The 57671-nt window shown below is 50.9% G+C and carries 43 protein-coding genes (1 of these 43 running past the window's edge); 13 read left to right on the top strand and 30 right to left on the bottom strand.

Going from position 1 to position 57671, the window contains the following annotated elements:
* A protein-coding gene (locus QZ310_RS05300; protein ID WP_297071144.1) for an Abi family protein crosses the window boundary here: on the bottom strand, nt 1–650 show its 5' portion. It extends 247 nt beyond the left edge of the window; 650 of the gene's 897 nt are visible here — the first part of the coding sequence; the start codon lies at nt 648–650; its stop codon lies beyond the left edge, outside the window.
* Nucleotides 651–1080: 430 nt separating this feature from the next.
* Here QZ310_RS05300 and QZ310_RS05295 point away from each other — a divergent pair, with 430 nt between their 5' ends.
* The gene (locus QZ310_RS05295; RefSeq protein ID WP_297071142.1) at nt 1081–1782 is read left to right on the top strand and encodes a Spy/CpxP family protein refolding chaperone; all 702 of its coding nucleotides are present in this window, start codon (nt 1081–1083) and stop codon (nt 1780–1782) included.
* Between the two features lie 478 nt (nt 1783–2260).
* On the opposite strand, the gene QZ310_RS05290 is transcribed toward QZ310_RS05295, so the two are convergent.
* The 20 genes from QZ310_RS05290 to QZ310_RS05195 all read right to left on the bottom strand — a co-directional run bounded on the left by QZ310_RS05290 (nt 2261) and on the right by QZ310_RS05195 (nt 26147).
* Nucleotides 2261–2941: a DUF3575 domain-containing protein gene (locus QZ310_RS05290; protein WP_297071139.1), complete on the bottom strand. Its 681-nt coding sequence runs from the start codon at nt 2939–2941 to the stop codon at nt 2261–2263.
* A 92-nt stretch (nt 2942–3033) separates the two neighbouring features.
* Complete coding sequence (uvrA, locus tag QZ310_RS05285) at nt 3034–5940, bottom strand: excinuclease ABC subunit UvrA (protein ID WP_297071138.1); 2907 nt, start codon at nt 5938–5940, stop codon at nt 3034–3036.
* A gap of 22 nt (nt 5941–5962) precedes the next feature.
* Nucleotides 5963–6946, bottom strand: coding sequence for a lytic transglycosylase domain-containing protein (locus QZ310_RS05280; protein ID WP_297071136.1), 984 nt, complete (start codon nt 6944–6946; stop codon nt 5963–5965).
* Between the two features lie 41 nt (nt 6947–6987).
* Complete coding sequence (locus QZ310_RS05275; RefSeq protein ID WP_297071133.1) at nt 6988–8331, bottom strand: T9SS type B sorting domain-containing protein; 1344 nt, start codon at nt 8329–8331, stop codon at nt 6988–6990.
* A gap of 265 nt (nt 8332–8596) precedes the next feature.
* Entirely contained in the window at nt 8597–8752 is a 156-nt protein-coding gene (locus tag QZ310_RS05270) for a hypothetical protein (RefSeq protein WP_297071131.1), read from the bottom strand.
* 88 nt (nt 8753–8840) lie between these two features.
* Nucleotides 8841–9461 carry a ribosome biogenesis GTP-binding protein YihA/YsxC gene (yihA, locus tag QZ310_RS05265; protein WP_297071130.1) on the bottom strand — a complete coding sequence of 207 codons (621 nt, stop codon included), beginning with the start codon at nt 9459–9461 and terminating at the stop codon, nt 8841–8843.
* Between the two features lie 67 nt (nt 9462–9528).
* Entirely contained in the window at nt 9529–9699 is a 171-nt protein-coding gene (locus QZ310_RS05260; RefSeq protein ID WP_297071128.1) for a hypothetical protein, read from the bottom strand.
* Nucleotides 9696–10772: a GNAT family N-acetyltransferase gene (locus tag QZ310_RS05255; protein ID WP_297071126.1), complete on the bottom strand. Its 1077-nt coding sequence runs from the start codon at nt 10770–10772 to the stop codon at nt 9696–9698. Before QZ310_RS05255 ends, QZ310_RS05260 begins: the two co-directional genes overlap by 4 nt.
* A 453-nt stretch (nt 10773–11225) precedes the next feature.
* Nucleotides 11226–12749, bottom strand: coding sequence for a DUF4301 family protein (locus QZ310_RS05250; RefSeq protein WP_297071124.1), 1524 nt, complete (start codon nt 12747–12749; stop codon nt 11226–11228).
* A 229-nt stretch (nt 12750–12978) separates the two neighbouring features.
* On the bottom strand, nt 12979–14589 hold the full coding sequence (locus QZ310_RS05245; protein ID WP_297071122.1) for an MBOAT family O-acyltransferase: 1611 nt from the start codon (nt 14587–14589) through the stop codon (nt 12979–12981).
* 53 nt (nt 14590–14642) lie between these two features.
* Nucleotides 14643–15998 carry a GDSL-type esterase/lipase family protein gene (locus tag QZ310_RS05240; protein ID WP_297071120.1) on the bottom strand — a complete coding sequence of 452 codons (1356 nt, stop codon included), beginning with the start codon at nt 15996–15998 and terminating at the stop codon, nt 14643–14645.
* Nucleotides 15995–17362, bottom strand: coding sequence for a hypothetical protein (locus QZ310_RS05235; RefSeq protein WP_297071118.1), 1368 nt, complete (start codon nt 17360–17362; stop codon nt 15995–15997). Before QZ310_RS05235 ends, QZ310_RS05240 begins: the two co-directional genes overlap by 4 nt.
* 96 nt (nt 17363–17458) lie before the next feature.
* Nucleotides 17459–18622 (bottom strand): chorismate-binding protein, encoded by a 1164-nt coding sequence (locus QZ310_RS05230; RefSeq protein ID WP_297071116.1) that lies wholly within the window; start codon nt 18620–18622, stop codon nt 17459–17461.
* A 2-nt stretch (nt 18623–18624) separates the two neighbouring features.
* Nucleotides 18625–19947 carry a 30S ribosomal protein S12 methylthiotransferase RimO gene (rimO, locus tag QZ310_RS05225; RefSeq protein WP_297071114.1) on the bottom strand — a complete coding sequence of 441 codons (1323 nt, stop codon included), beginning with the start codon at nt 19945–19947 and terminating at the stop codon, nt 18625–18627.
* Between the two features lie 99 nt (nt 19948–20046).
* Nucleotides 20047–21006, bottom strand: coding sequence for a signal recognition particle-docking protein FtsY (gene ftsY, locus QZ310_RS05220; protein ID WP_297071113.1), 960 nt, complete (start codon nt 21004–21006; stop codon nt 20047–20049).
* Nucleotides 21007–21171: 165 nt separating this feature from the next.
* On the bottom strand, nt 21172–21591 hold the full coding sequence (locus QZ310_RS05215) for a PH domain-containing protein (RefSeq protein WP_297071110.1): 420 nt from the start codon (nt 21589–21591) through the stop codon (nt 21172–21174).
* Nucleotides 21592–21863: 272 nt separating this feature from the next.
* On the bottom strand, nt 21864–22889 hold the full coding sequence (locus tag QZ310_RS05210; protein ID WP_297071234.1) for a sugar kinase: 1026 nt from the start codon (nt 22887–22889) through the stop codon (nt 21864–21866).
* 63 nt (nt 22890–22952) lie between these two features.
* Entirely contained in the window at nt 22953–23873 is a 921-nt protein-coding gene (gene kduI, locus QZ310_RS05205; protein WP_297071109.1) for a 5-dehydro-4-deoxy-D-glucuronate isomerase, read from the bottom strand.
* A gap of 55 nt (nt 23874–23928) precedes the next feature.
* Complete coding sequence (locus QZ310_RS05200) at nt 23929–25353, bottom strand: PTS transporter subunit IIC (RefSeq protein ID WP_297071106.1); 1425 nt, start codon at nt 25351–25353, stop codon at nt 23929–23931.
* On the bottom strand, nt 25353–26147 hold the full coding sequence (locus QZ310_RS05195; protein ID WP_297071104.1) for a gluconate 5-dehydrogenase: 795 nt from the start codon (nt 26145–26147) through the stop codon (nt 25353–25355). Before QZ310_RS05195 ends, QZ310_RS05200 begins: the two co-directional genes overlap by 1 nt.
* A 233-nt stretch (nt 26148–26380) precedes the next feature.
* On the opposite strand from QZ310_RS05195, the gene QZ310_RS05190 reads away from it, so the two are divergent.
* Both QZ310_RS05190 and QZ310_RS05185 read left to right on the top strand, forming a co-directional pair.
* Nucleotides 26381–28396, top strand: a complete 2016-nt coding sequence (locus QZ310_RS05190) for a fructose-1,6-bisphosphatase (RefSeq protein WP_297071102.1) — start codon at nt 26381–26383, stop codon at nt 28394–28396.
* Nucleotides 28397–28770: 374 nt separating this feature from the next.
* Nucleotides 28771–30246, top strand: a complete 1476-nt coding sequence (locus QZ310_RS05185; protein WP_297071100.1) for a thioredoxin-like domain-containing protein — start codon at nt 28771–28773, stop codon at nt 30244–30246.
* Nucleotides 30247–30531: 285 nt separating this feature from the next.
* On the opposite strand, the gene QZ310_RS05180 is transcribed toward QZ310_RS05185, so the two are convergent.
* From QZ310_RS05180 to QZ310_RS05170, 3 genes are all read right to left on the bottom strand, one after another.
* On the bottom strand, nt 30532–32334 hold the full coding sequence (locus tag QZ310_RS05180) for a chloride channel protein (RefSeq protein ID WP_297071098.1): 1803 nt from the start codon (nt 32332–32334) through the stop codon (nt 30532–30534).
* Between the two features lie 68 nt (nt 32335–32402).
* A complete protein-coding gene (locus QZ310_RS05175) occupies nt 32403–33788 on the bottom strand; it encodes a sugar transferase (RefSeq protein WP_297071096.1) in 1386 nt (461 codons plus the stop codon).
* Nucleotides 33789–33949: 161 nt separating this feature from the next.
* Nucleotides 33950–34519, bottom strand: coding sequence for an L-threonylcarbamoyladenylate synthase (locus tag QZ310_RS05170; RefSeq protein WP_297071094.1), 570 nt, complete (start codon nt 34517–34519; stop codon nt 33950–33952).
* 240 nt (nt 34520–34759) lie between these two features.
* Between QZ310_RS05170 and asnA the strand changes: the two genes are divergently transcribed.
* The 8 genes from asnA (at nt 34760) to QZ310_RS05130 (ending at nt 47232) form a co-directional block, all read left to right on the top strand.
* A complete protein-coding gene (asnA, locus tag QZ310_RS05165; RefSeq protein WP_297071092.1) occupies nt 34760–35794 on the top strand; it encodes an aspartate--ammonia ligase in 1035 nt (344 codons plus the stop codon).
* A 565-nt stretch (nt 35795–36359) separates the two neighbouring features.
* On the top strand, nt 36360–38264 hold the full coding sequence (dnaK, locus tag QZ310_RS05160) for a molecular chaperone DnaK (protein ID WP_297071090.1): 1905 nt from the start codon (nt 36360–36362) through the stop codon (nt 38262–38264).
* 194 nt (nt 38265–38458) lie between these two features.
* Entirely contained in the window at nt 38459–39667 is a 1209-nt protein-coding gene (locus tag QZ310_RS05155; RefSeq protein WP_297071087.1) for an ATP-binding protein, read from the top strand.
* Between the two features lie 213 nt (nt 39668–39880).
* A complete protein-coding gene (locus QZ310_RS05150) occupies nt 39881–40972 on the top strand; it encodes a Fic family protein (protein ID WP_297071085.1) in 1092 nt (363 codons plus the stop codon).
* Nucleotides 40973–41104: 132 nt separating this feature from the next.
* Entirely contained in the window at nt 41105–42364 is a 1260-nt protein-coding gene (locus tag QZ310_RS05145) for a DUF262 domain-containing protein (RefSeq protein ID WP_297071083.1), read from the top strand.
* Nucleotides 42365–42366: 2 nt separating this feature from the next.
* The gene (locus tag QZ310_RS05140; RefSeq protein WP_297071080.1) at nt 42367–44238 is read left to right on the top strand and encodes a DUF262 domain-containing protein; all 1872 of its coding nucleotides are present in this window, start codon (nt 42367–42369) and stop codon (nt 44236–44238) included.
* Between the two features lie 248 nt (nt 44239–44486).
* Nucleotides 44487–45359: a hypothetical protein gene (locus QZ310_RS05135; RefSeq protein ID WP_297071078.1), complete on the top strand. Its 873-nt coding sequence runs from the start codon at nt 44487–44489 to the stop codon at nt 45357–45359.
* A 535-nt stretch (nt 45360–45894) separates the two neighbouring features.
* Nucleotides 45895–47232, top strand: a complete 1338-nt coding sequence (locus QZ310_RS05130; RefSeq protein ID WP_297071076.1) for an NADP-specific glutamate dehydrogenase — start codon at nt 45895–45897, stop codon at nt 47230–47232.
* 157 nt (nt 47233–47389) lie between these two features.
* Here QZ310_RS05130 and QZ310_RS05125 read toward each other — a convergent pair whose 3' ends face one another.
* From QZ310_RS05125 to QZ310_RS05100, 6 genes are all read right to left on the bottom strand, one after another.
* Nucleotides 47390–48070 (bottom strand): carbohydrate-binding family 9-like protein, encoded by a 681-nt coding sequence (locus QZ310_RS05125; protein ID WP_297071074.1) that lies wholly within the window; start codon nt 48068–48070, stop codon nt 47390–47392.
* 35 nt (nt 48071–48105) lie between these two features.
* Entirely contained in the window at nt 48106–48747 is a 642-nt protein-coding gene (locus tag QZ310_RS05120) for a LysE family transporter (protein WP_297071072.1), read from the bottom strand.
* A gap of 119 nt (nt 48748–48866) precedes the next feature.
* On the bottom strand, nt 48867–50696 hold the full coding sequence (locus tag QZ310_RS05115; protein ID WP_297071070.1) for a WG repeat-containing protein: 1830 nt from the start codon (nt 50694–50696) through the stop codon (nt 48867–48869).
* A gap of 67 nt (nt 50697–50763) precedes the next feature.
* Nucleotides 50764–51516, bottom strand: a complete 753-nt coding sequence (gene lptB, locus QZ310_RS05110) for an LPS export ABC transporter ATP-binding protein (RefSeq protein WP_228449346.1) — start codon at nt 51514–51516, stop codon at nt 50764–50766.
* A gap of 107 nt (nt 51517–51623) precedes the next feature.
* Nucleotides 51624–52244 (bottom strand): uridine kinase, encoded by a 621-nt coding sequence (gene udk / locus QZ310_RS05105; protein ID WP_297071068.1) that lies wholly within the window; start codon nt 52242–52244, stop codon nt 51624–51626.
* A 72-nt stretch (nt 52245–52316) separates the two neighbouring features.
* Nucleotides 52317–53549, bottom strand: coding sequence for a site-specific integrase (locus QZ310_RS05100; protein ID WP_297071067.1), 1233 nt, complete (start codon nt 53547–53549; stop codon nt 52317–52319).
* Nucleotides 53550–53785: 236 nt separating this feature from the next.
* On the opposite strand from QZ310_RS05100, the gene QZ310_RS05095 reads away from it, so the two are divergent.
* Together QZ310_RS05095 and QZ310_RS05090 are read left to right on the top strand one after the other, a co-directional pair.
* Nucleotides 53786–54649 (top strand): GLPGLI family protein, encoded by an 864-nt coding sequence (locus QZ310_RS05095; protein WP_297071065.1) that lies wholly within the window; start codon nt 53786–53788, stop codon nt 54647–54649.
* The gene (locus QZ310_RS05090) at nt 54649–57261 is read left to right on the top strand and encodes a carboxypeptidase regulatory-like domain-containing protein (protein ID WP_297071063.1); all 2613 of its coding nucleotides are present in this window, start codon (nt 54649–54651) and stop codon (nt 57259–57261) included. Before QZ310_RS05095 ends, QZ310_RS05090 begins: the two co-directional genes overlap by 1 nt.
* Nucleotides 57262–57671 lie beyond the last annotated feature (410 nt).

Here is a 57671-nt window from a genome sequence, read left to right as displayed (position 1 = left end):
TTCCAAGTTCTTGAATGGTGAGCAAGATTATTCCTTAGCGCAACAACACTCTTGCACCAACTTTCCAGATATTTATGTTGCGGCAGATTAAATTCCCTTGCAATTTTCTTCTTTAAAGAATTGTCTGATAGATTGCAAAAAATCCGTGACAAAGTGCCGAAAGAAACAACTTCAAGTGTTTTCCATGCAGGCGGAACAATCGGATTATCGTATTTATCGAAATGTTCTTGTATAAAATCCTCTTTAGAACGATAGACTTCTTGCTGAATACGCATCGTACAATCTGAGAAAATCTTCTTATCAGAAAACAGGCCTCTGTCTATAAGCCAGAATGCGCCGTATTTAAGAGAATAATAATGTATCAGCTTTGAACGCAATGCGACTTCAAAGCTTTGGATGGCCGTAAAAATCAACGCCCTAAGTTTCTTGTCAAAGTAATAAAGATCTATTGCATTGTCAAAATGGCTGTTAGGCTTAAATATGTGGGTTACCTTGTCTTGTTCCATCGGGCGAAGATAGTTCGCCAGACGGAAATAGCTAATAATCTTTAATTGCTTTATCGCTTGACCATCATCGCCAATCAACAGATTGCGTTGCTTGAGCATTGCGATAATCTGAGGATAATCCAGTGGTTGTTTTATATAATCCATAATGGTATAAAAAGCAAAAGTTCCACCCTGGTACGCATTGGCAAGAGGCGTGGTGGAAACTGTCGACACAAAGATAGTGCTTTACAACAAGATACACAAATATTTCAGCAATTATTTTTTGAACCTGCGATACATTTTCTGTATATTTTTGCAAGCGTCAATGGGTTTCATCCACTGAATTTTTCAAATTACGGCACATATCGAAACTGTATTTAAACATCTAGCACAAAGAAAGTTAAATCGCGATTTACCGCACTAAACCATTCAGCTTTCAGATTGTCTAATAAACAGATTCCAAAATAAAATCGGAATGATCAACACCTGTAAAAGGGGTATAAACGACATGAAATAAAGCTATTATGAATAATACGAATAACTAACCAAAACGAAATAACTAACAACACACACATTAAATAAAAAACAAACTATTATGAAAAAGACAATTCTCAGCATCGCAGTTCTCCTCGCTTCAATGGCCGGCATTACAGCGTCAGCCCAGAGCCAGAACGCAAGTCCGCAGGCCAAGACAGTATGCGCCACCGGCAACTGCACCAAGAAAGATGCGCCCAAATATAATCCTTTCCAGGGACTCAACCTCACCGAAAAACAGCAAGCCGAACTGCAGGCCCTCAAACCCGCAAAGGGTGCAAAATGCACCAACGGCGAAAAGAATGCATCTTGCAGCAAGAACAGTCAGAGCTGCACTAAAGGCAACAAAGACAAGCAGCAACTCTCACAGGCTGAAAAGCAGGCACAGCGCAAGCAGTTCGCAGAGCAGCGTCTCCAGAACCGCCGCGACTATCTTGCGAAAGTCAAAAACATCCTCACCCCGGAACAGTATGTCCAGTTCCTCGAGAACAGCTACGTCGATCAGGGCATGAAGGGTCCCGGCCACAAGCATGTAGCTAAAGGCAAGGATGGGAAACACCACCGTCAGGGCAAGGACCAAGCCATGCGTGGCAACCGCAACGGTAATAAAGCCAATGCTCAGGGTCGCAAGGGTAACAAGCCCAACTGCACCAACAACGGCACATGCAAGCAGAATCCCGCTCAGCAGAATGCCACAGCTGACGGCTCATACTATATCGACAACGGTCTGATCAAGGTTTTCCCCTATCAGGCTCAGCGATAAACAACAGCAACAAAATCGGATAATTTTCCCCCGAAAAGTCATCGAGACTTCCGTTTTCCCCCGAGAAAGGATAGCAGAAGTCTCGATGGCTTTTTCTTATATTACCTAATAAATCATCGACGGTATTAACCCGTCTCAAATATGAAAATTCACCTATACAAATTATGTTAATTATCCGGAGGCACGCATTATTATCGGACATCTTCGATGCCCGTGGTGGGTATGCATTCCTTTTCCCCACACCTTCGCGGTGAAGCAATTTCGCCCTACGGGCTTCATTGCTTTACCGCTCGATGCGGGGCTACCACCGCACCGCAGCTTCGCAGCTTACTGATTGTAGTTGTCGTTGCCTAAGCCATGCCACAGAGGCTTCGGCTTTGTTGGCTCGATTGGGCGAAGAGCACACTGCTGCTATATAACTACTCGTTTGTTATTTTTATTTAAGTTGGTGATGGAATCATCATTTGGAATTCGCAGCTTACCGATTGTAGTTGTCGTTGCCTAAGAGCCATACCACGGAGAGTTCGGCTTTGACAGGGCCGAAATAATGGAGTTTCCGGTTGCCGTCGCAGACATATTTTCCACACTGATAGCGGTAGCGCTCATAATGCGAGTGAATGAAGCCGATACCGAGATTGAAATCAAGGTTAATCCTGCGAGACAAGGGGAAAGAATAGCCGTAGCTCACGCCCCAGCTTGCAGCCACGTCAGGACACTGACGGCCTACGTCTCCGAGCTTGATGTCGTAGGTGAACAGCCCCACAAATACACCTGCATGATGGCCTGTCAAGGTCTTTTCCATCGTGGTTTTTCCGAACCAGTAGCGGCCTTCGACCTCACCGCCATACATGCGCCATGTCTTCGCACTACCACCCCACCATGCGAAAGCCCATGTAGCGACGGCGCTCCACTGCCCGCGACCACCCTCAAAGGAAAGGTTGGGAAGAAGGGCAGCATCAAGCAAAGCATTACTGCGCAAGGCAAAATAGGGACGGCTACGATCCGGAATATCAGAATTACGGAGAACCGCCTCATTATCATACAGTTTAGAGGTCTCAGTTTCAATACCGACTGACACCGGGAGAGTTGTTGAAGGTGACTGCGCTCCAAGACGGGCGGCCAATGCGATGAATATTGACAGTAGTATTATAGATCTCACCTTTTAAATGTTTTATATATGATTTACATATATTAAAACATACTGTCTACGCAGAGGGTTCAACGCAATGGCCGTGAAAGCGGATATACTTGTCACAAAGAGGCTCCCTGCTGCTGAAGGGTCTCGCGCACAAAGGCAGCCGTGGGCGAATCGGATTTCGCAATCTGCAGAGGGGTACCGGTTGCTATGATGTGACCTCCGTTCTTTCCTCCACCCGGTCCCATGTCTATGATATGGTCGGCAGAGCAAACGACATCGAGATTATGTTCGATGACAAGAACGGTATTACCCTTGTCGACAAGACGGTTGAGGACGTTGAGAAGCACACGGATGTCGTCGAAATGCAATCCGGTTGTGGGCTCGTCAAGAATGAAGAGGGTCTTGCCGGTGTCGCGTCTCGAAAGTTCGGTCGCGAGTTTCACACGCTGGTTCTCACCTCCGGAGAGGGTCGATGAGGGCTGCCCGAGCTTGATGTAGCCGAGACCAATGTCCTGCAGCACCTTGATTTTATTGATAATAGCCGGGATACCACCGAAAAATTCCACAGCCTGATTGATGGTCATGTCGAGCACATCAGCAATGGACTTGCCTTTAAAACGCACTTCGAGGGTCTCGCGGTTGTAGCGCTTTCCTCCGCAGGTCTCGCATGGGACGAGGACATCGGGAAGGAAGTTCATCTCGATGGTCTTGTAGCCGTTGCCCGAACAGGTCTCGCACCTACCTCCGGCTACGTTGAAAGAGAAGCGGCCGGGACGATAGCCACGGATCTTGGCTTCGGAAAGCGAGGCATAGAGGTCGCGTATGGCAGTGAAAACGCCCGTGTAGGTGGCAGGATTCGAGCGCGGTGACTTGCCGAGAGGCGACTGGTCGACAGTTACGACCTTGTCGATATTTTCAAGACCCTCGATCTTGTCGTAAGGCAGAGGCGAGGTGTGCGAACGATAGAACTTCTGGCTGAGGATTGGCTGGAGGGTCGCATTTACAAGCGACGACTTTCCGCTACCCGAAACTCCGGAAACGCAGATGAGCTTGCCGAGTGGGAGGGTCAGGGTGACGTTGCGTAGGTTATTGCCGCGCGCTCCACGGAGCACAAGCCTCTTGCCTGTCCCCTTTCGAGGGGATGACTGCCAGGGAATCACGTCCTTACCGTTGAGATAGCGCGCGGTCAGGGTATCGGTAGAAAGCATCTCGGATGGTGTCCCGCTGAACACCACTTCCCCACCCTTGCGTCCGGCCTTGGGACCGATGTCGATGACATGGTCAGCTTCGAGCATGATGTCCTTGTCGTGTTCAACAACGAGGATAGAGTTGGAGGCATCGCGTAGCTGTTTGAGCGAGTCAATAAGGCGACGGTTGTCGCGCTGATGAAGACCGATGGAAGGCTCGTCGAGAATGTAGAGCACGTTGACGAGCTGACTGCCGAGCTGCGTGGCCAGACGGATGCGCTGGCTCTCTCCACCGGAGAGTGTGGCCGAGGCGCGGTTGAGCTGAAGGTAGTCGAGACCGACATCAATGAGAAATTTCAACCGGCTGCGTATCTCCTTCATGATTTCGTGGGCTATGACGGCCTGCGTCGGCGACAAGCGGCTTTCCACATCCTTCGACCATTCATAGAGGTCGGAGATGTCGAGGCGGCAGAGTTCGGCAATGTTCTTGCCGTCGATGAAAAAGTGGAGGGCCTCACGGTTGAGGCGGTCACCGTTGCACTCGGGGCAGACTCCTCTCGAGAAAAATCCCTCGCTCCACTTCTTGGCTGCGGCTGACGACTCGTCGGACTGCTGCATCTCGATATACTTCACCAGTCCGTCGTAGGTCTGGAAGTAGTTGTAGGTGGCCATAGTCTCGTTCTCGATGACAAGGCGCTCGGAGGTTCCGTTGAGAATCTCGTTCATCGCCTCCTCGGGGAGCTTTTCGGCCGGAGTCTTGATTGTGCAGCCGTATTTCTTGCAGATAGCGTCAATCTGCCAGAATATCATGGCGTTGCGGTGCTTTCCGAGAGGCAGGATTGCCCCCTCGTGGATAGACAGAGCCGGATTGGGAATGATTTTGTCGCGGTCGACGATGTTGACATAACCGAGACCCTTGCAGCAGGGACAGGCTCCGAGCGGAGAGTTGAAAGAAAAGTTGTGGGGAGCCGGTTCACGGTAAGATATACCGCTGGCAGCATCCATGAGTGTCTGAGAGAAGTATGTGACCTTATCAGTATCGACATCATAGACCATCACCTGCTTATCGCCCTGGCGGAGCGCATCCTGCACGGTGGCATCGAGGCGGCTCATGTCCTTATCGGAGACCTTCAGCCGGTCGATGACCAGTTCGATGTCATGGTTTTTGTAACGGTCCACCATCATGTTGAGGGTAAGGTCGCGCAGCTCTCCGTCGACACGCACGGTGAGGAAGCCCTTCTTGCGCAACTGCTCGAAGAGTTCCTTGTAGTGACCCTTGCGGTTCTTGACCAAGGGGGCGAGGATGTAGACCTTATGGCCGTTGAACTTTTCGAGGATAAGGTTGACAATCTGCTCGCGCGTATATTTGACCATCGGCTCTCCGGTGATGTAGCTGACGGCTGTTCCGGCTCTCGCATAGAGGAGTCGAAGGAAGTCGTAGACCTCGGTGGTGGTGCCGATGGTACTTCGGGGATTCTTGTTGACGGTTTTCTGCTCGATGGCTATGACGGGGCTGAGACCGGTGATGTTGTCCACGTCCGGACGCTCGAGGTTGCCGAGCATATTGCGGGCGTAGGAAGAGAAGGTCTCGATATAGCGGCGCTGACCCTCGGCAAAGATTGTGTCGAAAGCCAACGACGATTTTCCGCTGCCGCTGAGTCCGGTGATGACGGTGAGGGTATTGTGGGGAATCTCCACATCTATGTTTTTCAGATTGTGGACCCTCGCACCCTGGACGCATAGCTTGCTGCGGGTATAGGGAGTGGCGTTGCTGCCGTTGATGATATTGTCGTCCTGCTGTTGCTGCTGATGATTATTGCTTGCTGTCGTCATTTCTGTCTATGGAAAATATTCGTCAGTCGGTGACCCATGCGGGGTTGTAGACCGACTTCTTCTGCCGCTCACGCGACAGCGACTCTTTGGTCGGAATGTTTACTATATATGTCTTGCCTGTCTTGTTGGGAAGTGACTTCGCGCGGATCCACGGATTGTGGTCGCGGAGTGTCATGTAGTCGATGCCCTGCTGCTTGGCCCATGTCGGCCAGTCCTCAACCGGGGTGCTGACCTCGACAGTCGTGTATTCGAGGGGCTGATAGAGCTGGTCGGCGGTGAGGCGGAAGCCATAGTCGGCGGGATTTTCAAGTATGAGCTTCATGGCGAGGAGACGGAACATGTAGCGCATCGTTTCGTCAGCGAGATAGAGATCGTAGGCAGTGTCGACCTGCTGTGCGGCAAGCTCGTTGGTGATGCGGGCCATGCCGCCGTTGTAGCTTGCGGCCACTGATTCCCAGTTACCGTATTTCGCATAGCTGTTTTTGAGATAGCGACATGCGGCTTCGGTTGCCTTGACCGGGTCATAGCGCTCGTCGACATAGTCGTTGACCTCCAGGCCATATTCCTTGCCTGTAGATGGCATGAACTGCCAAAGACCACCGGCCTTTGCCGGGGAGAGCGCACGGGGGTTGAGGGTGCTCTCGATGACGGCGAGATAGATCATGTCGTCAGGCACCCCATTCTTCTTCAGGATGGGTGCGATGACCGGAAAATAGCGGTTGGCTCGCTTGATAGCTAAAAGAGTGTTGCCGTGGGTATAGGCCATAGCTGTCAGTTCGCGGTCAAGACGTTCCCAACGGTCGGTCTTGTCGAGGTCAACCTTCTTGCCAGCGAATTTCACCGATTTCGGTATGACGGGATTGATAATCTCGGAATACTGCTCACTTGCAGGTTCGGGGACTGAGGCCGAGGGAGTGAGGGCCTGCATGTCCTCTGTAGGAGCAAAAAAGGCGAGAAGTGCGAGGGCGGCTACTGAGCCGATAAACGATTTATGATAGTTGTTCATTGTTTCAGTCGTTAGGGGTGTTTATATGTTCGTATGGAGGCTCACTGTTTGTAGTTGACGATGTTGATGTCGCCCGCGAGGTCATAGACCTTTCCGTCGGCGCCCTTTGCCTTGATGACATAGTAGTAGGCGCCCGAAGGGACGGTCTTGCCCTTGTATTTCCCGTCCCAGCCCTGCGAAGGGTTGGAAAGGGAGGTCATCTTGTGACCGTAACGGTCGAAGATGTGACACTCGAAGCTGATGATGCTCGAATAGCTGACCTTCCACTCGTCGTTGACACCGTCGCCGTTTGGCGAGAATGCGTTGGGACAACGGAGCGAGGAAGTGCCGATGGAGATGGTGTAGACATCGCCGTGGGCCTCGCAACTGCCGTCGGCGTTTGCACAGATGAAGCGGACGTAGGTCTGTCCCTCCTCGGTGAAGGTGTAGTCAAATGACAGCTCCTGAATCCGCAGTCCGGCATCATCGAATTCCTGCGAACGAGAAATCTGCCACTCCTTGAAGAGAGCGCCGTCGGTGACAGCCGCCTCAAAGCTCATCCGGCAGGGTGCCGATCCTCCGAAGGAACCTCCCCCGGAGCCGGAACCGACCTCATTGTCCACGTCGCGCTGTTCCTGACGGGCAGTTGTGACAGTTGCGACAGCGTAAGGGGCGATGGTGGCTGATGTCGCTTCGGCTTCCTCTCCCCACTCGCGCAGGAAGCGGTCACCGCTGACGGTAAACTCTGTCGGGCAGAGGGCAGCCGGGACGCGGAGCGGCGACTGGAGGGAGGCGAAGCTCTCCTCTCTGCGTACCTCAACAAAGGCAGGAGTCGCGGTCTCACCGGAAGACGGGTCATCATTCTGAGTATCTGCGAGGAGTGTCAGATATGATACTGTGATGTTGCGGTCGAGGGTGAAACGCCGTCCGTTTATGCCGTAGTAGACAATTTCCTCACCCTTGCCATTGACATCGAGCATCGTGAATGAGCAGTCCTTTTCGGCTGCCTCACTGACGGAAGTGACGGAGAAGGGGTGAAGGCTGTAGTCAACCACCCAGAAACAGTACTGCCTTCCGGCCGTCTCGACGATATAGCCCATGTCGCCCTCGACGCGGCCGAGGACAGACTGTCCGTCGGCATAGCTGACCCCCGATGTTACCTCCTCTGCGTATCCTCCTCCGAGAGTGGAGTAGCGATACCATTTCACCTCCGAGGCCGATGCTGCCGGAACGCCTACCGAAAGTCCGTCGGTCTGATATGCCACACAGACCTCGTCGAGACCTGTCGACGATGAGGGGACGATGCTTATGACGGGCTTGGCCTCCCCGCTCCACGAGAGCTGCGCGCTTTTGGAGGGGATGGCGAATGAGAGGGTTGAAAAAAGGATGATGAGCTTGCGTTTCATGACTTTGGGCTGAGAAACTGTTTTTCGGGCTTTCTCAACTTACAAAGTTACGGATTTTTCTCCATAAAAGCAACATCCTGCCCACTGCATGAATCCACGACGATGTTAAAAAAATAATAGACGGACAACCGAAAGGTTTCACCGGGTAAATCTCACCCGACCTTCACGACTGTCCGTCATTTAGTTCATCTGTCTACAAAAAACCACGCAGCACTTAATACTTAATACTTAGTACTTAACACTTAATACAGTGCCCCGCACTGTTCTACATGTCGTTGTTACGTGGATTGTTGTTGAGTTCCTTGGTCTCCTGCTTGACGAGTTCGGGATTCACCTTATTGTCATCAGCTTTGTTGATGTCTACTCCGCGATACTGATTCTCTTCATTTGCGTTGACGGCGTTTTTATCTTTCTTTTCCATAATATTGATAAATTAGCGTTTGTAATTTTATATTATAAAAACATTCTTAACGCCTTTAGGGTTCGCATCCGGAGCAGCTAATTTCTTGTCAAGCCTCCTCACCCCCGGTCTCGACCGGAAGTTTGTTGAGCTGGTCGATATAGTCGAGAAGCTCGTCGCGGCCTCTTCGGGTCTCGCTCGAAGTGAGGAAAATCGGGGGAAGTTCCTCCCATGTGTCCAGAAGGATTTTGCAATACTCTTCGACATTGCGCTTTCCCGCCTGCGACCCCATCTTGTCGAGCTTGGTGAACACGATTGCAAAAGGCACACCGTTCTCGCCGAGCCAGTTGAAGAAATCAAGGTCAATCTTCATCGGCTTGTGGCGCGAATCAATCAGCACGAAAAGGTTGGTCATCTCGCGGCGGTTGAGGATGTAACCACGAATCATCTTTTCAAGCGCCTCGCGCTGCGACTTTCCGCGTAGGGCAAAGCCATAACCGGGAAGGTCGACGATATACCATTGGTCATTGACGAGGAAATGATTTATCAGGAGGGTCTTTCCGGGGGTCGATGAAGTCTTGGCAAGGCTCTTGTGACCTGTCAGCATATTGATGAGCGACGACTTGCCGACGTTACTCCTGCCGATGAAAGCATATTCATGACGTGCATCCTTCGGACACTTCCCGACCGAAGAATTTGATATTACGAAACGAGCTGAATTGATGATCATGTATTTAAGTATAAAGTAGTAAGTATAAAGTATAGAGTATAGAGTGACACTGGAACGGACGCGTCGATTAGGCAGTAGGGACGCTTTTCAAAGCGTCCGCATCCTCGATGACAATTAAACGCCGGAAACCGACATCAGCATCCTCCACGGCAATCAAACGCATGGAACCGATGCCCGCATCCTCCACGGCAATTAAACGCATGGAACCGACATCCTCAATCACAATCAATCCCTTCAATCAAGCATAAGACTTATCATAGGTCTCACCGAAGGGAAACGGACAATCGAACCGATGGCTGATGAGCTGAATACAATATCGGCAAAAACATCGATCGTCACGTCGAAATCGAGATAGCCCTCATAGTCATCATCAATCTCACACCGTCCGTCGTGCAGGATGAAGGTATGGGAATTATAGTCAGGGAGTATGTCGTCAGTCACCCTTATGCGCGACGTGAACTTCGGATCGGACGCAGCAACAATCGAGAGGGCCTTGCCGACATTGACAAAACGCCCCATTCCGCGCGGCATCAACCGTCCGCCCATCGAATCGTCCGGGTGGCCGTAGAGGAGCACCGGAGTGTTGCCGTTGAGACAGCGCAACTGTCTGAGAGCGGCCAGACGTGCGTCGGAGTCCTCCCCCATCACATCGGTCACGAGCAGAAGGTCACCCTCCTTCCTCGCCCACGCCATCGAAACAATCTCGCTCCCGCTGTCCTCATCGTCCTTGGCCATGACCACGAAGTCGCCCCCGTCGGCCTTAAGGTCAGAAAGGATATTGTAGAAGTCGCGGCGCGAATGAAGGACATAGCACTTGCGGCGGCGTTGGAAGCGATCGAACGCACACCACACCTCGTCGCTCATTTCATTGTCGACGTGGTGATATTCCCCCTTCACCGAAAATGAATGGAAGGAGGTGAAGCGCTGCTCCTTGGTGTAGAACACCGTCGAGAATCCATAGCGGCGGTAGAAAAAGAAAAGGGCCTCATCTGCAGGAATAAGCGAACAGAGCATATCGCCACGGACAGCCGACTCGCGAAGCGCATCGACCATGAGGCGCGACATATAGCCCTGCCCGCGCTTCGAACGGCGGGTAGCCGCCCCTGCTATATAGCTCACCGACGGCTCCGAACCGTGGAACGACATGGTGAAATGTTGCAGTAGCAGACTGCTCACTGCTGCCCCCGACTGGTCGGTAAGGAGCATGGCCTCATCGTCGCGGTAGACCTGATCGAAAAACATGTCGACATATCCACGCGGGTCCTTGAAGCACTCGGTCCATATTTTCTTTATCTCATCTCTCTTGCTCATTGTGATGACATATATGAAGAGGTTACATTATATAATTTATGTATATATAACACGCAGGAGAGAAATATAGCCGACATCCACCCCGAAAAAAATTAATTTGCCTGAAAGGCACATAAAGACATAAGGCCAGAAGAAACATAAGTTTTTTTGAGCTGTCGGGATTAGCGGCAGTGGATTTCATCGAATATAGGCGCGATTCAGCCGCAATTTCTTTGAAAGAAAAAACTTATGCCCCTTCTGACCTTATGTCTTTATGTCGATTCCCGGGACAGCATGGAAATGCTGCGGCGGACGCTATGAATAGCATCCCTACGACATGGAATATGGGATTCAGCATCCCAGCAACATGAAATGCAGGATTTTAACGTCCCGATGACATGTAATAGGGAATTTCAGTGTTCCAACAACATGAGATGCGGGATTTTAACATCCCGATAACATGAAATGGGGGATTTACTGCTGATGGGCGGGACGAAGGAGGTCGTTGACAGTCTTGACAGGGTTGAAAGTCGAGATGGGTACTTCAACAAACACTGTGTTCCAGTCGCTCATCGCACCGTTCCACAGACCCGGAAGCTCCATAGCACGGAGTTCCTTGCCGTGGCTCGACTTCGACGAGATGAAACCGGTCGCAGGGTCGACATACTTCGGGAGATCAAACTTCTTGCCGTGGATGTCCTTGATATAGCATACGAGGTCAACCGGATTGAAATGGGTGGCCGAAGCCATCATCTTCATGTATTCCTCATTCTTCGGGTCAACCTGATTGCTCTCAAGAATCTGCGGCGAGGTCGAACCGTCGGGGTTGAAGGCGATAAACGGACCGCCGCCGGGCTCACCCTCATTGCGCACCATACCGCAGACACGCAGCGGACGGTCGAGCTTGGCACGGATGTAGGCAACGACGGCATCGTCGTCCATCTCCTCAAGCTTTGCATCGCGGACATTGAGGACATTGTTGAGATAGTCAAGCATACGCTTGATGTCGTCGGCGCTGTAGAGCTTCTCGTCGATAGCGATGAGGTCTTCCTCAATCTGGTCGTGGACCTGAAGCAGCAGACCGCCGAGCACTTCTTTGAATCTCACTGTATCGCCACGCTTCGAGTCGGGGACAACATTGTCGATGTTCTTGATGAACACCACTGCCGATTCCATATCGTTGAGGTTCTGGATGAGCGCACCGTGACCACCGGGACGGAAAAGCAGATGGCCGTCCTCCATGAAGGGAGTGTTGTCGGGGTTGACGGCGATGGTGTCGGTCGAAGGCTTCTGCTCGCTCATGCTGACATTGAACTTCACACCAGTGCGCTTCTCGGTCGCGGGAATCACCTCTGCGAGCTTCTCCTCGAAGAGCTTGCGGTGGTTGGCCGACACGGTGAAGTGGAGATTCACCACACCCTTGGAGTTGGCAGCAGTCTGTGCACCCTCGGTGAGATGCTCCTCAATGGGAGTGCGCGAACCTTCGGGATAAGTGTGGAATTTCAGCAAGCCCTTCGGCAGACCGCCGTAGTTCATGCCCTCAGGGTTAACGATAGCAGCGATGATGTCACGGTTGCGGCCCTCGGCAAGCATATCGTCAAGCGACTTGCCATAGAGTTTCTCCACTGTGGCGCGGAGCTCGGGGAGGAAGGGGAGCTTATCGACATCAGCAAGAAGCTTAGCCACGGGAGTACCCTCCTTCAGCTCATCGGTGCCGCCGTCGACATATTCAAACAGCGCTTTGAACATGCGGGAAGCTGCGCCCGATGCAGGCACAAACTTGCACACCTCACCACCATGTTCGAGATATTCTTTCCAACGCTCCAATGCGGCCTCAATCTCCTCGTCATCGAGACGGAAGATACCGGCGCCCACACGGGCAGCGTCGTTGATTTTCAAATAGGGGAATCCGGTCACGAAGCGCTGGAGCTGAGCTTCCACCTCTGCCGCGCTTATTCCTTTGTTTTTCAGGAGTTCAAGATCTTCGGGTCTTAGCATATCATTTGCAATTTAAGTGTTTGGTTAAGTGTTGGTGATTATCACAACCCAAAGTTAACTATTTTTTTTAAAGATTCACTCTTAAATTTACTAAAATCTCACCCCTCCCACTCTAACCCCATGTTTACGGAAAGAGTACATAAAGCCATACCGAAACCATTCCCGCAGCCCATAACACCACCTTCCATCAATCTATCTAGTGATTTATCAACACCTTTATTAAAATTTATCAGTATTGCAGGTAGATGAAGGGGACGATGTCGCTTTGGCGGACTTGGATGACGATGAGGATTACAAGGGCGAAGATGATGGCCTGGACGATGGCGGGCGCTGTCTCGAAGAGGGTGCGGACACGACCTGTCAGACGCGAGGGGGAGATGTGGACGACGTAGGCACCGACAATCAGCAGGACAATGCTCAGGTAGCTCTCGACGAACTGCGGAGCCACCGAAAGATGGAAGTCGAAGAGAATCTGATGCCACATCATCCCGACATCCTCAAGCGAGGGAGCGCGGAAGAACATGAAGGTCACAGCCACGAGGAAGAAGGTGAGCAGCATGTTGAAACCCTTGATGATGGGTGCCATCCATGATGTCGGAGGGATGCCGGAACCGACAACCATCACCTCGCCACTCTCGGTGACGACGGTACGCGCTACCTGAAGGGGGAAAAGACGGCGCAGCATCTTGTGGAGGACGAGGAGACCGCCGTGGATCGCACCCCAGATGACATACATCCACGATGCACCGTGCCACAGACCGCCGATGACCATTGTCGCGAACTGATTGAAATACATGCGCGGACGCGAACAGCGGTTGCCACCGAGAGGTATATAAACGTAGTCGCGCAACCATGTGGAGAGTGAGATGTGCCAGCGATGCCAGAATTCCGTGGGGTTCTGTGCCTTGAAGGGAGCATTGAAGTTTTCGAGGAAGCGGTAGCCCATTAGGAGGGCGATACCTATGGCCATGTCGCTGTAGCCGGAGAAGTCGCAATAGAGCTGGACGGTGAAGCCGAAGGTGGCCATGAGATTCTCGAAACCGCTGTAGAGAGCGGGATTGTCGAACACGCGCTCCACGAAGTTGCCGCTGATGAAGTCGGCGATGACAACCTTCTTGATGAGACCGGTGATGATGAGGAAGATGCCCTCCGAGGTCATTGCATGGGTCACGACAGGATTACCCTTCACCTGAGGCAGAAAGTCCTTGGCCCTGACAACCGGTCCTGCAAGAAGCGGCGGAAAGAAGGTGAGGAAGAAAATATAGTCGAAAAGATTATGGCAAGCCGAGGTCTGTCCGCGGTAAAGGTCGACAATGTAGCTGATGGAGCGGAAGGTGAAGAAGGAGATACCCGCAGGGAGCAGGAGGGTCTCCACGCTTATCTCCATCGTGAAGAAATTCGAGAGAGTGTCGAGGATGAGATTGAAATACTTGAAATAGGCGAGCATCCCGACATTTACGGCCACGTTGAGTCCGACAATCAGTCGCTTGGCCCACGCGAGGGAGCGTCGGGAAGCCTGTTCCATCAGAAGTCCGAGGATGAAGTCGCTGAGACAGACCCCGAGGAGGATGAGACAGCACATCCCCGAGGATTTGTAGTAGAAATAGAGGGAAAATAGTATGACGAGGGTCATTTTCAACACCCTTACACCTTTGACCATCCAGAAGATGAGCATGAAGGCAGTGAAAAGGAGCATGAATAGCCCCGTGTTGAACATGAGAGGCTGCGCAGGGTCATAGCTGAGCACGTCGATGATTTTTTCGGCATCGACATTGACGCGTTCGAGCATGGTGGCGACCCTTGACAGGAGTCCGGTGAAGAATTCAGCTAATGCTTCCAACTTGAATTACTAATGAGAAGTTCGGATAAAGAGAGTGTGTCTGTAAAAGATGGTTAGTTCTGACTTCTGAGTGCATCCATGATGGCATCGTAGAGCAGACGGCCATTGAGGTTGTAGCCCTTGTGGCTGTGGTGGACGCGGTCCTTGGCAAAGAGGCTGGCGCTAATCCACGATGAGCTTGCTCCTGCGCCACCGGCCACGTCATACCAGTCGTAGACCGCCACGCCGTTCTCCTTTCCGTAGTCAAGGATAGCTTTACGGAGGGGGGCTATGTTGGGGTTGACAGCGTAGGTCCTCCCTGTCGATGTGACGGTGCGGTAACGCCCTTTGCGCTTGACGCGCTTCTTGGTCTTGGTGGTGACACTGCGGTGACATTCCATCGGAGTGGTCAGAAGGATGAGGGCATCCGGATTTGCACTGCGGACATTGCTCACGAGACGATGAATGGAGCTCTTGAAACGCGAGATGTCCTGACGGCCGAAAGCCTCGTTTGTCCCTAACGAGATTATAACAAGATTAGGCTGCAAAGGGTTTATGCCGACCCCGACAGTGCCGATGCGGTTGTAGGAATCGTAGGTGGCGCCATTGTTGCCGATAGCGTGGTAGAACACACCGGGACGGTCGCCGGAAAGGCTTGCGCCATAGAGGGTGAGGTCGCCTGCGGAGGCAAATTTCACATTGATTTGTGTGGCAAGGTCGGCGAGGACAATCTGTGTGTAGTCTCTCGAAGGGATGGCCCGGAAATGGAGCGGATTACCCTTGCTGTCGGTGACCTCCTTGACGGTCAGCTTGCCGTTGTGGAAAAGAGTCGTTGACGTGAAGGGATTGTAGTCGTCGGTGTCGCGGGTGCCTATGGTCAGCTCGCTCGTCGGACTTGCGGGACGGATGGATGTCCCCGTGAATCCCACTGTCTGAATCCAGGAGTTGTTCATCAGCTTTACGGCGTTCCATGAATTCCGGCTCTGGAAAAGATAGTCGGTCGGCTGATTGGTGCCGCAGATTTTAAGCGGTGCAATCAGCCCTCGGCCTGCGTTGCCGAAATCATACTGCAAAAGCTCGCGGGTGGTGCCGGTATTGATGTCGGCCTGCACATGGCTGTCGCCGATATGCACGATGGACACGGGCGAGACCTTGCTCTGCTCGAAAGCCTTCCGCAGACAGCTCCAGTCGGCACCGTTGAAGATGATATGGTTGGCGGAACGCTTTATGAAGGCGGGTATGGGAATGTCGATGTCGTCGGCTTCCTCGGGTATGTCGACAATGTCTTCCCTGACAGTACGGTCAAGGTCCTCGGTTTCATCCACGATTTCCTCGGTTTGCGAGGGTTCGGAAACAGGGGTCTGTCCCCACACCACCGGCGCGAAAGCCAGTGCGGTCAATGAGAAGAGAAATTTATGATACAGCGTCATTGCAAGTCTTTTTGGATAGCGTTGAACAGTTCGCGGGCCAGACGCGCCCCACCCTTGTGGGTGAGGTGAATATAGTCCTTGTTGATGAGGCCGGTGGAACTCCATTCGACAACCGCGTTCTCTCCGCCCATCGCCTCGCGGGTGTCCCAGAAAAGGCAGTGGGCACGGCGGGCAGCATCTCGCTGGGCGGTAATCATGGCCTGTGCGGTGGCCATCGACTTCACCTGCGAACCGACCTTCTCGCCACGGTCACCGACACCCATCAGCAGGATGTCTGCCTGAGGATAGCAGAGACGGACGTGGTTGATGACGTCGACCATGCGCGAACAGTAGACACTGTAGTCCTTCTGCGATGCGCTCATGGCATTGATGCCGAATTCGAGAATGATAAGGTCATAGTCGATGAATTCCGCCATCTCATGGGAGAGGTCGGGGCTGACCTTCGTGAGCGTGACACCCGAAAAACCTCTTGACGACATACAGTCGACGCTCACACCGGATGTGCCGTCGAGCCAGACGCCGAGACCGATGAGCGATGTAGCCGCAGTCTTTATGCCGAATTTGGATACCTGACCGGTAACCTCCAGTGATTGAACGGAGGGTGAACCTGCAATATTGCGCTCCTCCCACTCGGAATCGTCAGTTTTAACACTGATTGTGACATCCTCGGGCGAAATGAAGAGAAAGCGTGAGCAGGACCATGATTTAGTGTGTTCAGTGGCCTTTGTTCCCTCATATTCGGCAGTAGCCGTTCCTGTCGGAACAGAATACTGCTCGGCTATGTCGAGGTAGCGGCGGTCGGCCTTCTTGTTGCCGGTAAATGTCTTCCATCCCGAACCGCTCTGCTTGACCGAACGGCGGAAACCGGGGAAGTCGGTGTGCATGTTGACGAAGCCGACACCCTCGCCGCCGTAGGCCTCCTGAAAGAGCTCGCGTAGGTCCTGAGTGAAGATGTCGCCCTCGATGTAGCTGTCGCCGACGACAGCAATTCTGGCAAGGCCGCCGTTGGCAATCGCACCCTTTAGGTTGGCAAAGCCGACACCGATGGTGGTGTAGTCCTCGACCTGCACGAGTTCGCCGACACGCGAGGGCTTGACAGGCGAGATGATGGTGTCGATAGGTTCACCGGGTGCGGGAAGCTCAGGCTTGGTCTCTTCCTCGGCTTCGAGAAGTGCGGGGTCAATCTGCTCGGCAGTCGAGTAGGAAGGTTCCCCCTCCATGATGCCGACCTCTTTGAGAATGTCGCTGACGAGGCTGAAATCCTTGATGCGTCCTCCGCTCCATTTCGAGAGCGGAAGCAGGGAGACAATGGCCACAATGGCTATCGCTATGATGATTATTATTATCGGTGAACCTTTTTTCATTGCAGTGTTGAAGTAGCGGAAGTAGATTGTAAAGTGTGTTTGGAGAGGGAGAGGGAGGTGACAGGGAAATATGATGCGGTTTCAGCTTTGGCGGCTTCAGAATTCCATCGGGCTGTCGATGAAGCGGACGGTCTGCGAATTCAGTTCCGGACCTTCATGGCCAGTGGAGCTGTCGCGTCCGAGGAGTATCGAGGCAAGCGCTGCGGTCTTAGCACCGGTCTCGTTCCACTCCTCCTCCTCTTTTGAAGCGGCCACTATGCCACCTCCGGCATAGAGGTTGCAGAGCCAACCGAACTGACTGTCCATCAGGACAACGGGGGCCATGAAACAGCAGCGAAGATTGACGTAGGCATGATAGTCGTCCCCGGTCCTCACCCCGACATAGCCTCCGTAGCAGTTGCGGCGGTGGGTCTCATAGCGGCTGATTTCCTCAATAGCCTCGTCGCGCGGATAGCCTGCCACGGCCGGAGTCGGACTCAGCTCCGACAAGAGCGCGGGGATGTCGTCGGCTCCGCGGGCGGTAATCTCCGTGCAGAGGTGCTTGATGTTGATGAAACGGCGCTCGGAAAGGTCGTCGACCGTCACGTCAAGCCCTTCCTTTTTCAAGGTCTCGGCGATGAAGTCGGTGACGAGCGACTGCTCATAGATGTTTTTGTCGTCCCAGGGAGTATCGTCGTCGCTCGGACGGGTTCCTGCGAGAGCCATAGTCCTCACCTCACGGCTGCGCGAGTCGCTTTCGAGCAGAAGTTCAGGGGTTGAGCCTATCCACAATCCTGTTTCGGGAGTGTAGGCCATGTAGCGGAAGGTTGTGTCGGTGAGACTGAAGAAATCCTCAGCCACATTCACGGGCATTACCGTCGTGAGGATGGTACGGTGGCGCGACAGCACTACCTTGCCCCCCTCGGCTTTCAGACGGGGAATGATGCGCGAGAAAGCGTCGTGGTAGCTCGCACGGAAGGTCGACGGGATGCGCGGACGTATCTCGGCAAGCGGTTGTGGCGCAGGCTCTCCCTCGCAGTAGCTCAGAAGCGAGGCTGCATCCATTGTGAATGACAGACCCGGGGTATAGGGCTCGTCATTGTCAAAGAAATTTATGAAAAAACAATCGGCGGCAGGGTCGGCAAAGGCCTCCGAGCGCCCTGACTTCCCGACCGGAGAAGCATAGAACTTGAAATCATCCTCTCCGGGAAGTGCATACAGAACAAAAGGGATTCGGTTCAACAGACAGGCGTTGACGGCATCCCTTGTAAGTCCGGTCATTTTCATGAAAGTTTATCGCTAACAGGCTCGGCCATCAGTTCGAATGGCAGCGCCGACGTGATTCTGACATTATAGAACTCTCCGCGCTTCAGCGGAAGGGTTTTCTTGATTAGAACTTCGGGGTCGACTTCGGGGGAGTCAAACTGGGTGCGGCCGACATAGAACTCATCCTCCTCACGGTCGACGACCACGCGCATCACCTCACCAACCTTGGCCTCCTGAATGGCAAGCGAGATTTCCTCCTGCACGGCCATGAGGCGTTCAAGCCTCGACTGCTTGACCTCGGCAGGAATGTCGTCGGTGAAATTCTTTGCTCCAAAGGTATCCTCCTCCTCACAGTAGGCAAAGGCACCCATGCGCTCGAAGCGTTGCTCCTTGACAAAGTCGACCAGCTCCTCGAATTCCTCATCACCCTCGCCGGGGAAACCGACCATGAGGGTGGTGCGGATGTGGATGCCGGGAACTCTGCGACGGATTTCAGCAAGAAGCTCGCGGGTCTCCTTGCCGGTGATGTGGCGACGCATATTGGCAAGCACTGTATCGGAGACATGCTGAAGAGCGATGTCGAGATACTTGCAGACGTTGTCGTGACACGCCATAACGTCGAGCAGCTCCAGAGGGAAGTCCTTGGGGTAAGCATAGTGTAGGCGTATCCACTCGACCCCTTCGACCTTGGCCATCTCGTCGACCAAACGGGCAATCTCTACCTTGCCGTAGAGGTCCTTGCCGTAGTTGGTAAGGTCCTGCGCAATAACATTGAACTCCCTGACACCTCGGCCAACGAGCATACGGACCTCGTCGATAATCTCCTCGACGGGACGCGATTTGTAGCGACCGGTGATGAGCGGGATGGCGCAGAACGAGCAGAAGCGGTTACACCCCTCGGCAATCTTCAGATAGGCGTGATGGCGCGGGGTTGTTATCACGCGGTCGTAGGGGGCGCTTCCGGGCGCACGGTGCGCGAGCTCGCCGACAAGGCCTGCCCAGTCGGTCTTGCCATACCACTTGTCAACTTCGGGAATCTCCGCAGGAAGTTCATTGGCATAGCGCTGCGAAAGGCAACCCATCACATAGAGGGCATCAATCTCACCCTCGGTCTTGGCCTCGCACCATGCGAGAATTTCGTTGACGGACTCCTCCTTGGCATCGCCGATGAAACCGCAGGTGTTGACGACCACGATTTTCTCACCTTCGCTCTCTATGAACTCTTCGGAAGCCGCATCGGTGACATCATAGCCCACGTCGGCAAGCATCTTCATCAGACGCTCCGAATCCACAAGATTTTTCGAGCAACCAAGCGTTATGACTGCAATCTTTTTTACCATTATAGTCTTGACAGCCCTCCGGGGGCCGATGATTGAAAGCTGTATTGTTCAAGGACGGTTTTCAGTATTCCCCATGGGGAAACGGACACATCCTCACTCTTACTTCTCTCCGAAAAGCGACTGGACGAATTCCTTTTTGTGGAACACCTGAAGGTCCTCGATGCCTTCACCGAGGCCAATGTATTTCACGGGAATCTTGAACTGGTCGCTGATGCCGATGACCACACCGCCCTTGGCCGTACCATCGAGTTTCGTGATGGCAAGTTCGTTGACCTGAGTCGCGGCCACAAACTGCTTGGCCTGTTCGAAAGCGTTCTGTCCGGTTGAGCCGTCGAGGACGAGAAGCACTTCATGGGGAGCTTCCGGGACGAGCTTCTGCATGACGTTCTTGACCTTAGTCAACTCATCCATAAGGCCTTTCTTGTTGTGGAGACGACCTGCGGTGTCGATGATTACCACATCGGCATTATTGGCGATGGCGCTCTGGAGCGTATCGAAAGCCACCGAAGCAGGGTCGGCACCAAGCTTCTGCTTGATGACGGGGACATCTGCCCTTCTGCCCCACTCCTCAAGCTGCTCGATGGCAGCCGCACGGAAGGTGTCGGCAGCGCCAAGCACCACCTTGTTGCCGGCTTTCTTGAACTGCGCGGCCATCTTGCCGATAGTGGTTGTCTTGCCTACGCCGTTGACACCGACCACCATGATGACATGTGGTTTGTGGGAGGCGGGAACAGTGAAATCGTCCATTGAAGATTCCTCGCTCTTCTCGGCAAGCATGTCGGCTATCTCCTCGCAGAGCAAACGGTTAAGCTCCGACGAGCCGACATATTTGTCTCTTGCCACACGCGCCTGTATGCGGTCAATGATGCGCAGCGTGGTGTCGACCCCGACATCGGAAGTCACGAAGACCTCCTCCAGATTGTCGAGAACCTCGTCGTCGATGGTCGATTTTCCGGCAATCGCGTGGGAAAGACGGTCAAAAAGACCACGTTGTGTTTTTTCAAGACCCTTGTCAAGAGTCTCTTTCTTTTCGCGTGAGAAGAAATTGAAGAATCCCATATTTTACTTGATTTTAGAACTGCAAAATTACTCAATTTTTCCCGATTATCCAAACCGAGGAAAGCAAGCCGCCAAAATATGGGAAAGATTGGAGGGTTTATACGGAGGAAATCAATAAATACACATTTCTAACTCCATCTGCGTAACATACGCACACCTCCACTTTCAGGCTGTCAGCCTTGCGTTGATAGCGTCTACCATTTCAGCGGGGTTCTGACAGCCAAGCATGTATTTGCGACCATCTTTCATCGTGACGAGAAAGCAGTCGGATGCTTTGCCATAGTATGCAAAATATTTGCCGAGGTCACGTTCGCTGAACCATCCCCAGTAGCCCATGAATCCTCCGCTGCCACAGATACGTTTCTCGGCCATCGTGGGCTGACAAAGCTTCACCGATTCTATTTCGGCGAGAGGCAATTCCTTTATTCTGAGCGAACGATGGATGCTCAGTGTGCTGTCATCGACCGAGACAGCCATCGGAGCATAGAAAAGAGCGACGAAACACCAGATGACCATTATTGCCGCCAATGTCCATAGAAGCACCGTCTCGTCACGATCGGCACAGGCGATTAAACCTATTGTCATTATTAACAAACTCCCGACCGAAAGGCCTATAGACCAGTTACCAAATTTCACAGAATGTTTCATAAGATGAATGGGATTTTATGATACGGTGGATTATTTATATGGTTTATCTATTTAAGAGTGGAAATACACCCGCTTCTTTTAATCATTAGACGCAATCTCACCCCAAAAAGTTACATGACAGAAGCAATAAAAATCACCCGTGTAATCCTTTTGTGGATGACACGGGTGATTGGATTAATTAAAACAGAGAACTGATTTTCAAAAGTTCCTTAGCGCTGTACGCGGCCATTGGCGTTACCGCCGGCGAGGGCCTTAACTTCGTCTACAGTGACGAGGTTGAAGTCACCGGGGATGGTGTGCTTGAGGGCAGAAGCTGCAACAGCGAATTCGAGGGCCTCACCCTGGTTGGGCATAGTGAGAAGGCCGTAGATGACACCACCTGAGAATGAGTCACCACCACCTACGCGGTCGATGATGGGGTTGATGTCGTAGCGCTTCGACTCGTAGAATTCCTCGCCGTTGTAGATCATAGCCTTCCAGCCGTTGTGGGTAGCTGAGAAAGATTCGCGGAGGGTAGAGATGACATACTTGAAGTCAAATTCCTTGGCCATAGCCTTGAAGATGCCCTTGTAGCCTTCAGCGTTGGTCTCGCCGCCTTCAACGTCAGCATCGGGCTTGAAGCCGAGGCAGAGTTCAGCATCTTCCTCGTTGCCGATACATACGTCGACATACTGCATGAGGGGACGCATGATTGACTGAGCCTTCTCCTTTGTCCAGAGTTTCTTGCGGAAGTTGAGGTCGACAGATACAGTCACGCCGTGACGCTTTGCAGCCTCGCAGGCAAGACGGGTGAGCTCGGCAGCCTTGTCGCTGATAGCGGGAGTGATACCGCTCCAGTGGAACCAGTCGGCACCTTCCATGATTGCGTCGAAGTCGAAATCCTCGGGATCAGCCTCGGCGATAGCTGAGTTGGCACGGTCGTAGATGACCTTTGAAGGACGCATTGAAGCACCGGTCTCGCAGTAGTAGATACCTACGCGGTCACCGCCACGGGCGATGTGGTCGGTGTGTACGCCATAGCGACGGAGGGCGTTGACAGCGGCCTGACCGATTTCATGTTTGGGGAGTTTTGACACGAAGTATGCGTCAAGGCCATAGTTGGCACAGCTTACAGCCACGTTGGCTTCACCGCCACCCCAGATTACGTCAAAGTTATCAACTTGCACGAAGCGATGGTTTCCTTCGGGAGAAAGGCGAAGCATGATTTCGCCTAAAGTTACGACTTTCATGATAATTTTTTATGATTATAGGATGATTAAAGATTTGTTGTGAATGTGATGAATGGAAGAGGGAGGTGGTTACTTCATTTCGAGGTAGGTGATCTTGTCCATGTCGCCATAGTCGAGGTTCTCACCGCCCATACCCCAGATGAACATGTAGTTCGAGGTTCCTGCAGCAGCGTGGATCGACCATTCGGGAGCCATCACAGCCTGCTCGTTGTGGAGCCAGATGAGACGGTTTTCCTGAGGCTCACCCATGAGGTGGCAGATTGCATTGCCTTCGGGGACATTGAAGTAGAAGTAAGCCTCGACGCGACGGTCGTGGGTGTGGGCAGGCATTGTGTTCCACACGCTTCCGGGCTTAAGCTCGGTGAGACCCATCTGAAGCTGGCAGGGACCTTCTTCAAGAACGTTGGATACGATGAGCTGATTGATAACGCGGTCGTTGGACTCTTCGAGCGAACCGGCCTTGATGCAGTTGGCCTTGATGGAGCCTTTGCGGCCGTCGATGGTGATGAGCTGGGTCTTGTATTCCTTATGGGCAGGTGTAGAGTTGATGTAGAACTTGGCGGGATTTGCGTTGTCCTTGCTGCGGAAGCTGACATTCTGCTTGCCACGGCCGACATAGAGCGCATCCTTGAAGTGGAGTTCATACTCCTTGCCGTCGACAGTCACGATGCCGTCACCGCCGATGTTGACAACACCGAGTTCGCGGCGCTCGAGGAAGTATTTTGCCTTCAGGGGGTCGATGGTTTCGAGAACCACTTCCTTACCGACGGGGACAACGCCACCGTAGATGAGACGGTCATACATCGAGTAGGTGAGGTTGATTTTGTTCTCCTCCATGACTTTGGGCATCATGAAGTGTGAGCGGAGCTGCTCGGTGTCGTAATGTTTTACGTCATCGGGATGGCAGGCACGGAGGATTGAGTATTCGGTCTGCGCCATGCCTGAGAGTGACATTCCCATAAGTGCGATAGCTGTTAATATTTTTTTCATGAGTGATGTTTCAATATTTATTTGAATCGGTGATTATCTGAGTGTGGAGTTGGTATCAGTCCGTGATGTGGCTCGATGCGGGGCGCTCGGCTTCGAGACGCATCATGCGGCGGCGGTTCCACCAGACGAGTCCTGCGGTGAAGACAGTCAGGATGGAGGCTCCGACATAGATGCTGATTGACTTGAAGCCTTCGATACACCAGTAGATGGCTGCTCCGAGCGGACTTCCGGCGAAGTCAAGCGAACCTGCGAGGAAGCCTTCGGGAACCTGCACGGCCTTGTCGTCGGGATGGGCTGCGGCCACTTCATGGGCGGCCTTGGTGAAGTCGGGGGCCATCCAAGTGACGAGGTAGAGCGCGAGCACAAGCACCACGATACCCACCACGAGGGTCTTCAGCACACTACCCTTGGTGTAGGGAAGCACGAGCGGGAAGATGTAGAACATACCTGCGAGCGAGGCCAGCGGAAGGAAGGCGTTGCCCGGAAGGATGACCGCGATGATGAGGGTCACGGGGATGAGGATAATCGAGGCAACGAGAGTGGTCGGATGACCGATGACAAGAGCGGGGCTCATGCCGATCGAGAGACCTTCGGCACCCTTGAACTTGCGGGCAATCATCGAGCGGGTAGCCTCGGAGATGGGCTTCAGACCCTCGATGAAGAGGACTGTCACACGGGGAATGAGCTCCATGACGGCACCCATCTTCACGCCAAGCATGAGAATCTTGGGAATATTGTCGACGATGGCGTTCCACGAATCGAACTGGAGGCAACCGATGACGATACCGACCACGATTCCGAGGAAGAGGGGCTCACCGGCAATGCCGAACTTCTTCTTGAGGCCCTCAGCATCGATTTCGAGACGGCTCATGCCGGGGATGCGGTCGAGAACAGCGTTGATACCCCAGGCGAAAGGCACGAATCCTGCGCAGAAGGGCTGCGGGATGCTGATGCCGTCTACGTCACGGTAGAAGCTCTGGAATTTGGGAGCGGTCACGTCGGCTACAACAAGGGTGATGATGTAGCAGATGATAGCGGCGAAGAAGCCCCATGCGATTGAACCGATAGCGAAATAGACAACGCCGCCGATGAAGGCGAAGTGCCAATAGTTCCAGAGGTCGATGTTGACAGTGCGCGTACCCTTGATGAGAAGCAGCAAGATGTTGACGCCCAGACAGACGGGGATGATGAAGGCACCGACAGCAGTGTTGTAGGCCACGGAAGCCGCTGCAGGCCAGCCCATATCGAACACCTTGAGCTGTAGGTCATAGAGATTGGTGATGGTCTTCAGAGGGTCCGACATCGAGTCGGTCAGCAGGGCGGTGACGATACCGAGGCCGATGAAGCCGACACCGACTTTCAGACCGCTCATCAGCGACTTGTTGAAGCCGAGACCGATGCAGAGACCGAGGATAAGGAAGATTATAGGCATCATCACCGCTGCACCGAGCGAGATGACGTAAGCGAATACTGCCTCCATTACTTGGGCTGTTTGCCGATGTAGGCGAGGATGCCGCCGTCGACATAGAGGACGTGGCCGTTCACAAAGTCAGATGCGTCCGAAGCGAGGAAGACAGCGGGTCCCATGAGGTCCTCGGGAGTACCCCAGCGTGCGGCGGGAGTCTTGGAGATGATGAACTGGTCGAAGGGATGACGGCTGCCGTCGGGCTGGATTTCACGGAGGGGAGCGGTCTGGTCAGTTGCGATGTAGCCCGGGCCGATACCGTTACACTGGATGTTGTATTCGCCGTATTCCGAGCAGATGTTGCGGGTGAGCATCTTGAGACCACCCTTTGCAGCAGCGTATGCGCTGACAGTCTCGCGGCCGAGCTCGCTCATCATGGAGCAGATGTTGATGATCTTGCCGTGGCCCTTCTTGATCATGCCGGGGATGACGGCCTTGGCGCAGATGTAGGGGGCGATGAGGTCAACGTCGACCACGCGGCGGAAGTCCTCGACAGCCATTTCCTCCATGGGGATGCGCTTGATGATACCAGCATTGTTGACGAGAATGTCGATTGTACCGACTGTAGCCTCGATGTCAGCTACCATTGCCTTCACGGCCTCTTCGTCAGTGACGTCGCAGAGATAGCCCTTGGCGTCGATGCCGAGTTCCTTGTAAGCTTTAAGGCCGCGGTCGACAGTTTCCTGACGTGAGCAGTTGAACACGATTTTTGCACCTGCCTCAGCGTAGGCCTGGGCGATTGCAAGTCCGATTCCGTAGGCAGCGCCGGTGACGAGGGCGACCTTGCCTTCAAGTGAGAAATTTACCATATATGCATAGATTAATAAGTTTCAGGCATTTAAGGTGATTGCGCTAAATGTTTGCAAATTCGGTGGTAAAATTAATAATTTTAACAGAGCCTTCAAAATTTAGCCACTTAAAACTTGTAAAAATTAATTTCCGGCCCGAGAAAACTACAATAAGTCAAATTTTATCGACTCATTTCTGCGGGGATTACAAATTTATTTTTAATTTTGCCCGAAATAAATCAAATCTAAGCACCATGTCACCCATCGACACAAAGGTCACCGCACAGCAGGCCGAAAACGACCGACGGATTCTCGAACTTCTTGCCCAGACGTTTCCCGACGTCAGCTCGGCAAGCACTGAAATCATCAATCTCGAAGCCATACTCAATCTCCCGAAAGGCACCGAACACTTCGTGGCCGACCTCCACGGCGAACACGAGGCTTTCCGCCACATTCTGAAAAACGCATCGGGCAACATCAAGCGCAAGGTCACCGACATCTACGGGACATCCATGCGAGAGAACGAAATCCGTCAGCTTTGCTCGCTCATCTACTACCCCGAAGAGAAGATGCAGATTGTCCGCTCGACCGAGGAGGACATGGAGGACTTCTACAACATCACTCTCCATCAGCTCATCAAGGTCTGCCAGAGCGTATCATCGAAATACACCCGCTCAAAGGTCCGCAAAGCGCTCCCCAAGGAGTTTGCCTACATCATCGAGGAGCTTCTCCACGAGGAGCGCGGAGAGTATGACAAGCAGGCCTATTTCAACCGCATCATCGAGACCATAATCACTACCGGCCAGGCCGATGCCTTCATCGTGGCCATGTGTAAGGTCATCCAGAAACTCAGCATCGACCAGCTCCATATCCTCGGCGACGTCTATGACCGAGGACCGGGCGCACATCTCATCATGGACACCCTCGCAAACTACGGCAACTGGGACATCCAGTGGGGCAACCACGACATGCTCTGGATGGGAGCCGCCGCAGGCAACGAGTGCTGCATCGCCAATGTGGTCCGTGTCTCGCTCCGCTATGCCAACCTCACCACCCTCGAGGACGGCTACGGAATCAACCTCCTCCCCCTCGCGACAATGGCGATGGAGACATACGCCGACGACCCCTGCACCGAGTTCGCACCGAGAGTGGACGCGGAGCAGACCGAGCATCCCGAAAAGACACTCCGCCTGATGGCGCAGATGCACAAGGCCATAGCTGTCATCCAGTTCAAGCTCGAAGGGGCAATGACCCTCAAACATCCCGAATGGGAGATGACCGACCGCAACCTCCTCGACAAAATCGACTTCGCCAAGGGGACAGTCGTGGTCGACGGAAAGACCTACGAGATGGCCGACATGAATTTCCCCACCATCGACCCCAAGGATCCCTACCGTCTTACCCCGGAGGAGGAGGAGCTTATCAAGAAACTCCACCACTCATTCACCGTCAGCACCGGACTCAAGCGCCACATATCGCTCCTGTTCAGCCACGGCTGCATGTATGGAATCTACAATTCCAACCTCCTTTTCCACGCCTCCATGCCCCTCAACGCCGACGGGACACTGAAGGATGTGACAGTCAACGGAGCCAAATACCGCGGACGCGAATTGTTCCACCAAATCGGGATGCTCGTCCGCTCGGCTTTCAATGACGACACTCCACACGACGAGAAAGACTACGCGCGCGATTATTATTGGTATCTATGGTGCGGCCCGGACTCTCCCCTCTTCGACAAGAGCCGCATGACCACTTTCGAACGCTACTTCATCAAGGACCCCGAAGCTCACCGCGAGGAGAAGGGCCACTACTATTCACTGCGCCAGAAAGAGGAGGTGTGCGACATGATTCTCGACGAATTCGGGGTCGAAGGTTCCCAGCGCCACATCATCAATGGCCATGTCCCCGTCCGCACGCAGAAAGGCGAGAGCCCCATCCGCGCCAACGGCAAACTGATGGTCATCGACGGCGGTTTTGCCAAGGCTTACCACAAGACGACCGGCATCGCGGGCTACACGCTCATCTACCACAGCAGCAACTTCGAGCTTGTCGAGCATGAGCCTTTCATTTCCGAGGAGGAGGCCATCCGCAGCGGTACGGACATCGTGCGCTCCACCAAGATGGTAGAGCAAACCTCGCAGCGTATCCGCGTCCGCGATACCGACAAGGGTAAAATCCTCCAGAGCCAGATTGACGAACTCACCGAGCTCCTCTATGCCTTCCGCCACGGAATCATCAAGGAACGCAACTCGGGGAAGATAGTTATTTGAGAGTTGTGAGTTTTGAGTTGTGAGTTTTGAGTTGTGAGTTTTGAGGAGCGGCTTTGGTTTTGAGGAGCGGCTTTGTAGGGACGCTTTTCAAAGCGTCCGGAACGAGAATGGATAACACCTGGATGGGACGGAATGATTCCAGGCGTGGACATAGGCTGTTGGATTTCATTGGCTGTTGAGTTTCATCGGCTGTTGGATTTCATCGGCTGTTGGATTTCATCGGCTGTTGGATTTCATCGGCTGTTGGATTTTATCGGCGGACGCTTTGAAAAGCGTCCCTACAGAGCGTAACAGAGCGTAACTGAGCGTAACTGAGCGCAACAGAGCGTTACAAAGTACGACCTATTAATCGTGGACGAAATGCTAAAATCGACATGAAACATATAATAAAATCTATAGGATTGGCGGCCGTTGGTGCGGTTGCTGTGTGCAATCCTTTGGCTATGGTTGCCAACGCTCCGCAGACAAAGAGCGTGGTGATATGCGGCCATGTCAAGAATCTTACAGCTGATTCCCCCGGTGTTATCACTCCTATTGACTGCAATCCGGGGAGGAGCCTTAAACGCCATGCCACCCGCATCGACTCGCTCGGCAACTTCCGTGCAGAGCTTCAACTCCCTTTTGCCCATAATTTCACAATATATTACGCGGGAAAGTTCTACTGCACTTACGCCGCACCGGGCGACTCGCTCTATCTCACCATAGATGCCTGCAATCTCAAGGCCGCACCTATCCACAGTGGCGACAAGGCTGATTTCAACAATCAGTTTGGCCCCGCCTACCGGGCTCTCAGCCCCATCTTCAACCTGACTTTCAGTTCGACTGACCTCCCCCTCGAAGAGTTCCGCGACGAACTACACTCGATGGTCAAGACTGCCAACAGCACGATTTCGGCCTACGCTGACTCGGTCGGGATAGACCCTGACGTTAAAGACTTGCTCGAAAGGACAGCGCTCTTCCAGATTGCCAACGGAATCCTCTCCTATACCTCAAAAATTCCGAGCGAAGATGCTCTCTCTATTTTCCGTGACTCGGTATTCGACATGGCCAATCCGGCCAATTGCCGCGAAATGTTGTTTTTCTCACATCTGAGCAACTATCTGTCAAAGTTGAGTCGGCATGAGCGTACCCCGGAGAAAACAGTTGAGGCCATACTCCGACACCATCCGAAAAGCCCGATGCGCGATCTGCTTCTGACATTTGTCGCTGATCGTATCCGGGAAAACAATCTCGCAGCCTCATCGCAAAACAGCTCAAATGAGACTTCCGGAAATGACACCGACAGAATCGTTGAGCTCGCCATGCCGGAAATCGGCATAGAGCTCTTTGCCGACCCTGCCCGCCACGCTGCCATCTATGGCGAGAGTATTGTTGACACTGCTCTTCTTAGCGCTGTGACTCTCCCGGGAAATATCCACGAACTCCGCGACGGCAAACCCTCACCAACCGACCACACTGACCTCGCATCACTCATCAAAAACCGCTATCCGGGCAAACTCGTCTACCTTGACCTATGGGCCACATGGTGCGGTCCATGCCGTGCGGCTCATGAGAGTATGCCGGAAGTAGCAAAATTCTTTGCCGATGACAATGTCATCTTCGTCAGTATCGCCCTCAAATCTGACCTCAAGGCATGGGCACGACTGACCGTTGACAGTCCCGCCAACTGTCACCACTATATCGTCACGGATGATGACGCCTGCGAATTGATCATGACCACCATGGCCATGACCGGCTTCCCTTCCTACAGGCTCATTTCGCCCGCCGGAAACATCACCGACTCCAATCCTCCACGCCCCGGAAATTCAGCGATTTTCGAATACATCGGAAAGCACCTCCAAGGCCGGTAGGGAACGGGAATCGGTATACACGGGACAGTTTGTAGGGACCCATTGTAGGGACGCTTTTCAAAGCGTCCGCAGATGGATAATACCCGTTGGATGGATAACACCGTTGGATGGACACCGTTGGATGGATAATACCCGTTAAATTGGGGTGGAATGAGGATGCAGTGGGAGATAATACCACGCCTGTTGGATTTTGGTGGCGGACGCTTTGAAAAGCGTCCCTACAAGGCATTATTACAGGGAGTTATCACAGGGCGTCCCTACAAGGCATTATTACAGAGCATTATATCAGTCCTCTGAATAGTGGCGGAGGACGCGGCGGTAGGAGTTGAAGATTTTGGATTTGGAGACGAAGCCGACATAGCGTCCACCGTCGACCACGGGGAGGTTCCATGCACCGGTATCGTCAAAGGCGTTCATCACGCTCTCCATGCTCTGCCCGACATCGACCACAGCCGGAGGAAGGGTCATGAACTGGTTGACGTACATGCGCTTGTAAAGGTCGGGACGGAACATGATGTTGCGTATCTCGTCGAGCAACACCACTCCAAGAAGCGCACCCTGCGCGTCGATGACAGGGAAAAGATTGCGCGAGGAGCGGGAGATGGCTCCTACCATTTCCTTTAGGTTCATTTCTGGACGGACGGACACGAAATCGGTCTCGATGACATTGTCGATTTTAAGGAGAGTAAGGACGGCCTTGTCCTTATGGTGGGTGATGAGCTTGCCTTCGTGAGCAAGACGCATGGTGTAGATGCTGTATGGCTCGAAGAATTTGATGGTACCGTATGAGATGGCCGAGACGATGAGGAGCGGGAGGAAGAGGTCGTAGCCTCCGGTCAGCTCTGCCGTGAGGAAGATGCCCATGAGGGGTGCGTGCATGACACCCGACATCACCCCTGCCATGCCCATAAGGGCGAAGTTCTTGGTCGAGAGGTCGAGACCGAAGACGGTGTTGAGGAAGTAGGCGAAGAAGAAGCCCGCCATACAGCCGACGTAGAGCGAGGGGGCGAAGGTACCGCCGCAGCCTCCACCGCCGTTGGTCGAAGCTGTAGCGAATGATTTGAGCAGTACGAGGGCGGCAATGAAGCCGAGAATCCACCAGACGGAGTCACGGTCCTTGTAGAAGATGGAGCTGTTGACAATCGACTCAGTCTGGCCGTTGAGCAGTTCGGTGATGGAGGTGTAGCCTTCGCCGTAGAGCGGGGGGAAGAGGAAGACGAGGAGCGCAACGATTGAACCACCGACAATCACCTTCTTCCACGGTTTGCCGAGGCGGCGGAACACGCCTTCCATCATGTTCATTGAGCGTGTGAAGTAGAGCGACACGAAGCCGAGGAAGAGTCCGAGGAGTATGACAAAGGGGATACGGGCGGTGACGAAAGGTTCGCTCTGCACAAAGAAGAACTCGACATCATAGCCGGTGAAGACGTAGGCCACCGTAGCTGCGGTGATGGATGCTATAAGCAATGGCATGACCGACACGGTGGTGAGGTCAAGCATCAGCACCTCAAGGGTGAAAAGCATACCAGCGATCGGAGCCTTGAAGATGCCCGCGATGCCTGCGGCGGCTCCGCAACCCACGAGAATCATCAGGATGCGAGGCGACATGCGGAAAACGCGCCCGAGGTTCGACCCGATGGCTGCACCGGTATAGACAATCGGGCCCTCGGCTCCGACCGATCCGCCGAAACCAATGGTGATGGACGAGGCGAGGACGGAGGTGTACATGTTGTGGCGTTTCAGCCTCGATTTGTTCTGTGAGATGGCATAGAGCACGCGGGTGACACCGTGGGAGATATTGTCGCGGACAATGTATTTGACATAGAGCATCGTCAGGAGGATGCCTATCAGCGGATAGATGAGATAGAGGTAACTACCTCCGTCAATATTAATGCTCGATGTGAGGGTGGTGCTGATGAGATGGATTAGCGTCTTCAGGACGAGGGCGGCCACACCCGCCACAATTCCCACGATGAGCGCGAGGATGATGACGAAGGTCTTCTCCTTGATGTGGCGTTCGCGCCAGACGAGCAGCGCCATGAATGCGTCATTGAAACCGCGGCCTATATTGTTGATAACTTTTGTCATGATCGTTTCCTTCGGGTTGTATCTATTAATATATGTGGTGTGTCGGGCTCGGACCGGAGAGCGCTCCCCTACTTGCCTTCGCCACGGAAGATGGTGCGGACGGTGTAGAAAATCACTTTGAGGTCGAGCGAGACGGATATATTCTGAATGTAAAGCAAATCATATTTCAGACGGGCCACCATGTCGTCGAGCGAGGAGGCGTAGCCAAACTTCACCATGCCAAGCGAGGTCAGTCCGGGGCGTACCTGATGGAGCAGGGCGCAGTGAGGGGCGAGGAGACGCAGACGGGAGAGGTAGAACTCACGTTCGGGACGAGGCCCGACGAGCGACATGTCGCCCCGCAGGACGTTCCAAAGGTTCGGAAGTTCATCAAGGCGATATTTGCGCATCACACGCCCAAGGGGAGTGACGCGGGGGTCATCGTCGGCCGAAAGAGCAGGCCCATCGGTCTCAGCATCCACCGTCATTGTGCGCAGCTTGTAGATTCTGAACGGCTTGCGATGATAGCCGATGCGTTCCTGCGAATAGAAGGCAGGGCCGGCTGAACTCATCTTCACCATCATGGCGAGCACAGCGATAACCGGAGCAGTGATGACAAGTCCGACAAGCGAACCGGCCACATCGGCCGCACGCTTCATCGCAACAACCGAATCCGGAAGTGAGGAGCGGGAAATGTCCATCAGCGGTTCGGAGAGGAGATTGTCGTAGGTCACCTTCGAGACAAGCAGCGTATAGTCATCGGGACTGATATATATGGGCCGGTCGAGTGGATAGAGACAGCCGAGGACGTGGAGCGAGAGTCCAGGATTGTCGGGTGGAAGGGCAACAACGAAGGCATCGGCCCCTGCACGGCGGAGCTCGTCGCGCAGGATGTCGCTCCCGACTGGCCGTCCGTCCTCACTGCGCCCCGAGGAGTCAAGGCGGAGGATGGAACTGACACTCTTGTCGCTGCGGCGCATCACTTCAGCCACGTCGCCAGCCTTTCCGTCGGTCCCTGCAATGACGACCACGCCCTCGCCTCCGGGCTTCCTGTCGCGGGCCTTGAAGACACTTGTCACAATAAGACGCGTCAGATAGACAGGCACGAAGAGACAGACGAAAAACAGCAGCAGTATCTCATAGTTCAACCTTCGCTGTGGCAATACGTCGTTGAGAAGCACCACCATGAAAAACGCAAACGCGCCAAGCCCAACGCTGACAAGGGTGGAGAGAAATTCCGTCACCCTCGACTTGGAAGTGACCTTGACATAGTAGCCCGACAGATAGTAGAGCCCGAGCATGAAGAGCGGAAAGAGGGCGAGTGTCAACCTCAGACCCGGCGACGCAAAGAAAGCTGCCATCTCAGCATAGCGCTCACGGATGTCGGCCACGAAGAGGAAACGCACCGATGTGAAGGCCAGCACTCCCGCAATCGTGGAGAGATAGTCGGCAGCTATGTAGATGATGCGCTTCATTGCATTGTTGGGGATTCGTTGACTCTTGGAATTGGTTGACTCCTGGGGACCTTCTCTCTTGGGTTTCGTTGGCTCCTGGTGTTCGTTGACTCTGTAGGGACGCTTTTCAAAGCGTCCGCAAATAAAAAACGGAATTGGAATGGAAATTAAACCGGATATACCTATGGCCTTATGACCGTAATTTCCCCTTCCGGGTTGACCTTCACAATACGCGATGGGAGTGAGCGCGAACAGTCATCGCGACGGGCCTCCATCACATAGTCGACAGCATCAAGTATCTCCGGAGAGATTTCGGAAAACACCGCAGCCGGAGGCTCACCGCTGATGTTGGCCGAGGTCGAGACCAACGGACGGCCAAACTCCCTGCACAGATTGGCTGACACCTCTTCGCGCGTCAACCGAATCCCGACGCTTCCATCCTCGGCAAGCAGTTCGGGAGCAAGCCCACGGGCACCGGGATATACGACTGTCGTCGGACGACCGGTCTCTTCCGTCAACCTCAGAGCTGTCTGAGGGTCAACCGAAGTGAAACGTCCGATGTCAGCGATGTCGGCCACAAGGGTTATGAGCGCTTTGGAATCGGCTCGGCGCTTGATTTCAAACACCCGCCTTACGGCGCGGGAGTCGGTAGCGTCACAGCCGATGCCCCACACGGTGTCGGTCGGATAAAGTATCACACCGCCCCTTTTCAGGACGGCGACAGCCTCGTTGATGTCTTGCACAAGTGTCATAGGAGGATTAAAGGTCTAATTTTCCTACTGCAAATTTATATTTTTTATTTCTAATTTTCACCGTAAGGCCATATTTTATTCCAAAGCGGAAGAGAAATAGCCAAAAGTCAGATATTTTGTAATTTTCACGCCATTTTGAAACAATTTTAGCAATTTTAATTGCATTTTGCTTGCATATATCACATATAAGCTATACCTTTGCCACATAAACACTACAATTCATCTCAAAAAACAATTGACATGCCACTCATTCTCCCCAAGAAATATCACCGCAAACTCCTCCCCGAAACCACCGAAGTAGCAATCAAGATGGTCAAGGATGCCTTCCAGACCACCCTTGCACGCGAATTGAAGCTGCGCCGAGTCACCGCCCCACTCTTCCTCCTCACCGGCACCGGACTCAACGACAATCTCAACGGAACCGAACAGGCCGTCAGCTTCTCCATCGACGCGATGGGCGGAAAGACAGCCGAAGTTGTCCACTCCCTCGCAAAATGGAAACGCTACAAACTCGGTGCCTACGACATCGCTCCCGGCTATGGCCTATACACCGACATGAACGCAATCCGTACCTTCGAGGACCTCGACAATATCCACTCGCTCTACGTCGACCAATGGGACTGGGAGAAGAGCATACGCAAGGAGGACCGCACACTCGCCTACCTCAAGGACACCGTCAGGACAATCTACCGCACTCTCCTCGAAGTCGAGCAGATGGTATTCGAGCGTTTCCCCCACATCACTCCGGTACTTCCCCCCGAAATCACCTTCATCCACGCTGAAGAACTCGCCGAGCGCTACCCCGACAAGACTCCGCGCGAACGCGAGGCGATAGCAGCCAAGGAAAACGGGGCTGTATTTATTATAGGTATAGGCGCACCGCTTGCAAACGGCGAACCCCACGACGGTCGCTCACCCGACTACGACGACTGGATCTCGCTCAACGAGGATGGCTACCACGGCCTCAACGGCGACATCATTCTCTGGAATCCGGTACTCGAAATCCCCTTCGAAATCTCATCAATGGGCATCCGTGTAAGCCCCGAATCACTCGTCGAGCAGCTCGAAATTCGTGGCTGCACCGAACGTCGGGAACTCCCCTTCCACAAAATGCTCATCGAAGGCCGTCTGCCTTACTCCATCGGCGGAGGCATCGGCCAGAGCCGCCTCTGCATGTTCCTCCTCCACAAAGCCCACATCGGCGAAGTCCAGGCATCCATCTGGCCCGAAGAGCAAATCAGACAATGCGCCGAGGCAGGCATCGAACTCCTCTGACCCCGAGTAGACGCGTTGAATGAATCCCCGGTAGGGACGCTTTTCAAAGCGTCCGCCAATAAAATACATCCGGCAATACATATAAAATATATACCCCATATACAAAATACAACATACGAAATACAACCCAAAATAGGTGTGACGCAAATTTTGCGTCACACCTATTTTTGTAAATACTGTATAATTCCACGATTACGCATTTTGACAATTACATTTTGACGATGTATTTCATTTGCGGACGCTTTGAAAAGCGTCCCTACAAAGCGTCCCCAAAGCGTCTACAAAGCGTCCCCAAAGCATCCATGCCAATCCCATGCAACGTTTGCTTCGACAATGCTTAAGTCACCACGACTGCAATTACTGACATGACATGTCAGCAATTTTGTCATGTCAGACATTTTACAATTTTTTGATAAAAAGCGAGTTAAGTTTTCATCAACAATTTTGGCATAAAATTTGTTACATTTATGACTGTCGGAAAGGAAAGCCCGCGAAACCCGCTGCCAACTCCAATCCGCACCAAAAAGTAATAAATTAATAAACAACATAAAAATTCTAACTCATTATGGGAAAAATTATCGGTATTGACCTTGGAACCACAAATTCATGCGTTTCAGTCCTCGAAGGCAACGACCCCGTCGTTATTCCTAACAGCGAAGGCCGCAACACAACTCCTTCAATCGTAGCATTCGTTGACGGCGGCGAGCGTAAAGTCGGCGACCCCGCAAAGCGTCAAGCCATCACCAACCCTAAACGTACAATCAACTCGATCAAGCGCTTCATGGGCGAAACTTATGATCAGGTTGAAAAAGAAATCGACCGCGTACCTTACAAAGTGGTCCGCAGCGACAACAATACACCCCGTGTCGACATCGACGGACGCGAATACACCCCGCAGGAAATCTCCGCAATGATTCTTCAGAAAATGAAGAAGACCGCTGAGGATTACCTCGGACAGTCAGTGACCGAAGCTGTCATCACAGTCCCCGCATACTTCAACGACTCACAGCGTCAGGCCACCAAGGAAGCCGGTGAAATCGCAGGCCTCACCGTCAAGCGTATCGTAAACGAGCCTACTGCAGCAGCCCTCGCCTACGGTCTTGACAAATCAGACAAGGACCAGAAGATTGCAGTCTTCGACCTCGGTGGCGGTACATTCGATATCTCCATCCTCGAACTCGGCGATGGCGTATTTGAAGTGAAGTCAACCAACGGTGACACCCACCTCGGTGGCGATGACTTCGACCACGTAATCATCGACTGGCTCGCTGACGAATTCGAAAAAGAGGAAGGCATCGACCTCCGCAAAGACGCAATGGCCCTCCAGCGTCTGAAAGAAGCAGCTGAAAAGGCTAAGATTGAACTTTCGTCGACCACATCGACCGAAATCAACCTCCCCTACATCACTGCAACCGCAACAGGCCCGAAGCACCTTGTGAAGACCCTCACCCGTGCACAGTTCGAGCAGCTTGCCGACAAGCTCATCCAGGCAACAATCAAGCCTTGTGAGCAGGCCCTCAAGGACGCAGGCATGACCCCGAAAGACATTGACGAAGTCATCCTCGTCGGCGGTTCGACCCGTATCCCCGCTATCCAGCAGGTTGTTGAGAAATTCTTCGGCAAAGCACCCTCTAAGGGTGTTAACCCCGACGAAGTCGTAGCCGTAGGTGCTGCAATTCAGGGTGGTGTCCTCTCAGGCGATGTGAAGGACGTGCTTCTTCTCGACGTTGTGCCTCTGTCAATCGGTATCGAGACCCTCGGTGGCGTGATGACCAAGATGATCGAAGCCAACACAACCATCCCGACCCGCAAGAGCGAGACATTCTCAACCGCAGCTGACAACCAGCCTTCAGTTGAAATCCACGTCCTCCAGGGCGAACGCCCCATGGCCAAGGACGACAAGACCCTCGGCAAATTCCACCTCGACGGAATCGCACCCGCACCCCGTGGAATACCTCAGATTGAAGTTACCTTCGAGGTCGACGCTAACGGTATCCTCAACGTATCGGCCAAGGATAAGGCAACAGGCAAGGAACAGAGCATCCGTATCGAAGCATCAAGCGGTCTTACCGACGCAGAAATCGAACGTATGAAGAAAGAAGCCGAAGCCAACGCCGCTGCCGACGCCAAGGAAAAGGAGAAAATCGACAAGCTCAACCATGCCGACACCGTAATCTTCCAGACCGAGAAGCAGCTTCAGGAACTCGGCGATAAGATTCCTGCCGACAAGAAGGCTCAGATCGACAACGCCCTCAACAAACTCAAGGAAGCCCACAAGGCTCAGGACATCGCAGCCATCGACTCGGCTATCAGCGAAATCCAGAACACCTTCGGAGCTATCCAGCAGGAAATCCTAAACGCCCAGCAGGCAGCAGGCGGCGCACAGGCAGGTCCTAACCCCGGCGCCTCCCAGTCCAACAACCCCGGCGAAGGCCACGTCGACGACGTCGAATTCGAGGAAGTGAAGTAATGTAACTGAATACATATAATCCATCAAAAAAGGGTTGCAGTCCTTGCGATTGCAACCCTTTTTGTATGGATTGTTCTTTTTTTATATTGATGAAAGTGACACATGAAGGTGCCATAAAGATTTCAGAAATTTTTGTGTATAAACATTTTTTGATATATTCAAAACAATAGCTATATTTGCAAAAACTTTTGAATATGATTAAAACAATAGAAAATATCCCGAGGCCAAAATATCTTGATAAGATTTTGAGATATGAAGCTAAGGGTGTGATAAAAGTGCTGACGGGACAACGGCGCGTTGGGAAGAGCTGTATATTAAATTCCGTTGAGGAGAAGCTCCGTCAGTCATCCTCAACTTCCAATTTCATTCGCATCAATCTCGAGGATTTTGCTTTTTCGCATATCAAAAGCGCGTCTGATTTAAACGAAGAAATTGTCAGGCACATATCAGATTCATCCATGAACTATATATTCATTGATGAAATCCAGGAAATTGAGGATTTTGACAAGGTTATTCGTTCACTATGTCTCGATGCACGGAACGACATCTATGTCACAGGAAGCAATTCATCGATGTTATCTTCCGAAATCGCCTCGCGGCTTGCCGGACGAAGCATAGAGATTAGAGTGCATCCTCTTTGTTTCGATGAGTTTCTTCTGTTTCATTCACTTGAAGATTCAGATGAAAATTTAGACCTATATTTGAGATTTGGAGGAATGCCATATTTGAGGAATCTGCCCCAGCGCGATACATGGAATGAATATCTAGCTGGGATTACCGATGCTTTGGTTTACCGAGACATCGTAAGCCGACATTCCATCCGCAACAATGATTTTCTACAAAGACTCCTACTTTTCCTGGCCGACAACACAGGACAAATTTTCACCGCAAAACGGATAGCAGATTACCTGAAATCACAACGTGTATCCGGGACTGTGAACAGCGTGCAAACATACGCCGACTATATTTGCGATGCCTATATCACTAATAAAGTACGACGATGGGATATAGAGGGCAAGAAATTCTTTGAGATAGGTGAAAAATATTATTTCGAAGATATCGGAATACGCAATTCTATTATAGGCTATCGGCCAATGGATATTGGGGCAATACTCGAAAACGTCATTTACAACAAATTGTCAGGAGATGGTTACGGCATAAAGGTCGGTGTGCTTTCAAAGAACAAAGAAATTGATTTTGTAGCTGAAAAAGACGGTGAGCGTAAGTACATTCAAGTTGCGGTAAATGTCTATGACAAAGCTACTGCTGACCGCGAGTTTGGCAATCTCGAATCGATTGGCGACAATTACGAAAAGTTGGTTGTCACACTACGCGATTCGGCACCAAATACCCAAAACGGCATCAAAATGCTTTCTCTCCGTGACTTCTTGAATATGCCTTAACCTTTGCTGGCAGGTATTATTGATCTAACTTGCTTACAATAGATTTTAGAATTGTCATATTTGGAACACGTAGACATAATACTCTATTAACCAACACTCTCGATATTCGAGGAAGTGAAGTAATCCCTAAAAAATATAACTTCAAAATGGAGTGTGACCTAATCGGTTGCACTCCATTTTGTTTTATTAAATATTTATCCTAAATTTGCATTCATGGAGCACTACGATGAATTTGAACAATATCTACGCGCCACCGAGCCGGGACCGAAGGAGCGGGCGGAGCTGTGGCAGACGGCCATCGGGCTACAGAAGGTGGATGGGCTGGAAGTGTCAGACTATCTCGTCGAGACGGCCAAACGCCACATCGAGGGGGATGTGGACATTGATGGCGTTGATAGGCTCATCAAAACATATTATCAGAGCGAAGCTGCCCGTGATATACCTGAAGATGTGAAGGAAGCTGACGAGGTATCTAAAAATATTGTGCGAGAGCTTTCTACTGATGCTTTTGTGTTCAGTGTAGCCGGGCTGGCAGGCATACATCGCCGCATATTTAAGGGCGCAATGAAACACGCCGGTGAGTTCCGTCGTTATGACATCACCAAGAAGGAATGGGTGCTCGATGGTGCTTCGGTGCTTTATGGCCCGAATGAAGACCTTGTCCGCACCATTGAATATGACTTGGAGCAAGAGCGAAAATTCTCCTATAGAGGCTTGTCACAAGAGCAGATAATCGAACATATCGCCCGATTCATATCCGGATTGTGGCAGATACATCCTTTCCCTGAGGGTAATACGAGAACCACAGCTGTATTCACCATCAAATATCTTCGCTCACTAGGCTACAAGGCAGAGAATGATATGTTCAAGGCTCATTCATGGTATTTCCGTAATGCTCTTGTTCGAGCCAACTATCGTAATGTAGCCAAAGGGATTGAGCCAACAATAGAATATCTCGTGTTCTTTCTCCGCAACCTTCTACTCGGAGAAACCAACGAACTGAAAAACCGCTACCTACACATCCGTTGGCAATCCGAGAAACCCCAAAATGATGTTTCAGAAGCGTTGAAACCTCAAAATGACGTTTCAAGCGTGATGCCCGAAGACCTATCTCTGAAAGAAACAGCCGTGTTGAAATCCATTATGGCCGACAACAGCATCTCCATAGCCCGGCTCGCAGAAACAATTGGCCTCTCCACCAGTACCATCGACCGTGTAATAAAATCACTAAAAGACAAGCAGATTCTCTCGCGCACCGGCTCTACCAAGCATGTGAAGTGGATTGTAAAAAATCAAAAGACATGATTCACGGCAAATATTATCAGAGAGATACACATTAGGATTCAATGTCATTCTCAATTTTTGAAACAATGCGAATTCTCACAGAACGACTTGTTATAGAAACGGTTTCTCAACAATGTAAAGATAGTAACATATATGATGATCAAGAATAATATTGAAATTATTCCTGTAAATGATTGCTTAAGAAAAGACATAAGCATTCCTAGATATCAGCGTCCATATAAATGGAGCGTTCAAAATATAACGGATTTGCTTTTGGACATTGAACACGCAATTATTGAGAAAAGAAGATATCCAGAGTTTAAATATCGAATTGGCACTATAATATTGCATAGAGAGAGAAATATGCTAAATGTGGTTGATGGCCAACAGCGTATGATTTCTCTTACACTACTAAACCACTATTTGGATGCGTCTTTTCATAATTGTATTATGAACTGTACTTTTGAAGACAAAATTACTTTAACTCATCTCCATCAAAACTACCAATGCATCAAAGAGTGGTTCTCTCTCCGCAAGGATAAGGATAAATTCGAATTTCTTAAATCAATGAAAGATATACTAGAAGTAGTTGTAATATATGTTGATAAAGAGTCTGAAGCTTTCCAGCTTTTTGATTCACAGAACACACGTGGCCGAGCTCTTGATCCTCATGACTTACTTAAAGCATATCACCTTAGAGAAATACAAGGCAATTCTTACGATATGGAATATGCCGTAACTAAATGGGAGGCAAAAGAAGTTATTAAAATACGAGAACTTTTTAGCGACTACCTTTTTCCAATATGGAATTGGTCTAGAGGTCGTAGAACATGGGAATTTACAAATAAAGACATTGACACATACAAAGGTGTTGCGCTTGATTGTTCATATACTTTTGCACATCGCACCTATAGGTCAATGCCCTGTTTTCAGATAACGGAACCATTTATCGCAGGCAGTAACTTCTTTGAAATGGTAGAACATTATCTTCGACTAATAGGTAACATAGAAGCCGAATTAAAAAATAATCAAAACCTATTGGAGATGCGCGATTTTTTTGAGAACAAGCAGTGTAGCATTGGAATGAAGCATGTTAGGAAACTCTATAAAGCGACTCTTCTGTTGTACTATGATAGATTTCATGTCCTTGATCCGTTGGCTATGAAAAAACTCTTCATGTGGGCCTTCATGTTGCGTGTCGAGCTTGATAATTTGTCGTTTGATTCAATCAATAAATACGCTGTAGGAGATGGCATTAACAATAGCCTACCTATTTTTTCCATTATCTCACAGACTCGAATCCATTCAAATATTGGCAATATAATTATAAGCATCCCGAATGAGATCTCAGCCAGTAATTGTAAAGATGAGCGCAACAGGCTTCTTGAACTTCTAAAAAACATGAAACGATAATTATGGTTACTGAACTACACATCATAAACAAAGACACTAATATATTTACATGTGAACGCTATTTTGTCCCGCTTTATCAGCGCGGATATGCATGGGAAGATAAGCACATCAACCAACTAATTGATGACATAATGGACATACCACCCACCGGGCAATACTTCATAGGTTCACTTATTGTACATCGTAGAGAAAATGCGTTTGAAGTCATCGATGGACAACAACGATTGACAACCATCTTCCTATTGCTGAATTTTCTGGAAGAATTCAAGAATGAAGAATTCACTGCCCTGCGTTTTGATTGTAGAGACAAAAGTAATTATACCTTGAACCACATAGGAACGATTGTATCTGAGACATCGACTGAATTGATTGACAATAATAGAATTCAGCAGGAACTTGTGACTGGCTATAAAATTATTAAAGATAAGCTCACTTCTATAGATCTTAACATACTAAAGGAAAAACTTAGCAGAACCGTTATTTACCGAATAGAAGTGCCCGAACATACTGACCTTAACCATTATTTCGAGATAATGAATACTCGCGGTGAACAATTGGAACAAAGTGATGTACTCAAAGCAAAATTAATGGCTCATCTCCAATGCAACAAGAAGTGGCAAACAATATTTGCTACAATCTGGGATGCTTGCAGAAATATGGATGGATACGTCCAGATGCATTTTTCAAAGACTGTGCGAGAAGAAATTTTTGGAACTTGCTGGAATGAGATACCCTGCGCAAAACTAAAAAAGTATACTTCTTTATCAATAGCCAAGACTCCGGATAAGGGCTATTCCATGATAGAGGCTATAAAAGACGACTTCAAAATAGAAGTTGAGAAAGGGTATAACGAGGAAAATCAAAAAGCGCGATTCGAGAGCGTCATTGATTTTCCATATTTCCTTCTGCACACCCTTCGAGTCTTTGTTCACTCAAAAAATATTACATCAACAACTCCTTTGCTTGATAAAATGTTGGATGACAAAAAACTGGTTGAGGCTTTTGAGCAAGTACTAAACAACGGACGAATTAATGACAAGGAAATCGATTCAGCCTCTTTTGTCAAAGAATTTGGAATCTATCTGTTGAGAACTCGCTTTTTGTTTGATCGGTATATTATCAAGCGTGAGTTTATCGGTGATACGGCTCAAGACGGGGAATGGAGTCTTAAAGAAATGTATTCATCTGGTCAGGGAGGAAACAAGAAAGCTATATACAGTCTCACTAAGGTAGTGGCTCTCCGTCAACGCTATAATGCAGAATGCAATAAAGAGATTCTTATGCTTCAGGCTGCAATGCGTGTGTCCTACACATCTCCCAAAGTCATGCACTGGATTACTGATCTTCTTATCTGGTTGACAGACTATTTCATGTCCCGAGTAAAGGAAGGATGGATTTATAAAGAATTGGTAAATAATATAGCCCAGAAGCCGGTTGTCGAGTTCTTAAGCGATGAACACAATCTATATTTAGGTGTTGCTACAAGTCATATGGTTCTCAACTATCTCGATTACTTGCTTTGGAGGGAAGATAAGAACGAAGACTTTGATTTTGAATTCCGGAACTCAGTGGAACATTGGTATCCTCGTAATCCTTCTGAAGGAAGTTTCCCTCGTTGGGAAGACGATAGAGCAGAAGGTGTGAATCGCTTCGGTAACTTATGCTTGATTCAAAGAAACGTAAACTCCAAATTTTCCAATATGCATCCAAGTGCAAAGAAATCAACTTTCCAAGAGATGATTAGCAAAGGTAGTTTAAAACTTCGTAGAATGAGTAAAATAACGACCGAAGACAGCAAATTGTGGCGGGATGAAACTTGCTCAAAGCATGAGGCAGAGATGCTCAATTTACTTAAACAAGCTTGTGGACTATAATGGACTTTACGTTTTGAGTTAATCAAGAAATATCAATATCTATTTTTCTCAGATTTAAGCGTAAACCGAAAACTTTATAATTTATATGTTTCTGGTTCTATCAACAGGACCCAACAGATAAAAACAGCGTTGCCAATCGGTTACGCCGTTTTTATTTAGCCATATCCGTTCGTTTTTTCTTGTTTATTACGGTTGATTGGATTATATTTGCACCTAATCAATCACTCCTTACCAAGAAAGTAGAAATTATGGAAGTATACACCATGCTATTGTTTGTCATTATGGCAGCGTTATTAATCCGGCTTATGACTAAGTGCCAGATCAGCTACCTGCGTAAAAATCCGGTTGACAAACCGCCATCACAAATGGTGATGATAACATCCTGCCTCGTCTCTACTTTAATCACTTTTGGATTATATTATTTTCTTTGCAGACATGATATATGCACTGCCGTCTACGCTGTTATCTCAGTTCTCCTGACTTTAATTCTGGCCCTGCTGACATTGAAAAAGACTCCGGGTTGCAGGGTGTGGTCAAAAACGACGAGGCTTAATCATATCTTTTTGGTTCTTGCATTATGCTCTACCATTAACGTCGGCGTGATTTTCTTCTGCCGATGGATTTTCCCTGACATCACTTTAATCCGAACAGAACAAGGCAAATATGAGGTCACGACAAGGCACACAATCCCATTTTATGAAAACTTCATGCCAACCGGTTCCTATGTCGTGAACCATACGGAAGATACACTGTATAGAGCCGTTGTAAGCTATGCCTTTTTAGGAGAGGAGATACACAATCATTACAACATAACAGATACAATCGCCCCACAGACCACTGCCGGCATCCCATGTCCTCCAAATTATGTCCTAAGAAAAATCTTTCCGATAATGATGCCTTCCTCCGGCCGGATGGGCAGGACAAGAACGCGCCGAAGTTATATCGTAACAAAATCTGAGCTGGACGCATTCACATCCGGTGACTTCGGTGACTTGGGAATCAAGGACAACATCCGAGTCAATTCCTTCAACATCACCACCAACCCCATAATATGGGAGGACCCCGAAAGACTCAGAATTCTGGAGCATACCATCGACCGATTTACTCAACACAAACAATGAATTCAAACCAACCTTCTATTATGAAAGCATTTGCAGATAATGAATTATTCTTTTATCTTACATCAGATACATAACCTTATTATCAGGATAATGCCTCCATCCTCATCCTTACAACAAGTAAGGAGTAAAGATTTTTGGAACACCAAATTCCTACACAATTAGGACATCAAATAAGCTCGTATTACACAAATCGTTTTCTAAAATTTATTTTGAGAATTACTTCCCTTGGACACTGCTCAGATATCTGCCACTCCTTTTTTATCAGTTGATACAATTCAACTACAATACAAACGCCCATCCGAAACCACCGCCATCACAGCTCTATTTCTGTCAGTCAACCTCAACATGGCAGCATAAACACACATATTTATCGAAAATTGCGCAGAAATATAGCAAAAATTTTGCAATTACGGTTAAAAGCTTTAACTTTGTAGCGAAAAGTAAGATTTTACTTTCAATATGTTTGTAAAAAAATAAATTACAGAGAAAAGAGTTACATAGTAAAAAATATACATAAATTCCAATTTCCAAAGGTATGAATGCAGTAGCAGTTGTCGACGAACTGAAACGTCGTTTTCCTAATGAACCTGAGTATATTCAGGCTGTGGAAGAGGTATTGACCTCTATTGAAGATGTCTATAATGAAAATCCCGAATTCGAACGCTATAACCTTATCGAGCGTCTTTGCATTCCCGACCGAATTTTTGCATTCCGTGTGTCGTGGGTCGACGACAAGGGTAAGGTCCACAACAACATGGGCTACCGCGTTCAGCACAACAATGCCATTGGCCCGTACAAAGGCGGCATCCGTTTCCACTCTTCAGTAAACCTCTCAATCCTCAAGTTCCTCGCTTTCGAGCAGACATTCAAGAATTCCCTCACCACTCTCGCGATGGGCGGTGCCAAAGGCGGTAGCGACTTCTCGCCCCGTGGCAAGAGCGACATGGAAGTGATGCGCTTCTGTCAGGCATTCATTCAGGAACTTTGGCGTCAGATCGGTCCCGACACCGACGTACCCGCAGGTGATATAGGCGTTGGTGGCCGTGAAGTGGGCTACATGTTCGGTGAATATAAGAAGATGGCCCGTGAATTTACAGGCACCTTCACTGGTAAGGGCATCGAGTTTGGCGGCTCTCTTATCCGTCCCGAGGCAACCGGTTATGGCAACGTCTACTTCCTTCTTGAAATGCTCAAGACCCGCGGTCTCGACATCGAAGGCAAGCGCGTAGCCATCTCTGGCTCAGGCAATGTGGCCACCTATACTGCCGAAAAGCTCCTCAGCCTTGGTGCAAAAGTGGTTTCGATGAGCGACAGCGACGGTTCAATCTATGTCCCCGACGGACTCACACGCGAACAGCTCGACTATATCTTCAAGCTTAAGAACATCTATCGTGGCCGTATCCGCGAATTTGCTGAGGAATACGAATGTCAGTACTTCGAAGGTGAGCGTCCCTGGCATCATGTCGCATGTGATATCGCCATGCCTTCCGCCACACAGAATGAAATTGACGGTGACGATGCACGCGCCCTCATTGCCAACGGCTGTATTGCTGTCAGCGAAGGTGCCAACATGCCCTCTACACCCGAAGCCATCCGCGAATTCCAGAAAGCTCGCATCCTCTATGCTCCCGGCAAGGCTGCCAATGCAGGTGGTGTTTCCGTTTCAGGTCTTGAAATGGCTCAGAACTCCCAGAAACTCTCATGGAGCGCTGAGGAAGTCGACAAGAAACTCAAGGACATCATGGCCGAAATCCACAAGCAGTGTGTCAAGTATGGCACCGAGGCCGACGGCTATATCAACTATGTCCGTGGTGCCAACGTTGCAGGCTTCATGAAAGTTGCCCGCGCCATGATGGCACAAGGTATCCTCTAAGATTACTCTTTTCAGCTATACATTACCATATTAAATTTAACGTTTAACGCTTTGATACACACAATTAATCCCCTGCCTGGCTGTGAAGCCTTGGCAGGGGATTCCTTTCTATCAGACCATAATGTTCAATGAACAATTAACGTGTTTTATATGTCGATTATTGCAGGATTATGTCGCCGAAGGAGGCGGGGCGGTTGAAGTCGGGCTTGGGGGAGATGACGGGTGACCAACTGAGGAAGTGGGGCTGGGAGGTGCCTGAGGCGCATTTGAAGAAGTTGCCGTTAAGCGTGAGGGGGCCTTCCTTGTATTCAACACCCATAAGGCTTACAGGAATGGCGGCAAGGATGTCCCATGTGAAGAGCCCTTCTATCTCGCGGAAGGGTCTACGGCCGCAGGAAGGAAGAACGGCGATGGAGGCGATTTCCTCATCGGTCATCGGAGTGGATTCAACAGTGTTGCTGCCATCCTCGTTTACGGCTCCGGTGAGCCTGCGGCGAGAAGCGTTGACGGCTCCTATGCAATTGAACTCGAAACATTCGTAGGTGTCCGACTGGGGATTGCGCAGATAAAACATCACGCATGAATCCTCATGGACAGGGGAATTGTTTTCGAAATTCACTGCACGGAGATAGTTACAGCGCACAAAGAAGTTGACATAGATATATTTTGCCGAGTGTGCGATGGTGAAGGTGGTGAGAGGATGATAGGGGTATTCATCCTTCCAGTTAAGCTCACCTATATTGTGGCGCACACCGGATGATTCCAGACGGTTGAAGATGGCATCGGTGTTAAGAAAATCAAGATCCGCAATGAAGGGGACCTGTAAGGTCTGGGACATAAGTTGGAAAGATAAGTAGAGTGAATGAGTGAATATTAGAAAAACAGTTCGCTAAGGCCGGTGACGAAACCGAAGAGCCCCATGATAAGGATGACACCTGCAAGGATACGGTTGAGCAGCCACATAGAACGGATGTTGAAATGGCGGCGCACCTTATTGACAAAATATGTCACCCCGAACCACCACAGGATGGCTCCGAGGAAGATGGAAAGGTAGCCCCCAACGTAGTGATATGCCTTGAACTCCGGCGCGAGGAAACTGAAACGCGCAAACAGGCCTATTATGAAGAAAAGAATCAGAGGATTGGAGAAGGTGAAGAGGAAACCTGTTCCGAAATCCTTCCAATAGCTGTTGGGGTGCATCGCCGCAGGCTGCAGGGCCTTTGATGGATTGGCCACAAAGAGATAGGCCGCATAAATCATCAGAACCACGGAACCTATGACCTGAAGGATGCTCTGGTTGGATTCGATGAAGTCCGTGACAAACGAGAGGCCGAGACCGGTGAGCAGGCAGTAGACCAGGTCGCTCAATGCCGCTCCTACACCCGTAAAGAATGCCGGCCAACGCCCACGGTTGAGTGTGCGCTGGATGCAGAGCATACCGATCGGTCCCATTGGGGCCGACACGAGAATGCCTATCAGCAGTCCGCGAAACATTATGACGGGTAAGTGTATCACAATTTGCAAAATTACAAAAACCCTCCGAGGCCACAAAATTTATGCGTCCGAAATGGCCGTCGGAGCCTTTCGGACGCATGATTTCGTAAAGCCTGTGGCTGAAAGAATGTCTTAGAAAATCAATCCGCAATATTGACCGGAAGCTCCTGAGGCTGCACTTCAAGAGGTTTGGAAGCATCCGGAGCTGTCACCGGTTCGACAGTGGTCTCCTCGCCTTCAGCACTTGCAATCTCGCCGGGAACGAGAGCCTTGGTAGCTTTGAGAATCGGGCTTACGACAACACTTGTGGCCTTTTTGCCTGATTCAGGAGCGGGATTTGAGAATGCCATCTCGAAGGGATATTCGATGGGAGGACATCCGACCTCAGTGATGCGGACAATGAAAGAGAGCTTGTCGCGGTTGACACCGCCGACGCGGAATGAATAGTGGTTTTCAGTAATCTTGCTCAACTGGATTCCTTCGGCCTCGGGGGTGACGAGTTCGACGGTCTTGAAATAGTTGGTGTCGTCGTTGCGGGCGGCATCTGTCTTCACGAGGTCAAATTCGACCGAAATAGTGTCCTTGGGCGTGATGGTAAACTGGTTGTTGGGTAGTTGCACCTCATAATATTTCACATACCACTGCGGGATAGTCACCTTGTAGTCTACAGAGGTGAAACCGTTGTATTTCAGTGCATAGATATAGTCATGCATCGAAAGGGTGTCGGAAAGCTGCTCGGGGATGGCGAGACGGCAATCGTAGGTCAGGGTGTTGCGCTCCACATTGTTGTTCTCGTGGCGGCTTTCTACCTGAATCTCGCAGTTGTCGGACTTAGAGATGATTGTGGCATCATTCGCCTTAAGATATGAGGGAAGCGAAGCTGAGAGCTTGGCAGTGAAATATCGGTGGTTGAAGCCGATGTGCTCATTGTTGTTGAGCTTGAACACGGGGCTGTTCTTGGTATCAAGGCGGATAATGCCCCACTTGTCATCCTTCTCGACGGCTGCATATTCACCATCCAGAGGAACGACCTCGCCGAACTGCTGCGGCAACACGACCTCATCCTTATACTTGACACCCATCGAACCTTTTTCGCCGAATGCAACGATGTCGCAGACTCTTTCCTTGACCTCCTTGGCAGGTTCCTTATAGGCATAAAGCACTGTTCCGACAGTCTCGATCTTGTCGAGCTGCATGGCGTCGTTGAAATAGAGGTAGGCAGTCTTGGCCTTCATGAGGTAGCCACCTTCAACCGGCGCAAGAATATAGTCCTTGTCGAAATTGATGATTGACTTTTTCGGTGAGAGGCTGTCGGTGATGATGGGAGCCGAAGTCATGTCCTTGCTGATGAAATAAGCCTTGCGCTTGTAGACGCAGACAGCCTGACCGTCGCGGAACGATGAGATGAAAGAAATATCATCGTTCTTATCAATACCTTCGGCACGAGTGAGATGCTGCTCGTTGTTGATATATGACAGATATGTGTCCTTGGTGTTCTTCTGAATATCCTCATAGACACGCACGGCGGCAAAACCGTTGAAATAGGGGCGCACTTCCGCAAAGGGACCTGCCACCTGCTCACCAATGGTGTTGAGATAATAGAAGTAGTGGCCTTTCTTCACGGGAAGGAAGCCTTCAGAGAAAAACTCCATGTCCTTGACCGGCTCAAACTCGCTGTCGGTCTCGACGATATTTCCTTCGGTGTTGACAAAACCGACCATCTTTGAGTCATTGAAAAGCAGGGCTTGTCCGGAGTTGAAATCACCGATACTGTCATAGGCGATTTTCAGAAACTCCTTGCCTCCCCCGTCCATCAGACCGGTCTTATTGTTTTTGCTTACTTCGAGCATTCCATTGTCACGAAGACGGATTGCCTCATACTCCGGCGATACGACCCAGTTGGCAATCTGCGCACTGGATGTCGCAACCGTGGCCAACAATAAAGCGGTCAAAATTTGGATTCTTTTCATTTTTTAGTAGACATGTTTAGTTTTTCACATTTTTATAACTATGTGTCTTAATAACCTTTAAAATAGGTTATTTGTTTTCTGGGTAATCGAATTTTTTACGATAGAACATGAAATCCCGTCCAAGATACTTCTCTCTCACCGTGGGATTCTCGGCCAACTCCTCGGATGTGCCCTGGAAGAGAATCTTTCCTTCGAAAAGAAGATATGCGCGGTCGGTGATGCGCAGTGTCTCCTGAGCGTTGTGGTCGGTAATGAGGATACCTATGTTTTTTTCCTTGAGATGGTAGACAACCGACTGGATGTCCTCCACCGCAATGGGGTCCACACCCGCGAAAGGCTCGTCGAGCATGATGAACTTAGGGTCAATGGCCAGACAGCGGGCAATCTCGGTTCGGCGTCGTTCGCCACCCGAAAGCTGGTCGCCGAGATTGTGGCGCACCTTCTCGAGGCTGAACTCGGCAATGAGGCTTTCAAGCTTGTCGCGCTGATATTCGGCCGATGTGTTGGTCATCTGAAGGACGGCCTTGATATTGTTCTCGACAGAAAGTTTGCGGAACACACTCGGCTCCTGCGCAAGATAGCCGATGCCGTTCTGCGCACGCTTGTAGACGGGATATTTCGTGATGTTGAGATCGTTGAGGAATATCTGACCCTCGTTGGGGGTGATAAGTCCTACGGTCATATAGAAAGTCGTGGTCTTTCCGGCACCGTTAGGGCCGAGCAGACCGACGATCTCACCCTGTGTCACATTGATTGACACATGGTTGGCCACCGTACGCTTGCCATACTTCTTAACAAGATTGTCGGTGCGGAGCACCATCTTGTCGGGGGTTCCGACAGGATAATCGCGCGCCGGCTCGGCCGGTTGGTCCACCGGCCGGGTCGTCTGCTGTTCGTTATGCATTTCTTCCATAAAAGGCGTTTCAGTTACATGCTTGACCGGCGAAGGCGCGATTCGATATAGTCCGTGAGGAGCTGAATGGCCACAACGTTGCTTCCTCCCTGCGGGACAATGAGGTCGGCGTAGCGCTTGGACGGCTCGATATACATCTCATGCATCGGCTTCAACACATCCTGATAACGGTTAAGCACCATCATCGGGGTACGTCCACGCTCGACGCAGTCACGGGCAATCACGCGGATCAGACGGTCATCGGCATCAGCATCGACAAAGACTTTCACGTCCATCATTTCGCGCAACACGGGGTCGGTCAACACGAGGATGCCCTCGACAATCACCACCTCGCGGGGGGCGACGGTGACAGTCTCCGCCTGACGCGTACAGGTCAGATAGGAGTAGGTCGGCATCTCGATGCTCTTGCCCTCCTTGAGCTGCTTGATATGGTCGACAAGGAGCGACCACTCGATGGCTGCCGGTTCGTCAAAATTGATTTTGCTGCGCTCCTCCACCGGGACATGGCTTGAATCCTTGTAGTATGAATCCTGCGGGAGAACAGCCACCTCCCCTGCGGGAAGGCTGTTTATTATCTTGTTGACGACGGTTGTCTTGCCAGAGCCTGTGCCGCCTGCTATGCCTATGATTAACATGGTTCCTAATTATATATTTTATGCAAAGTTAACAGCCTTGGGGCGATTATCCAAATTGAACTTGAAAATTTTTCAGCGGAGAGCCTTAAGGATTATACTGTTGGCGCGGTCGACGGTCGAAGTGTCGAGCGATGCAAGGTATATCCGCGTGGTCTTTTCCGAGTTGTGGCCCATTCCTGCGCTGATGACCGAGACAGGGATATTCTTTGCCTGGGCTATGGAAGCCCACGAATGGCGGGCGCAGTAGAGAGTGAGTGGCGAGCCGTAGCCGATCATCGCTCCGATGATTTTCAAACTGCGGTTTATCCTGTAGGCCACGTTGCGGTAAGCTACACGGGTGTTCTTGCTCCCGGGCGAGATGAGCGGCAAGAGATAGGGACTCGTGGCGAGATTGTACTTGTCCGATATATACTGCATCTCCTGTGTCCATGCCACACACAGACATTGCCCGGTCTTCCTGCGGCGGTAGGTGATGTGGCCGTCCTCCAGATCCGCTTTCTTGAGATGGGCCATATCAATCAGGCTCATTCCGCGCATGTAGAAACTGAGCATGAACATGTCGCGGGCATAGTCGAGCGACGGTGAAGACCTGAAATCAAGACGCAGGATGCGCCGGATGTCGGTCAGCGTCAGTGCGCGCTTGCGTGTACGCTCAACACCGGTGTAGACCTTTCTGAAAGGCATTTCCTGCGGCACACCCCCCTGCTCGACCGCCCGGTTGTAGACCGCCCGGAGGATGCGCATGTAGAAGGATGTCGAGTTCGGTGTCAGCCCCCTCGACCGCAGATAGGACTCATAGCGCATCACCATCTCCTGAGTCAGACAATCCAGAAGCAGGTCTCTCCCCCGGCGAAACCTCATGAAACTCCTGAGCGCGGATGAATAGGTCTCGGCTGTCCGCAAGCGTCCGCGCTCTTTCAGGAATTCAATCTGATGGGTCATGAATGCCCGCAGTGAATAGTCGACCACAAACATTCTGAAAGCCTCAACAACGTCGTCGGCCGAAAAGTCCATGTCTCTGTTTTCCATTGAGATTATGATTCTGCGCAGCCGCCCGACATCGCGCCTCAGCTCCTCGCGGTAATTGCCAATGAGCTTAAGCCGTGAGCTGTCTGCCGGGACTATGAAACGCGAAACCCGCCTGTCCCATTCGGAGGAATAGACCCGATAGTCCGTGGCCACTGATCTTGAAAGTGAATTGTGGGTAACTGTCAGGACAATGTGTCCCTCCTCATCCCCGCAGACATTTGCACCCTTACCCCCATTCGGTCTGTCGGGCTGGAATTTGATTTTTACTGATGCCATAATTTGTAGAGTTTTTTTCGCGGAAGTTAATACAAAGTGTCTGTAGTTCATTTGTCAACCCGCTTCTGAATCTGAAATTATATCAGACTGTCGACCATCATTATACAGTTACGGTGGCCAATAATATTATTTTTGAACTAATCATGCATTTTTCATGATTAAAATATTTTTTTTAGAACTATTTTTGTAATTTTGCAGGCATACCATCCTTTCATTCATCACAACCTCCCTCATTTATGCTTCACAGACTTTCGCTGCTTATAGCACTTTTGCTTACGTCGGCCGCACTTCAGGCCAAAAAGAACAATCCACGCGCTGACCTGAAGGTTAGCTACAACTACCATAATCTTTACCTAAGAGACGACGGTGAGGTGCTCACCCGCGATTGGCCTTACATTCTTCTCTCAAATCCCGAAGAATCGAAGTTTTATTGCATTTCAAACGAATACATGGATTCTCTGGACTCTACTCCATCCGGACGCGCCCTTTCCCACAAACTGATGTCGGCCGGTGTGGATCAATATCTGAAAACCGGTGATGACTCAGGCATTCCGCGCAGCAAGGGCTATATGTATATCTTCAAGTCAAGACCCCAAAACACCACCACTGTCTATGATACCTACGGACTTATGGAGCGCGGCTACTACACAGAACCTTTCGCGGAAATCGACTGGCAGATAGGCGATTCGACAAAGACCGTGTTGGGCTACGAATGCATCTCGGCGACCGCCGATTATCATGGACGGCACTGGACAGCATGGTTCACCACCGACATTCCTCTCAGCGAAGGTCCGTGGAAACTCTGCGGCCTTCCCGGACTCATCCTTGAAGCCTCGGAGGAGAGCGGTCAGCACTCATTCACTGCCGACGGGATTGAAAAGACCGACATGGAAATGTTTCCCATCTACAGCAAGAAAAAATATGACAAGATGGACCGGAAGAAAATGCTGAAAGCCTATCGCAACTACCGCAACAACAGTGGAGCGGTTTCCCGACAGATACTTGCAAACGGTCCGGACGAAAGCAAAATCGATATTCCGGAAATAAAGCCGAAAGAAAATACCCAAAACATTGATTTTCTCGAAACTGATTATCATTGATGAAACAACTGATTCTTGCATGTCTGATTATTTTTGCCTCACTTCCGGCTATGGCACAGGTAAGTGTGTCGGGCCGTGTGGTCGAGGCATCCTCCGGCGAACCAATTACCGGTGCATCGGTCATTTTCCGTAATGCTGAAGGTAAAATCAAGAAATTCGCCACATCGGATGTGGATGGAAACTTCACTCTTTCCGTCCCCTCGACCGCCGGATGCACCCTTGAAGTCTCCATGATAAGTTTCGCTAAGAAATCGGTCGGTCTTGCCGGTGTGAAATTTCCTCTCACAATAAGCCTTGAATCCTCATCCTTTGAGCTTAAGGAGGTGGCCGTCAAGGGGCAGCGCATACGCGAACAGGGCGACACAATCACCTACTCTGTCGGATCGTTCGCGCAAGCGCAGGACCGCACCATCGGCGATGTACTCAAACGTATGCCCGGCATCAACGTTGAGAAATCAGGCAAAATCCAATATCAGGGTGAGGACATCAACAAATTCTACATCGAAGGCTCTGACCTGCTCGGAGGCAAGTACGGCATAGCCACAAACGGTATAAGCCATGACGATGTCGGGGCAGTCGAAGTGATGGAGAACCATCAGCCCATGCAGGTGCTTGCAGGCATAAACTTTTCCGACAAAGCAGCCATAAACCTCAAGTTGAAAAACAAATCCAAGGCGACATGGGCTGTCCACGGCGATGCCGGAGGCGGATATTCCTGTCAGCCGGAAGGCGGGGTGTGGGACGGCTCGATTTTCGCAATGGCCGTCATGCCATCGTTCCAGAACATCACCACTCTAAAGTCCAACAACACAGGGACTGACCTTTCGACACAATCGACCGATTTCTTCTCGAAGAGACGCAACACCGAACTGAGCCGCTATGTGGACATCGCTCTGCCGACGGTGCCGTCGCTCAACGCTCAACGCACACTTTTCAACCGCTCTGTCCTCGCCTCGACCAACACTCTACAGAAGCTGAAAAACGGAGAATTCAAGGCGCAGCTCGACTATGGATTCAACCGCGTGACAGCTTCAGCAGCAAATGTCACAACATATTTTCTGGAAAACGGCAACCGCGTCATCACCGAAAACCGCGACGGCACGGAGCGCACCCACTCGCTGTCGGGAAAATTCATCTATGAGGTGAACAAGCGCACGACTTTCATCAACAATACACTGAAAACCGACATCGACTGGGACGAGATTACCCTCGGGATGACAGGTTCAATCCCCAACACCCAGTCGGCCTCTCTCCCGGACTACTATGTCAACAATAATTTCAAGATGATAAAACGCTTCCGGCAGAAGCACCTTGTCACATTCCAAAGCATCAATGAATGGGAATCACTCCCGCAGACTCTCAACGTGGATCTTGCTGCAGGAAGGCCGGAGCAACATATCGGCAACCACGCCTTTTTCACCCATGAGAGTGCCGCCTACGCTTTTGTATTGAAAGGGGTGACGGTCAGTCTCGAAGGTGGAATAAAAGGCTATTTCCGTTCGCTCACATCAGATTTGCCGGAACTCCCCGACAACGACCTGATTCCGGGGGAGAGCGTGAATGCTGTCAACACCAACTATCTGACCGTCTATGCCACACCGCGTTTCGAATATTGGATGGATAGGGTTAATTTCTCTCTCAACGCGCCTGTAAGTTTCGCCCGTTACAAATTCAACAAGGCTATAGCCGACCGTTCCGAGGCATATTTCTCACCCTCGCTCAGCATGACGTGGAAACCGAACTCACGCCTGTCAATGAGTCTGCACGGGTCGGCAGGACGTTCCCCGATGGATCTGAGCCTCATTCATCCGGGCTACATCATGACCTCCTACCGCTCCTTCACACAAGGTGTGGATGATTTCTACACCTCATCATCGCAAAGCATCTCGGCCTCGGTCAGCTATCGCAAGACCTCCAACGGTCTCTTCGCCAACGCAATGGCGTCGCAACGGTGGTCACATCTCCCCTACACCCTCTCCCAGCAACTATTTGGCGACTATATCGTCTATTCCTACTCGACAGCCAAAAACGACAGTCGCAGTCTGATGGCGATGGGAAGTGTCGGGAAGACTCTTGACTTCATGCGCGGCAGCATCAGCATCAACGGCTCTTTCAGCCGCAGGGAATCACAACTCATCTCGATGGCCGACGGCGAGGCGCAGGCTCCCGGCAGCGCTTTCGTGGAGTCTGTCAGCACCGGATGGCAGGCAGGGGCAAGCATCAGCGGAGCACCGACAAAATGGTTAAGTTTCGATTATGCACTGCGCTTCTCGTCCAACCGCCTGACCATGAATGAAATCAACGCATCGTGGCTGACCGCAATGACCAACCGTATGCTCATCAACATCATGCCTCACAAGAAATGGGAATGGCATATCATCGGCGACCACTACCGCAATGAGCTGACCGCCGACAATTTCAAGAGCATCCTCCTGCTCGACACCAAACTCATCTATAAACTTAACCGCCGCATAGAGTTTTCAGCCTCGCTGACAAATATCTGCAACAAGCGCAGTTACAACTATACCACCTACAACCAGTTAAGCTCATTCGAATCGCAACGCAATCTCCGTGGACGCGAACTGCTCTTCTCCCTGTTCTTGAAAAAATAGAAGGCGCTTTTGCATCATGGCACTATTTTTGAAAAATGAGGCTCTAACTTTGCGTCAAAAAAACCTGAACCCAAAGCCTCTTTAATTATAATCTTATTATAATAGAAAAACAACAACCCAGCCATAGTCACCTCGCCGAATGCAAACGACAAGCTACAAAGCAGCATCGCAACATCACCTTCCCGGATGGCAGTCGGTAATCAGTGAAGCAGCATCACCTTGCCGGAAGGCAGTCGGTAATCAGCGAAGTAGCGTCACCTTGCCGGAAGGCAACCGGTAATCAGCGAAGCAGCGTCACCTTGCCGGATGGCAGTCGGTAATCAGTGAAGCAGTGTCATCTTGCCGGAAGGCAACTGGAAAGCTGCGAAGTCCAAATGATGATTCCATCACCAGCTTAAATAAAAATAACA

Source organism: uncultured Duncaniella sp. (assembly GCF_910577345.1).
Taxonomy (GTDB): domain Bacteria; phylum Bacteroidota; class Bacteroidia; order Bacteroidales; family Muribaculaceae; genus Duncaniella.
Note: the sequence above shows the minus strand (reverse complement) of the source record. Positions and strands in the feature narration are given on the sequence as shown.

Coding starts and splice junctions, on each gene's coding strand:
- QZ310_RS05295 (WP_297071142.1), top strand. CDS start 1,081: ATGAAAAAGACAATTCTCAGCATCGCAGTTCTCCTCGCTTCAATGGCC.
- uvrA (WP_297071138.1), bottom strand. CDS start 5,940: ATGACGACAGCAAGCAATAATCATCAGCAGCAACAGCAGGACGACAAT.
- QZ310_RS05280 (WP_297071136.1), bottom strand. CDS start 6,946: ATGAACAACTATCATAAATCGTTTATCGGCTCAGTAGCCGCCCTCGCA.
- QZ310_RS05275 (WP_297071133.1), bottom strand. CDS start 8,331: ATGAAACGCAAGCTCATCATCCTTTTTTCAACCCTCTCATTCGCCATC.
- QZ310_RS05270 (WP_297071131.1), bottom strand. CDS start 8,752: ATGGAAAAGAAAGATAAAAACGCCGTCAACGCAAATGAAGAGAATCAG.
- yihA (WP_297071130.1), bottom strand. CDS start 9,461: ATGATCATCAATTCAGCTCGTTTCGTAATATCAAATTCTTCGGTCGGG.
- QZ310_RS05255 (WP_297071126.1), bottom strand. CDS start 10,772: ATGAGCAAGAGAGATGAGATAAAGAAAATATGGACCGAGTGCTTCAAG.
- QZ310_RS05250 (WP_297071124.1), bottom strand. CDS start 12,749: ATGCTAAGACCCGAAGATCTTGAACTCCTGAAAAACAAAGGAATAAGC.
- QZ310_RS05240 (WP_297071120.1), bottom strand. CDS start 15,998: ATGACGCTGTATCATAAATTTCTCTTCTCATTGACCGCACTGGCTTTC.
- QZ310_RS05235 (WP_297071118.1), bottom strand. CDS start 17,362: ATGAAAAAAGGTTCACCGATAATAATAATCATCATAGCGATAGCCATT.
- QZ310_RS05230 (WP_297071116.1), bottom strand. CDS start 18,622: ATGACCGGACTTACAAGGGATGCCGTCAACGCCTGTCTGTTGAACCGA.
- rimO (WP_297071114.1), bottom strand. CDS start 19,947: ATGGTAAAAAAGATTGCAGTCATAACGCTTGGTTGCTCGAAAAATCTT.
- ftsY (WP_297071113.1), bottom strand. CDS start 21,006: ATGGGATTCTTCAATTTCTTCTCACGCGAAAAGAAAGAGACTCTTGAC.
- QZ310_RS05215 (WP_297071110.1), bottom strand. CDS start 21,591: ATGACAATAGGTTTAATCGCCTGTGCCGATCGTGACGAGACGGTGCTT.
- kduI (WP_297071109.1), bottom strand. CDS start 23,873: ATGAAAAAAATATTAACAGCTATCGCACTTATGGGAATGTCACTCTCA.
- QZ310_RS05200 (WP_297071106.1), bottom strand. CDS start 25,353: ATGGAGGCAGTATTCGCTTACGTCATCTCGCTCGGTGCAGCGGTGATG.
- QZ310_RS05195 (WP_297071104.1), bottom strand. CDS start 26,147: ATGGTAAATTTCTCACTTGAAGGCAAGGTCGCCCTCGTCACCGGCGCT.
- QZ310_RS05190 (WP_297071102.1), top strand. CDS start 26,381: ATGTCACCCATCGACACAAAGGTCACCGCACAGCAGGCCGAAAACGAC.
- QZ310_RS05185 (WP_297071100.1), top strand. CDS start 28,771: ATGAAACATATAATAAAATCTATAGGATTGGCGGCCGTTGGTGCGGTT.
- QZ310_RS05180 (WP_297071098.1), bottom strand. CDS start 32,334: ATGACAAAAGTTATCAACAATATAGGCCGCGGTTTCAATGACGCATTC.
- QZ310_RS05175 (WP_297071096.1), bottom strand. CDS start 33,788: ATGAAGCGCATCATCTACATAGCTGCCGACTATCTCTCCACGATTGCG.
- QZ310_RS05170 (WP_297071094.1), bottom strand. CDS start 34,519: ATGACACTTGTGCAAGACATCAACGAGGCTGTCGCCGTCCTGAAAAGG.
- asnA (WP_297071092.1), top strand. CDS start 34,760: ATGCCACTCATTCTCCCCAAGAAATATCACCGCAAACTCCTCCCCGAA.
- dnaK (WP_297071090.1), top strand. CDS start 36,360: ATGGGAAAAATTATCGGTATTGACCTTGGAACCACAAATTCATGCGTT.
- QZ310_RS05155 (WP_297071087.1), top strand. CDS start 38,459: ATGATTAAAACAATAGAAAATATCCCGAGGCCAAAATATCTTGATAAG.
- QZ310_RS05150 (WP_297071085.1), top strand. CDS start 39,881: ATGGAGCACTACGATGAATTTGAACAATATCTACGCGCCACCGAGCCG.
- QZ310_RS05145 (WP_297071083.1), top strand. CDS start 41,105: ATGATGATCAAGAATAATATTGAAATTATTCCTGTAAATGATTGCTTA.
- QZ310_RS05140 (WP_297071080.1), top strand. CDS start 42,367: ATGGTTACTGAACTACACATCATAAACAAAGACACTAATATATTTACA.
- QZ310_RS05135 (WP_297071078.1), top strand. CDS start 44,487: ATGGAAGTATACACCATGCTATTGTTTGTCATTATGGCAGCGTTATTA.
- QZ310_RS05130 (WP_297071076.1), top strand. CDS start 45,895: ATGAATGCAGTAGCAGTTGTCGACGAACTGAAACGTCGTTTTCCTAAT.
- QZ310_RS05125 (WP_297071074.1), bottom strand. CDS start 48,070: ATGTCCCAGACCTTACAGGTCCCCTTCATTGCGGATCTTGATTTTCTT.
- QZ310_RS05115 (WP_297071070.1), bottom strand. CDS start 50,696: ATGAAAAGAATCCAAATTTTGACCGCTTTATTGTTGGCCACGGTTGCG.
- lptB (WP_228449346.1), bottom strand. CDS start 51,516: ATGGTGCTCCGCACCGACAATCTTGTTAAGAAGTATGGCAAGCGTACG.
- udk (WP_297071068.1), bottom strand. CDS start 52,244: ATGTTAATCATAGGCATAGCAGGCGGCACAGGCTCTGGCAAGACAACC.
- QZ310_RS05100 (WP_297071067.1), bottom strand. CDS start 53,549: ATGGCATCAGTAAAAATCAAATTCCAGCCCGACAGACCGAATGGGGGT.
- QZ310_RS05095 (WP_297071065.1), top strand. CDS start 53,786: ATGCTTCACAGACTTTCGCTGCTTATAGCACTTTTGCTTACGTCGGCC.
- QZ310_RS05090 (WP_297071063.1), top strand. CDS start 54,649: ATGAAACAACTGATTCTTGCATGTCTGATTATTTTTGCCTCACTTCCG.